The 57,671-nt window shown below is 55.8% G+C and carries 48 protein-coding genes and 1 pseudogene (1 of these 49 only partly in view); 21 read left to right on the top strand and 28 right to left on the bottom strand.

The features are described 5' to 3' along the window. A protein-coding gene (gene malK, locus C1Y41_RS14075) for a maltose/maltodextrin ABC transporter ATP-binding protein MalK (protein ID WP_040113486.1) crosses the window boundary here: on the bottom strand, positions 1 to 547 show its 5' end (the start). It extends 578 nt beyond the left edge of the window; the window shows 547 of its 1,125 coding nt (coding positions 1–547); it begins with the start codon at positions 545 to 547; its stop codon lies off the left edge, out of view. 362 nt (positions 548 to 909) lie between these two features. Here malK and malE point away from each other — a divergent pair, with 362 nt between their 5' ends. From malE to uraH, 9 genes are all read left to right on the top strand, one after another. Next, the gene (gene malE / locus C1Y41_RS14080; protein WP_071668331.1) at positions 910 to 2,100 is read left to right on the top strand and encodes a maltose/maltodextrin ABC transporter substrate-binding protein MalE; all 1,191 of its coding nucleotides are present in this window, start codon (positions 910 to 912) and stop codon (positions 2,098 to 2,100) included. A gap of 58 nt (positions 2,101 to 2,158) precedes the next feature. Further along, positions 2,159 to 3,691, top strand: a complete 1,533-nt coding sequence (gene malF / locus C1Y41_RS14085) for a maltose ABC transporter permease MalF (RefSeq protein WP_071668330.1) — start codon at positions 2,159 to 2,161, stop codon at positions 3,689 to 3,691. A gap of 9 nt (positions 3,692 to 3,700) precedes the next feature. Then, complete coding sequence (malG, locus tag C1Y41_RS14090) at positions 3,701 to 4,591, top strand: maltose ABC transporter permease MalG (protein WP_094111587.1); 891 nt, start codon at positions 3,701 to 3,703, stop codon at positions 4,589 to 4,591. Between the two features lie 456 nt (positions 4,592 to 5,047). Then, positions 5,048 to 5,179 carry a hypothetical protein gene (locus C1Y41_RS20360; protein ID WP_255402130.1) on the top strand — a complete coding sequence of 44 codons (132 nt, stop codon included), beginning with the start codon at positions 5,048 to 5,050 and terminating at the stop codon, positions 5,177 to 5,179. 46 nt (positions 5,180 to 5,225) lie between these two features. Then, positions 5,226 to 6,428 (top strand): YcaO-like family protein, encoded by a 1,203-nt coding sequence (locus C1Y41_RS14095; protein WP_158249870.1) that lies wholly within the window; start codon positions 5,226 to 5,228, stop codon positions 6,426 to 6,428. 53 nt (positions 6,429 to 6,481) lie between these two features. Then, entirely contained in the window at positions 6,482 to 7,264 is a 783-nt protein-coding gene (locus C1Y41_RS14100) for a trans-aconitate 2-methyltransferase (RefSeq protein ID WP_158249871.1), read from the top strand. 222 nt (positions 7,265 to 7,486) lie between these two features. Next, the gene (locus C1Y41_RS14105) at positions 7,487 to 8,275 is read left to right on the top strand and encodes a hypothetical protein (protein ID WP_139239662.1); all 789 of its coding nucleotides are present in this window, start codon (positions 7,487 to 7,489) and stop codon (positions 8,273 to 8,275) included. 206 nt (positions 8,276 to 8,481) lie between these two features. Continuing rightward, positions 8,482 to 9,585 carry an NADH:flavin oxidoreductase/NADH oxidase gene (locus tag C1Y41_RS14110; protein WP_040113479.1) on the top strand — a complete coding sequence of 368 codons (1,104 nt, stop codon included), beginning with the start codon at positions 8,482 to 8,484 and terminating at the stop codon, positions 9,583 to 9,585. A gap of 126 nt (positions 9,586 to 9,711) precedes the next feature. Further along, positions 9,712 to 10,125, top strand: coding sequence for a hydroxyisourate hydrolase (gene uraH, locus C1Y41_RS14115; protein WP_104085657.1), 414 nt, complete (start codon positions 9,712 to 9,714; stop codon positions 10,123 to 10,125). A 40-nt stretch (positions 10,126 to 10,165) separates the two neighbouring features. On the opposite strand, the gene C1Y41_RS14120 is transcribed toward uraH, so the two are convergent. The 10 genes from C1Y41_RS14120 to arnB form a co-directional block, all read right to left on the bottom strand. Then, positions 10,166 to 11,404, bottom strand: coding sequence for an aromatic amino acid transporter (locus C1Y41_RS14120; protein ID WP_104085658.1), 1,239 nt, complete (start codon positions 11,402 to 11,404; stop codon positions 10,166 to 10,168). Between the two features lie 148 nt (positions 11,405 to 11,552). Next, entirely contained in the window at positions 11,553 to 12,563 is a 1,011-nt protein-coding gene (locus C1Y41_RS14125; RefSeq protein WP_104085659.1) for a Gfo/Idh/MocA family protein, read from the bottom strand. Between the two features lie 25 nt (positions 12,564 to 12,588). Beyond that, positions 12,589 to 13,410 carry a TIM barrel protein gene (locus C1Y41_RS14130; protein WP_104085660.1) on the bottom strand — a complete coding sequence of 274 codons (822 nt, stop codon included), beginning with the start codon at positions 13,408 to 13,410 and terminating at the stop codon, positions 12,589 to 12,591. A gap of 123 nt (positions 13,411 to 13,533) precedes the next feature. Beyond that, complete coding sequence (arnF, locus tag C1Y41_RS14135) at positions 13,534 to 13,908, bottom strand: 4-amino-4-deoxy-L-arabinose-phosphoundecaprenol flippase subunit ArnF (RefSeq protein ID WP_104085661.1); 375 nt, start codon at positions 13,906 to 13,908, stop codon at positions 13,534 to 13,536. Then, positions 13,905 to 14,231, bottom strand: coding sequence for a 4-amino-4-deoxy-L-arabinose-phosphoundecaprenol flippase subunit ArnE (gene arnE / locus C1Y41_RS14140; protein WP_040113474.1), 327 nt, complete (start codon positions 14,229 to 14,231; stop codon positions 13,905 to 13,907). The genes arnF and arnE overlap by 4 nt, the downstream gene beginning before the upstream one ends. Continuing rightward, positions 14,228 to 15,883, bottom strand: coding sequence for a lipid IV(A) 4-amino-4-deoxy-L-arabinosyltransferase (gene arnT / locus C1Y41_RS14145; protein ID WP_104085662.1), 1,656 nt, complete (start codon positions 15,881 to 15,883; stop codon positions 14,228 to 14,230). The genes arnE and arnT overlap by 4 nt, the downstream gene beginning before the upstream one ends. A gap of 13 nt (positions 15,884 to 15,896) precedes the next feature. Then, positions 15,897 to 16,787 carry a 4-deoxy-4-formamido-L-arabinose-phosphoundecaprenol deformylase gene (gene arnD, locus C1Y41_RS14150; protein WP_104085663.1) on the bottom strand — a complete coding sequence of 297 codons (891 nt, stop codon included), beginning with the start codon at positions 16,785 to 16,787 and terminating at the stop codon, positions 15,897 to 15,899. Further along, on the bottom strand, positions 16,784 to 18,763 hold the full coding sequence (gene arnA / locus C1Y41_RS14155; protein WP_104085664.1) for a bifunctional UDP-4-amino-4-deoxy-L-arabinose formyltransferase/UDP-glucuronic acid oxidase ArnA: 1,980 nt from the start codon (positions 18,761 to 18,763) through the stop codon (positions 16,784 to 16,786). The genes arnD and arnA overlap by 4 nt, the downstream gene beginning before the upstream one ends. Next, entirely contained in the window at positions 18,760 to 19,746 is a 987-nt protein-coding gene (arnC, locus tag C1Y41_RS14160) for an undecaprenyl-phosphate 4-deoxy-4-formamido-L-arabinose transferase (RefSeq protein ID WP_104085665.1), read from the bottom strand. Before arnC ends, arnA begins: the two co-directional genes overlap by 4 nt. Further along, positions 19,736 to 20,884 carry a UDP-4-amino-4-deoxy-L-arabinose aminotransferase gene (gene arnB / locus C1Y41_RS14165; RefSeq protein WP_104085666.1) on the bottom strand — a complete coding sequence of 383 codons (1,149 nt, stop codon included), beginning with the start codon at positions 20,882 to 20,884 and terminating at the stop codon, positions 19,736 to 19,738. The genes arnC and arnB overlap by 11 nt, the downstream gene beginning before the upstream one ends. Before the next feature lie 461 nt (positions 20,885 to 21,345). Between arnB and C1Y41_RS14170 the strand changes: the two genes are divergently transcribed. From C1Y41_RS14170 to C1Y41_RS14180, 3 genes are all read left to right on the top strand, one after another. Beyond that, positions 21,346 to 22,101 (top strand): A24 family peptidase, encoded by a 756-nt coding sequence (locus tag C1Y41_RS14170; RefSeq protein ID WP_104085667.1) that lies wholly within the window; start codon positions 21,346 to 21,348, stop codon positions 22,099 to 22,101. Between the two features lie 213 nt (positions 22,102 to 22,314). Next, positions 22,315 to 23,697 (top strand): diaminobutyrate--2-oxoglutarate transaminase, encoded by a 1,383-nt coding sequence (locus tag C1Y41_RS14175; RefSeq protein WP_071668318.1) that lies wholly within the window; start codon positions 22,315 to 22,317, stop codon positions 23,695 to 23,697. A 12-nt stretch (positions 23,698 to 23,709) separates the two neighbouring features. Then, a complete protein-coding gene (locus C1Y41_RS14180) occupies positions 23,710 to 25,176 on the top strand; it encodes an aspartate aminotransferase family protein (RefSeq protein ID WP_104085668.1) in 1,467 nt (488 codons plus the stop codon). A 49-nt stretch (positions 25,177 to 25,225) separates the two neighbouring features. Here the strand turns inward: C1Y41_RS14180 and C1Y41_RS14185 are convergent, their stop codons facing one another. Next, positions 25,226 to 26,740 (bottom strand): PLP-dependent aminotransferase family protein, encoded by a 1,515-nt coding sequence (locus C1Y41_RS14185; protein WP_199181695.1) that lies wholly within the window; start codon positions 26,738 to 26,740, stop codon positions 25,226 to 25,228. 109 nt (positions 26,741 to 26,849) lie between these two features. Here C1Y41_RS14185 and gabT point away from each other — a divergent pair, with 109 nt between their 5' ends. Both gabT and gabP read left to right on the top strand, forming a co-directional pair. Beyond that, a complete protein-coding gene (gene gabT, locus C1Y41_RS14190; protein ID WP_104085669.1) occupies positions 26,850 to 28,106 on the top strand; it encodes a 4-aminobutyrate--2-oxoglutarate transaminase in 1,257 nt (418 codons plus the stop codon). 101 nt (positions 28,107 to 28,207) lie between these two features. Further along, entirely contained in the window at positions 28,208 to 29,602 is a 1,395-nt protein-coding gene (gabP, locus tag C1Y41_RS14195; protein WP_104085670.1) for a GABA permease, read from the top strand. A gap of 29 nt (positions 29,603 to 29,631) precedes the next feature. Here gabP and C1Y41_RS14200 read toward each other — a convergent pair whose 3' ends face one another. After that, a complete protein-coding gene (locus tag C1Y41_RS14200) occupies positions 29,632 to 29,952 on the bottom strand; it encodes a hypothetical protein (RefSeq protein WP_040113465.1) in 321 nt (106 codons plus the stop codon). A gap of 115 nt (positions 29,953 to 30,067) precedes the next feature. Here C1Y41_RS14200 and C1Y41_RS14205 point away from each other — a divergent pair, with 115 nt between their 5' ends. Beyond that, positions 30,068 to 31,396 (top strand): glycoside hydrolase family 10 protein, encoded by a 1,329-nt coding sequence (locus tag C1Y41_RS14205; RefSeq protein WP_304485925.1) that lies wholly within the window; start codon positions 30,068 to 30,070, stop codon positions 31,394 to 31,396. Between the two features lie 51 nt (positions 31,397 to 31,447). Next, complete coding sequence (locus C1Y41_RS14210; protein WP_104085672.1) at positions 31,448 to 32,134, top strand: RluA family pseudouridine synthase; 687 nt, start codon at positions 31,448 to 31,450, stop codon at positions 32,132 to 32,134. Positions 32,135 to 32,146: 12 nt separating this feature from the next. On the opposite strand, the gene C1Y41_RS14215 is transcribed toward C1Y41_RS14210, so the two are convergent. The 3 genes from C1Y41_RS14215 to C1Y41_RS14225 all read right to left on the bottom strand — a co-directional run bounded on the left by C1Y41_RS14215 (position 32,147) and on the right by C1Y41_RS14225 (position 36,123). After that, on the bottom strand, positions 32,147 to 32,677 hold the full coding sequence (locus C1Y41_RS14215) for a DUF2058 domain-containing protein (protein WP_094112280.1): 531 nt from the start codon (positions 32,675 to 32,677) through the stop codon (positions 32,147 to 32,149). 115 nt (positions 32,678 to 32,792) lie between these two features. Then, positions 32,793 to 34,775, bottom strand: a complete 1,983-nt coding sequence (locus C1Y41_RS14220) for an autotransporter outer membrane beta-barrel domain-containing protein (RefSeq protein ID WP_104085673.1) — start codon at positions 34,773 to 34,775, stop codon at positions 32,793 to 32,795. A 220-nt stretch (positions 34,776 to 34,995) separates the two neighbouring features. Further along, positions 34,996 to 36,123, bottom strand: coding sequence for an acyltransferase family protein (locus C1Y41_RS14225; RefSeq protein WP_104085674.1), 1,128 nt, complete (start codon positions 36,121 to 36,123; stop codon positions 34,996 to 34,998). 575 nt (positions 36,124 to 36,698) lie between these two features. On the opposite strand from C1Y41_RS14225, the gene C1Y41_RS14230 reads away from it, so the two are divergent. Further along, on the top strand, positions 36,699 to 37,496 hold the full coding sequence (locus tag C1Y41_RS14230; protein ID WP_052246545.1) for an SGNH/GDSL hydrolase family protein: 798 nt from the start codon (positions 36,699 to 36,701) through the stop codon (positions 37,494 to 37,496). Positions 37,497 to 37,588: 92 nt separating this feature from the next. Further along, complete coding sequence (gene cybB / locus C1Y41_RS14235; protein ID WP_071668312.1) at positions 37,589 to 38,128, top strand: cytochrome b561; 540 nt, start codon at positions 37,589 to 37,591, stop codon at positions 38,126 to 38,128. 32 nt (positions 38,129 to 38,160) lie between these two features. Here the strand turns inward: cybB and C1Y41_RS14240 are convergent, their stop codons facing one another. From C1Y41_RS14240 to C1Y41_RS14255, 4 genes are all read right to left on the bottom strand, one after another. Further along, a complete protein-coding gene (locus C1Y41_RS14240) occupies positions 38,161 to 40,101 on the bottom strand; it encodes a methyl-accepting chemotaxis protein (protein WP_104085675.1) in 1,941 nt (646 codons plus the stop codon). A gap of 658 nt (positions 40,102 to 40,759) precedes the next feature. After that, the gene (locus C1Y41_RS14245) at positions 40,760 to 41,083 is read right to left on the bottom strand and encodes a YebG family protein (protein ID WP_094110876.1); all 324 of its coding nucleotides are present in this window, start codon (positions 41,081 to 41,083) and stop codon (positions 40,760 to 40,762) included. Between the two features lie 71 nt (positions 41,084 to 41,154). Beyond that, the gene (locus C1Y41_RS14250) at positions 41,155 to 41,949 is read right to left on the bottom strand and encodes an SIR2 family protein (RefSeq protein WP_034829783.1); all 795 of its coding nucleotides are present in this window, start codon (positions 41,947 to 41,949) and stop codon (positions 41,155 to 41,157) included. Next, complete coding sequence (locus C1Y41_RS14255) at positions 41,946 to 42,506, bottom strand: non-canonical purine NTP pyrophosphatase (protein ID WP_040113457.1); 561 nt, start codon at positions 42,504 to 42,506, stop codon at positions 41,946 to 41,948. Before C1Y41_RS14255 ends, C1Y41_RS14250 begins: the two co-directional genes overlap by 4 nt. A gap of 337 nt (positions 42,507 to 42,843) precedes the next feature. On the opposite strand from C1Y41_RS14255, the gene C1Y41_RS14260 reads away from it, so the two are divergent. Then, the gene (locus C1Y41_RS14260) at positions 42,844 to 44,238 is read left to right on the top strand and encodes a bifunctional diguanylate cyclase/phosphodiesterase (protein ID WP_104085676.1); all 1,395 of its coding nucleotides are present in this window, start codon (positions 42,844 to 42,846) and stop codon (positions 44,236 to 44,238) included. On the opposite strand, the gene C1Y41_RS14265 is transcribed toward C1Y41_RS14260, so the two are convergent. The 8 genes and pseudogenes from C1Y41_RS14265 to fhuE form a co-directional block, all read right to left on the bottom strand. After that, positions 44,232 to 45,134 carry an ABC transporter substrate-binding protein gene (locus C1Y41_RS14265; RefSeq protein WP_094110874.1) on the bottom strand — a complete coding sequence of 301 codons (903 nt, stop codon included), beginning with the start codon at positions 45,132 to 45,134 and terminating at the stop codon, positions 44,232 to 44,234. The two genes, C1Y41_RS14260 and C1Y41_RS14265, sit on opposite strands and share 7 nt — an antisense overlap. Further along, positions 45,134 to 45,928: an amino acid ABC transporter ATP-binding protein gene (locus C1Y41_RS14270; protein WP_040113455.1), complete on the bottom strand. Its 795-nt coding sequence runs from the start codon at positions 45,926 to 45,928 to the stop codon at positions 45,134 to 45,136. The genes C1Y41_RS14265 and C1Y41_RS14270 overlap by 1 nt, the downstream gene beginning before the upstream one ends. Next, a complete protein-coding gene (locus C1Y41_RS14275; RefSeq protein WP_104085677.1) occupies positions 45,912 to 46,838 on the bottom strand; it encodes an amino acid ABC transporter permease in 927 nt (308 codons plus the stop codon). The genes C1Y41_RS14270 and C1Y41_RS14275 overlap by 17 nt, the downstream gene beginning before the upstream one ends. Positions 46,839 to 46,848: 10 nt before the next feature. Further along, a complete protein-coding gene (locus tag C1Y41_RS14280; protein ID WP_104085678.1) occupies positions 46,849 to 47,358 on the bottom strand; it encodes a GNAT family N-acetyltransferase in 510 nt (169 codons plus the stop codon). Positions 47,359 to 47,367: 9 nt separating this feature from the next. After that, positions 47,368 to 49,631, bottom strand: a pseudogene (locus tag C1Y41_RS20230) (NtaA/DmoA family FMN-dependent monooxygenase). Between the two features lie 166 nt (positions 49,632 to 49,797). Beyond that, positions 49,798 to 50,793 (bottom strand): MsnO8 family LLM class oxidoreductase, encoded by a 996-nt coding sequence (locus tag C1Y41_RS14295; protein WP_040113450.1) that lies wholly within the window; start codon positions 50,791 to 50,793, stop codon positions 49,798 to 49,800. A 188-nt stretch (positions 50,794 to 50,981) separates the two neighbouring features. Then, complete coding sequence (locus tag C1Y41_RS14300; RefSeq protein WP_104085680.1) at positions 50,982 to 52,181, bottom strand: glycosyltransferase; 1,200 nt, start codon at positions 52,179 to 52,181, stop codon at positions 50,982 to 50,984. Between the two features lie 648 nt (positions 52,182 to 52,829). Then, on the bottom strand, positions 52,830 to 55,004 hold the full coding sequence (gene fhuE / locus C1Y41_RS14305) for a ferric-rhodotorulic acid/ferric-coprogen receptor FhuE (protein WP_104085681.1): 2,175 nt from the start codon (positions 55,002 to 55,004) through the stop codon (positions 52,830 to 52,832). A 546-nt stretch (positions 55,005 to 55,550) separates the two neighbouring features. Here fhuE and C1Y41_RS14310 point away from each other — a divergent pair. After that, positions 55,551 to 55,952, top strand: a complete 402-nt coding sequence (locus tag C1Y41_RS14310) for an H-NS family nucleoid-associated regulatory protein (RefSeq protein WP_071668305.1) — start codon at positions 55,551 to 55,553, stop codon at positions 55,950 to 55,952. Between the two features lie 219 nt (positions 55,953 to 56,171). Beyond that, entirely contained in the window at positions 56,172 to 57,320 is a 1,149-nt protein-coding gene (locus tag C1Y41_RS14315; protein ID WP_104085682.1) for an amidohydrolase, read from the top strand. Positions 57,321 to 57,671 lie beyond the last annotated feature (351 nt).

The raw sequence follows: 57,671 nt of genomic DNA on the forward strand, positions 1-57,671 counted from the left end.
GCCGTTTATGCAGTCGCGAAATTTCGATGCGCATCTGGACGCGCAGCGCGGCATCAAGGTTGGATAACGGCTCGTCGAGCAGAAAAACGCGCGGTTCAGCCACCAGTGTCCGGCCAATCGCCACCCGCTGCCGCTGACCGCCAGAGAGCGCTTTGGGCCGCCTGTCCAGCAGATGCGCCAGCTGCAGCACCTCGGCTACCTGGTTTACACGCTGCTGGATCTCGGCGCGCCTGACGCCGGCCAGCTTCAGGCCAAAGGACATATTTTCCGCAACGTCCAGATGCGGATAAAGCGCATATGACTGAAACACCATGCCGATCCCGCGCTCTGCTGGCGGTACCTCATTCATGCGCTTGCCGCCGATCAGCAGGTCGCCTTTAGTGATGGTTTCAAGCCCGGCAATCATCCGCAGCAGGGTCGACTTACCGCAGCCGGATGGTCCGACAAACACCACAAATTCACCTTCGGCAATCTCAAGATTGATATCTTTCGAGACTTCGGTTTCACCCCATGTTTTGGAGACATGACGTAACGCAACGCTCGCCATAATACTTTTCCTCTCAACGTGCCCTGTTGGCTGATATGACTGCTGGCCGATTCTGTGGCTCATCATGAAAGCCCCGGCAGCCGCTGACATCCTCCACCACAACGTGAATGCACGGGGGATGAGCCGGGAGGAGGAGAAAGGATGCGTGCCGGCTGCCAGCTGCCGGATGAAGAAATTTTTGTGATGTCAGACGCAGAAAAAAGCGGGAGAAAGTGTGCGCCAGCCCATAAAAACAGGGATTTTTGCAAGCAGGATCACGCGTTTACGCCTGCAGGCGTAGAGAGCAGGAGGATGAAACCGTGCTACAGAACCTGACAATAAACGGGACGCTTACTTCCCGCTTTCGTTTACAGGATGGACTTATGACAATGAAAACCGTCTCGCGCTTATTCGCCCTCTCCGCGCTCTCCGCCGTGCTGTTCTCTGCTTCGGCTCTCGCAAAGATCGAAGAGGGAAAACTGGTTATCTGGATCAACGGTGACAAGGGCTACAACGGACTGGCCGAGGTTGGCAAAAAATTTGAGCAGGAGACCGGCATCAAAGTCACCGTGGAACATCCGGATAAGATGGAGGAGAAGTATCCGCAGGTGGCCGCCACCGGTGATGGCCCCGATATCATTTTCTGGGCTCACGACCGTTTTGGCGGCTATGCGCAGTCAGGTCTGCTGGCGGAGATCTCACCTGACAAAAATGTGCAGGACAAGCTGTTTCCCTTTACCTGGGATGCGGTGCGCTACAACGGCAAGCTGATTGGTTATCCGGTATCGGTCGAGTCCCTCTCGCTGATTTATAACAAAGATCTGGTCGCCGAACCGCCAAAAAGCTGGGAAGCCATCGCCGATCTGGACAAGCAGCTGCGCGCCAAAGGCAAGAGCGCCATCATGTTTAACCTGCAGGAGCCTTACTTCACCTGGCCACTGCTGGCGGCAGGCGGTGCCTATGCTTTCAAACCTACGCAAAGTGGATTTGATATCAAAGACACCGGCGTGGATAACGCCGGGGCGAAAGCGGGCATGCAGTTCCTTGTGGATCAGGTCAAAGCCAAAGTGCTGAATGCGGATACCGACTACTCCATCGCTGAAGCGGCATTCAATAAAGGGCAGACGGCGATGACGGTTAATGGTCCGTGGGCGTGGAGCAACATCGACAAGAGCGGCATCAAATACGGGGTGACCACCCTGCCAACGCTCAATGGCAAACCCTCTAAAACCTTTGTCGGTGTACTGAGCGCCGGTATCAACGCCGCCAGCCCCAACAAAGAGCTGGCAAAAGAGTTTCTGGAGAACTATCTGCTGACCGACAGCGGGCTTGAGGCGGTCAATAAAGATAAGCCGCTGGGCGCCGTGGCGCTGAAATCGTATCAGGCAATTCTGGAGAAAGATCCGCGTATCGCCGCCACCATGAGCAACGCACAGAACGGCGATATCATGCCAAACATCCCACAGATGTCCGCCTTCTGGTACGCCATGCGCACTGCCACCCTTAACGCGCTGAAAGGACGCCAGAGCGTGGACGCCGCGCTGAAAGATGCGCAGACCCGTCTGAACAAGTAAACCCTGTCTGAAGCCGGCGCTGTCCGGCTTTTTATCAGCTGTTGAGGAATTTCGGATCATGTCAGGAAAAACGGAACGGTACAGCCAGATGCTGAAAGGCGTACTGGTTGGCGGCTGCTGTCTGTTAGTCGGCTATCTGCTGGTGCTGATGTATGTGCAGGGAGAGTACCTGTTTGCGCTCATGACGCTGATTGTCAGCGCAACCGGCATCTGGATTTATGCTAATCGCCGCGCTTATGCCTGGCGCTATGTCTATCCGGGCCTGGCCGGCATGGCTATTTTTGTGCTGTTTCCGCTGGCCTGCACTATCGCTATCGCGTTCACCAATTACAGCAGTACCAATCAGCTTTCGCAGGAACGGGCGCAGCAGGTGCTGCTTGGCAGGCAGTATCAGGATGGCGCCGGGCTGAATTTTGCGCTCTACCCGGCCGATCGGCGCTGGCAGCTGGTGCTCAGCGACAGCAGCAGCGATGAACGCTACGTCTCCACGCCGTTCGATTTCGGCAGCGTACAGACCCTGACGCTGCAGCAGGCGCCGCTGCCCGCTACTCAGCGCGCCACGCTGAAAGTCATCACCACGCATCGCCAGGCGCTAAGCCAGATCCGTGCCCGGTTGCCGGATGGACGTGAGCTGGTGATGAGCTCCTTACGCCAGTTCTCGGGTACCCGTCCGCTCTATGTTGCCGGGCACCAGGGCGTGCTGAAAAATCAGCAAACTGGCGTACGCTATCAGGCTAATCAGGACACGGGGTTTTACCAGCAGATTGCGGCTGACGGCAGCTGGGGCAGTGAACAGCTGAGCCCTGGATTTACCGTTAACGCGGGCTGGAAAAACTTTGTTCGCGTCTTTACTGACGAAGGGATCCAGAAACCGTTTCTCGCCATTTTTGGCTGGACGCTGATCTTCTCGCTGGTGACGGTGATCCTGACCGTTGCAGTGGGCATGGTGCTGGCCTGTCTGGTGCAGTGGGAAGCGCTGCGCGGTAAGGCTATCTACCGCGTGATGCTGATTTTGCCCTACGCCGTACCGGCTTTTATCTCCATCCTTATCTTCAAGGGGCTGTTTAACCAGAGTTTTGGTGAAGTTAACGTCATGCTCAAGGCGCTGTTTGGCGTCCAGCCTGCCTGGTTCAGCGATCCCGCGCTGGCGCGTACCATGCTGGTCATCGTGAATACCTGGCTCGGCTATCCCTACATGATGATTCTGTGCATGGGGCTGTTAAAAGCTATCCCGGACGATCTGTATGAGGCTTCCGCGATGGATGGCGCGGGTCCGCTGCAGAATTTTTTCCGCATCACGCTGCCGCTGCTGCTTAAGCCCCTTATGCCGCTGATGATTGCCAGCTTTGCCTTTAATTTTAATAACTTTGTTCTGGTGCAGCTGCTTACCAACGGCGGACCGGATCGGATCGGGACTACCACGCCCGCCGGCTACACGGATCTGCTGGTCAATTACACCTGGCGTATTGCGTTTGAGGGCGGCGGCGGGCAGGACTTTGGCCTCGCGGCGGCGATTGCAACGCTGATTTTCATGCTGGTCGGGGCACTGGCGGTCATCAACCTGAAAGCCGTGCGCATGAAGTTTGACTGAGGAAAAATTATGGCAATGGTACAACCCAAATCACAAAAGCTTCGTTTGCTGCTGACGCATCTGCTGCTGCTGGTTTTTATTGCCGCCATCCTGTTTCCGCTGCTGATGGTGGTCGCTATTTCACTGCGTTCCGGCAATTTTGCGACCGGCTCGCTGATCCCGGAGCAGATCTCCTGGGAGCACTGGAAGCTGGCGCTTGGATTCAGCGTTACTCAGCCGGATGGCAGCGTCACACCGCCACCCTTCCCGGTACTGCTCTGGCTGTGGAACTCGGTGAAGATCGCAGCGATAAGCGCGCTGGGTATCGTGACGCTATCCACGACCTGTGCCTACGCCTTTGCCCGCATGCGTTTTGCCGGCCGCGCAACCCTGCTGAAAGGTATGCTGATCTTCCAGATGTTTCCGGCGGTGCTGTCGCTGGTCGCGCTCTATGCATTGTTTGACCGGCTCGGTCAGTATGTGCCCTTTCTCGGACTCAATACGCACGGCGGCGTAATCTTTGCCTATCTTGGCGGCATTGCGCTGCACGTCTGGACCATTAAAGGCTACTTCGAAACCATCGATGGCTCGCTGGAAGAAGCGGCCGCGCTGGATGGCGCAACGCCCTGGCAGGCGTTTCGTCTGGTGCTGCTGCCGCTGTCGGTGCCGATTCTGGCAGTGGTCTTTATTCTGGCCTTTATCGCCGCGGTCACCGAAGTGCCGGTCGCTTCGCTGCTGCTGCGTGACGTTAACAGCTATACGCTGGCCGTTGGTATGCAGCAATATTTAAATCCGCAGAACTATCTCTGGGGCGACTTTGCCGCCGCTGCGGTGTTGTCTGCCATTCCCATTACGCTGGTATTCCTGCTGGCACAGCGCTGGCTGGTCAGCGGTCTGACAGCGGGCGGTGTTAAAGGCTAACCTCTTCATCATTGTGTGACCTCGCTGCCCCGGTGTTTAACCACCGCTGGGGCGTTTGACGGCCCCCGGGCCGTCTTTTTTTATGGCGAGGGAAATAATCAACATTTTTTCTTACTGAACCCGACCTCCCCTGGGATAAGAGATGATTGATTTATGCAACTCCATCAGGAAATTATTCAGAAAAAAAAGAGGCATAGCCGTGCAGATAAAAATCCTCATATTACCTTTGAAATCAATCACCCGGAAAATGAACGATAAAGCGGCAAGGAATTATTTTATAAATAGTAATATTTCCGGGAAAGTAATATGAAAAATTAAAGATAAAACTGCCAAAAACTTCAATAAGTATAAATTGATCTGGCGCACATTTATATTATTCAGGGTTTGAATTCAGAGTGACGTTAATTAAATATATCCCTGCCGCAATCAGCGGTTTGCTAATAAAGGAGTCTAATCATGGGATATTTAAACTCAGGCATCAGCAACAGCAATAGCGAGAATGCGAACAAAGCCGTACTCACTATTGAAGAAGAGGAAGTGTTAGCGTCCGCCTCGCAGGCGGATGAAGAGAGTCAGTCTGAAGACTAACATTTCAGCGGCACATTATTGTGCCGCTTTAATATGGACATTTATCATGACTATCCTGCCTGAAAGATCTGTCACCCTTACCCGGTCAAGAAACGCAATAGAGCGTTATTTTTCCCGACAGAATATTCAGATAAAAAATGACAACTTTGGCAATACGCTTTCAGCTACGGTTACGCTGTTAAACAGGGAAAGTGGCACCAAACCGATTTCTGGCTGCGGTAAAGGCTATGCAGAGGAAGCCAGTGTTGGTGCACTCTATGAAGCTTATGAACATTACAGAAGCTTTCCGGCACTCAGAGAGAAAAGCAGGTTATATCCCTTCGGGTCAGTCATTCAGCAGGCAGAACTTCGCGGGATGTTGCCATTGACTATTCTTGCGAAATCATCACCCGCCAAAATTGCAGCAGTGGAATTTACAGATAAAAAGGGTTGTGCGTCACTGCTCTGGCCTCTTTTTTTAACGGATTGCGAATATTTCAGCCATATCATTCAGGGAGACACTACAGACTATAGCGCAGCGCGACGCTATACCAGTAATGCAGGTATCGCTGCGGGTTATGGTTTTACTGAAGCAGCGATTCACGCCATCGGAGAAATAATAGAGCGGCACTGCACAGGTATCCTGCTGGCAAAAACATTTTTCTATGGTACACAAAAAGAGGTTCGACTTGTTAATACGGATTCACTGCCCCCTGCAGCTGAAAAACTTTTCAATGATGCTCAGTCTGCTTTAGAGGATGAAATCAATATTATTGATGCCTCAGAACCGTCACTGCCTCCTGTTTATCTTGCTTACTGTAAGAGTAAGCCGCGCCTGGGGATAAACATCTACGGCGCTGGCTGTTCACTTTATGCTCATCATGCGGTTGCCCGGGCTATCAAAGAACTGGTCCAGCTGCATAAACTGGCCGATAATTTTACCTGCTTTACTGAGGAACTGGAAAAACACCAGCATAACCTGAGAGAGCATGAAAAATTATATCGCAGCCTTGTTGCCGATTTTGGCAGCCTCGCTTCTGTCAGCGTTGAGCTGCCAGAGAAACGCGCTGAACTGACTCTGCAAGAGCACCTTCACCGCCTGACAACCCTGTGCGAAATGGCCGGATTGCCTGTATGGCTTAAAGAAATAGACAGCGATCCTGCCGGCGTATCACTGGTCTGTGCCGTCATGCCCGGTATGGAGCGATTTGCCCTGGTCAGTTTGGGTAACGTCGTTATTCCCTGCCGAAGCTATCAGGATCAGATATGAGTAGAATAATTTACATCCGGGTCCCGAATCGGGAACGGCATGATATTTTTATCATGACAACCTCTGAATCGATTTTTGCCGGCATACGAAAGCCGTTAAGCCACGTGGCTTACAGCATCATTCTTCCCGATATGATAAAAGGCCCGCTCATTTCGCTGGATGAAACCAAAGATGAAATAACCCTCGGCATCAGAGTGCTGGACGATCCGGCGTGGCGTGAAAAATTACTTCCCCCCTGCCCGGATTACAATATCCACTTTCCATGGCCGCCGCTGGATGATGAAGGGAATGAGGCTATATGCCCGGAATCATTCTGGGATCAGATGGCCGGTACACCGGAGAAGCTGGACATACAGGAAGCGCACTTCCGCCTGCATACCGTAAATTTGCTGCGTGAGATTGCTTTTCCCGACTGCCGCGTATTTGACCCGGCCTGCTCTACCGGAACCTTCCTTGCCTCAGTAAAACAAAAGCTTCCCCGGCTAAACTATTTCGCTGCCGATCGCGCGGAAAAAATGGTCCTGAAGGCCAGGCAGCAGCTGCCGCAGGTTGTACAGAGCGACTTTATGCAATCCTGTGACCGTGACAGGTATGATATTATTTTTTGCCGCTTCGCCAATCATGAAGTGATAAGACACGATCAGGCAGCACCTGTTATCGATAAACTTATTACGCTGCTTAATAAGAAAGGGTATTTAATTATTTTTGGTCATACCCCTGTAAATTGTGATGTTAAAAATCATGTGCGAGGCAAAAACATTGCTCTTAAAATGACAAGCGGCTATAGCGAACGTTCAGCAGGTTTTTTCCAGTATTATCTGTTACAGACACTTTGAAAGACTGCGCTGAGGCCACAGGCACGTGCGACATACCGCTTAACATTAAGCATAAAATGCTGCAGTGGCGCTGCTGCTCTTTAAGCTGAATAACAGATTTTACTTTAAGCAGTGATTACTAAATTTTCGATCAAAACTAATTCCAATCATTAGATACCCTGAATACATTAGCGATACTAAAATCTATTGTCAGGGATAATTGTGGATTCGCTAAGGAAATCAGTGACTGTCAGCGCAGTATCCGATGGCGTTCTGAGTAAAAGAACGCTCAAACTATGCAGATTGCTTAATGATAGCGATAAGCTGATCGATATTGCGCCAGCGACCGCTTTTCTCGATTTTTTGAAAGGCATGGAAGTCACGCATAGCGCCTACCAGCGTAGCGGTATTATCAAGAGCAAGCGTGCGCTGTTCCTTTATAACGAAGGCCTGCTTCATCCTGACAGCACCCTGTTTCTGGCGCGTAAAAAACAGGAGATCCTCGGCACAATCAGCGTGATTGCTCAGCGAAACCAGCAGCTGCCCTGCTCCCTGCTGTTTGGTGCAGAGATAGCCGCCCTCGGGCTGGAAAACCGGAAAGTCGTAGAGCTGGGTACGCTGTCGGTCAAGCAGACGCAGCAGCAGGACAATCTGGTGTTTATGCTCTATCTCAGGATTATGATTTATACGATTTTTGTGGAGCAGGTAGACGATCTGCTTATTCAGGTTAAAGAGAACGTAGCGCCTTTTTATATGCGCAATTTCATGTTTACCCGGATAGGTAAAACCAAAAAACATCCTGAGTACAGCGATCTGAATGCTGTGTTATTGCGTCTCGACGTTAAGAAGATGCGGGAAAAAATCTATGAACAACAGTGCTACGGAGCCAATGGCTGGCTGCGTATTTTATGCGAACTTGGACTGAACCGGCACTATCGTACCATCTGTGCTCAGTGTCGTAATGGCCAGCGCTTCAGGCCGGATCCGCAGGATGCCGCTGTTTATCGTTATCTCTGCTCGCTTCAGAGGTAAATTAAAGGCCACCGCAAGCCCTGTCAGGCGATATCATTGCCGCGGCTGAAGAGGGTGTATTTATAATAAAATAGTATGTTGTAACTAGAAAACCAAATCTTTCCGGTTAACGCTTAGAAACAGAATCCCTGTGCCGGGCCGCCTCCGTTCGCCGATGACCATCTACACTTATTTCACCTGAGATCCCCTGAAAACATGAGGTTAAGATGAGTCTGTTATTTAGCGCCACGAAACTGGGACAGCTCTCGCTGGAGAATCGCATTATTATTGCGCCCATGTGTCAGTACTCCGCTGAGGCGGGTAAAGCCACCGCCTGGCACCGTATCCATCTGGGGCAGCTTGCCCTGTCCGGTGCGGGCTTACTGATTATCGAAGCAACAGCCGTTGAGGATATCGGCCGCATATCGCCGGGCGATCTGGGATTGTGGGACGATGAGACTGAGGCGGCACTGGCCAGCGTGCTGGAGGATATCCGTCCATGGGCAACCCTGCCAATAGGTATCCAGCTGGGTCACGCAGGTCGCAAAGCCTCCTGTGCCGTGCCGTGGGAAGGCGGCGAGCAGCTTTCGGCTCAACAGGGCGGCTGGCAGACGGTGGCTCCCTCCGCAGAGGCTTACCAGTCGGGCGAACAGGCGCCACACGCGCTGAGTAAAGAGGAGCTGATGCGCCTGAAACAGGCCTTTGTTGACAGCGCGCAGCGCGCGGTCCGCATCGGTATCGAACTGGTTGAACTGCATGCTGCCCATGGCTATCTGCTGCATCAGTTTCTCTCTCCGCTCAGTAACAAGCGCGATGATGAATATGGCGGATCGCTGGAAAACCGCATGCGCTATCCGCTGGAAGTGTTTCAGGCGATACGCGATGCTCTGCCAGATTCAGTACCGGTGGGCGTGCGTATTTCAGCAACTGACTGGGTCGCAGGCGGCTGGGATAATGAGCAGTCTATTGCGTTCAGCCAGCAGCTGGCCGCCGCAGGCTGTGCCTATATTCACGTCTCCAGCGGCGGACTGTCGCCCGATCAGGAGATCGATATCGGCCCAGGCTATCAGCTCTCTTTTGCGCGCGATATTCGCAAAGTGGTGGATATACCGGTAATCGGTGTCGGACTGATAACCGATCCGCAGCAGGCGGAACAGGCTCTGCACACCGGTGATACAGACCTGATTGCGCTGGCGCGCGGCATGCTCTGGGATCCGCACTGGCCGTGGCACGCTGCCGCTGAGCTGGGCGCCACCGTTAAGGCTCCGCCGCAGTATCTGCGTTCAGAGCCGCACGGTCTGAAAGGCACTCTGGTACAGAACGGCAAGTGATCCATTGCGGCAGGCGCTCCGCCTGCCGCACCCTCTGGGAAATTTCACAGATTGTGGCCAGCGTGAGGCGCTCCGGCCCTTAGCCTCTATGCTTCATTTCACGCATTCACATTAAAGGACGATGAAATGAAACCTCAACACCTTCTGCTTTCTGCTGTTTTACTTTGCACCGCTGGCGTCGCCGCGGCCGATACCATGAAAAACCCGGTGAGCGTACACGTGCTCAACCTGCAGACCGGCATCCCCACCGCTGGCGTAAAAGTAGAACTGGATCAGAAAGCAGGCGATAACTGGACAAAACTGGCGGAAGCCACCACGGATGCGCAGGGGCGGATCCCGGCACTCTATCCGAAAGATAAAATGGCGCAGTCAGGTATTTATCGCGTGGTGTTTGAAACCGGGGAGTATTATAAGTCAGTTAATCAGCAGACTTTCTTTCCGGAAATTCCGGTGATTTTTAACCTTGAGAAAACCGATCAGCATTACCATATCCCGCTGCTGCTGAGCCAGTATGGCTATTCAACCTATCGCGGTAACTGATTGATAAAACGCGCTGGCGTCAGGCCAGCGCGTTCTCCTGTCAGCCTGGGCCAAATTGCGGCAACCACTCCAGCCAGCTCAGCAGCCACGCTACGATGTTCAGTCCCCCAAATAGCAGTACCAGCGTAATCACCAGCGAGGATTTTTTATGCGTGGCGAAGCGCTTTTCTGCCCGTAATGCGAGCAAGGCCGGGATCGCTACCGCCCACAGGGTGGCAAACAATCCGGCATAGCCGATGGCCGCCACAAACCCGTGTGGCCAGACAATCGACGCCAGCAGCGGCGGCAAAAAGGTCAGCAGCGCCGTTTTCACACGCGCCCGGCGCGTATCGCCCTGCCCCATACGGTCGGCGATATAGTCGAACAATCCTGCGGTGACGCCAAGAAACGAAGCGATAACGGCAAAATGGGAAAAGAGCGACAGCATCAGGGTTAATGCCGGCACCTGCAGATGCGAGCCCAGCGCCGCCATCAGCGCGGCGATATCCCCGCCCTGCGCAACAATACCCGGAAACGCGCTGCGCGGCAGGTTTCCCATCGTGCTGACGATCCAGAACAGGTAGAGCGCAAGCGACATCAGGGTCCCGAGCAGCAGCGCACGTGCGATCCTGCGCCGGTCGCGATGGTAATAGCTCACCAGCCCGGTGATATTGCCGTGATACCCAAAAGAGGCCAGGCAGAAAGGCAGCACGCCGAGCGCATAGGGCCAGTAAGCGCTGCCTTCTGGCGCTGGCTGCAGCAGTGAGGCACTGTCAACCTGCATCAGGAGTCCGCCAAACAGCATAATAAGCAGCGCAATTTTTGCCACTACGCAGAAGGTCATAAGCCGGCTCACGCCACGCGTGCCGAGCAGCACGACCCCTGCAACCAGCAGCGTCAGCGCAATTTTCGCACCGGCCGCTGTCAGCGGCAGTCCCAGCTGATTAAGGGAGTGCTGATAGACCGGACCGCTGGCTGAAATGTAGGCGTAGGTCAGAATACCCAGTACAAACAGGATGCTTAACCCGTTGAGCCTTGCCCAGCCGCGTCCCAGCAGATCGCGCACCAGCGTGTCATAGCCGGCGCCGGCAGTATAGTGCAGGCTGACGCGCATAAACAGCAGGCCGGAGAGCAGCATCGCGCCCCAGCTGATAAACAGCAGCAGCACGCCCCAGCCAAACCAGCTTCCTGCCATAACCACAGGCAGCGTAAACATACCGGCACCCACAACGGTGCCACAGATGATCATAGCGCCCCACCAGACTGAGGGCTGGCGCGGCGTGAGTTGAGGTACTGACATTAAGACGACTCAGAAAATTAGCAAAGGCGGGATGATACACATCATGTACTAGTATGTAGAGTACAAAACGCAAAAACAGACTGGCAGGGTTGTAAGCAGATAATGACAGCAGCGCGCCTGCAGAGCAGGCGCGCAGTTCAGGCGGGGGTTACTGATAAAAAGCCGGACGGGGTGGCATCGTAATCTGAACAATATCGCCACTCTTCTGAGCCGCGACGCAGGCGTCTGCCGCTACCGCCGCCGCATAACCATCCCAGGCAGAAGGCCCGGTCAGCTCATCGGCAAGCACATTGTTGATAAACGCCTGCAGCTCCACATCGTATGCATCGATAAAGCGCTTTTTCCAGTCGGTCAGGATGGCCACAGAGAGCGCTGCGTTACTGCGCGTCTGCACCGCCACAGGTTCCGGCAGCCGGGCAATGCCGCTTTCTCCGACAACTTCACACTGAATGTCATAGCCATACTGGCAGTTAACAAAAATTTCGACGTCAATGCGCGTACCCTGCGCCGTTTCCAGCAGAACAATCTGCGGATCTTTCAGGTGTGAACTGGCGTGACGCGTTTTGCGTGGCCAGATCACCTGCGCGCTGACGTAATCATCATTCAGTAACCAGCGCAGCACATCCAGCTCATGGATCAGCGTATCGGTAATCGCCATATCCGTGGTGTAACTGTCACCCACCTCCGGATTGCGATGCGCGCAGTGCAGCATCAGCGGCGCGCCAATCTCACCGCTCTCCAGCACCTGCTTCAGCGCGCGATAGCCGCTGTCATAGGGTCGCATAAAGCCGACCTGTACGCGTTTTTTACCGCCGGTCATCTCCGCTTCAACGATGTTCATACAGCCCTGCGCCGTCACTGCCAGCGGCTTTTCACAAAATACCGCCTTGCCCGCTTTGATCGCTGCCAGCACAAACTCTTCATGAGTGGGACCCCAGGAGGTCACCAGCACGGCCTGTACGTCAGGCGCATTAATCAGATCGTGCGCGCTGTCGTAGATCTCCGCCTGCAGCTGTAGCGCAGCTGCGACCTCTTCACACTGACGGCGGTCGATATCATTCAGCGCCACTACGCGCGCGTTCTGCAGCACCTGACTGCAGCGCCGGATATGTTCACGACCGATTGCACCGGTGCCAATTACGCCAATATTGAGTGTCATAGTCTGTTTCCTGAGCCGGTTGCGGTTAGCGGTTGAGATAGTCGATACTGCTGCGGATCTGCTGCTCAATCTCAGCAGCGCTCCAGCTCTCCATCACCGATGAGAAAGGCTCAAACGCATAGATCCCGCGATACCCCATCTCTTCAAGGCGGGCCACCTGCTGTTTTGTCTGCAGTCTGTCATCGGCGCTGAGCATAATACGCTCTTCATCCGTCAGCTCTGCCGCCGGCCGCGTATCGGTCACGCCGGACAGGTGAACCAGACCAATCTCATGCACGTTGACGTGCCCGGCAAAGTCCGCTTCGGCACCTTCATAAAGATGATGATGGAAGGTATCCAGCACAATTTTGAACGGCACCCCGGCCTGTTTGATCAGCTGCTGCGCCTGCGCGGCAGAACGCAGCGAACTCTGCGGAAAGCCCAGCGGCTCAACCAGTCCCTGAATGCCGTATTCTGCAAACAGCGGCGCCAGCGTTTGCAGCGCATCGATAGTCTGTGCGTCGCTGACCGGCGTACCATCGTTGAGCGGACAGAGCACCAGCGCTCTGGCACCGCTTTCAGCTGCGTCTTTCAGCAGGCCGCGGGTCTTTGCCAGAACCTCATCATTGAGCTGGTTAAATGGATAAACCGCATTGATTGTTTCGATAGTCAGATCGTGCTCGCGCGCCAGCGCGCTGACCTGCGCGCCACCGAGATTGTCGGTCACGCTGCCGCTTTTCATGTCGTTGCGGATTTCAACCTTGTGCAGCCCCAGCTTTGCCACCAGCGCAAAAAATTCACTGATGCTCAGAGCGGGAGCAATTTTGCGATTAATACAGAGGCGGTCGCTGCTTAGTTTACCGGTCATATTCAGTCCTGATGCGTACGGGTTGGAAGGCAACTGAAGGGATACTAAAACATCAGGCTGAGCGGCTCCGCTGCTTCTTTGAGTGATTTACATCAGCCCCGTATCGTGCTGACTAAGCGCATATCAGCAGTCCTGTTTTTTACCGCGCGGCAGCGATACCACCAGCAGACCCGCCACAATCAGTACTACGCCCGCCAGACTGCTCCAGCGAAAAGGCTCATGAAACCACGGCAGAATGACAGCAGCCAGCCAGACCAGTACGTAGCTCAGACTGAGTAGCGGATAGAGCTGACTGAGCGGCTGATAGCGCAGCGCGGCAAGCCAGCAGAGCATCGATAACCCGTAGGCTGCAAGGCCGGCGCAGAGCATCAGCACAGGGCGTGCGCCGCCCTGCAGCAGCGCACTGAACGCGGGAAACTCCATCATCGCGCTGCGCAGCATCAGCTGCGCCAGCGTCACCAGCGCGACGCTTACGAGCGCCAGCCCTGTACCTTTCATAGCTGACTCCCCATCAGCGCCACCCCCGCGACAATCAGCAGCGTGCCCAGCCACTGCTGCAGCGTACAGGCTTCGCGCCAGATCAGGCGTGCGGCTGCCGCCACCAGCACAAAGTTAAGGCTGAGCATCGGATAGGCCTGGCTGACCGGCACACTGCGCAATACCAGCAGCCAGAGCAGCATCGCCGCCCCCAGCAGCAGCAGGCTGAGCGCGACCCAGAGCGCCATGCGCCTGCCGCCTGACGCCATCAGCGCGGCCTGCTTCTGACAGAGCTGGGCTGCACAGCTGAGCAGGCTGACCAGAACAATCAGCAGCAGATTCATGGCGCGCGACGGTAGCTGTAATAAACCAGCCGTCCCTGCTGCCAGACATCATCCGGCACCGGCAGCATCGTATCCGGCGTTTTCTGCCCGGCATCCAGCATCAGTACCAGCGCGACACCACCCTCTCTGCGATGGACGCGCAGCCAGTCGGCAAACTCCGCTCCGGCAACGTAGCGCTTTCGGGCATCGGCATAGCTGAGACCATACTCCAGCTCGCCTTTGCTGCTGTAAAAAAAGATATCGCTGCGTTTGAGCTGCCAGGCGATCGCCGAGCCGACGCCGGGATTATCCGCCAGGATAAAGCGGCTCTGCGCAAGCCGCTCCTCTATGTGGCGAACAAAGTTCTGCGGCTGTTTGGCGTCCCGTATCCGGTCGGGAATAGCAAATCCCACCAGCAGCGCCAGCGCCAGCGGGCAGAGCGCCGCCAGCTGCCAGCGCCCGGTGCGCAGGCTGACACCTGCCGCCAGCGCCCAGCCGGTAAAAGCGAGCGCAGCCAGAGTCGCACGCAGCTTCTCGTCGCTGCTGTAGAGCGGCCGGTGAGCCAGCCCCCACGGTGCCAGTACGCTTATCACCGCCAGCGCGGTCAGCGCGCCAAACAGCAGGTTGATCCAGCCGTTAAACCGCAGCGCGGTGTTTAATCGTGCGCTGTTTCCTGATGCATAACCTGCTATCAGCAGGCTCAGCGGAGCAAAACAGGGCAGGATATAGGTTGGCAGCTTGCCTTTTGCAATACTGAAAAACAGCAGCGGCAGCACGACCCAGCTCAGTAAATAAAACACGCCTGCCTGCTGGCGACGCTGCTGCCAGCCGCTTATCAGCGCGCCGGGCAGCAGCCCCAGCCAGGGCAGCGTGCCCGCAACCAGCACCGGCAGGTAATACCAGAAAGGCGCTTTGTGCTGCGCGTTTTCTTCAGCAAAACGCTGAATATGCTCAACCCAGAAAAAATAGTGCCAGAAATCTCCCGCCTGCTGCGCTATCGCCAGCGCCCACGGCAGGCTCAGCAGTACTGCGGTCAGCAGCGCCAGCGGCCCCCAGCGTAGCAGTTCCGTGAAGCGGCGCTGCCACACCATCCACGGCACAATCGCCAGCACCGGAACCGCGAGCGCCAGGAAGCCTTTGGTCATAAACCCCATGGCGCAGGCCGCACCCAGCAGCAGATAGCCGGAGAAGCGCTGCCGGAATGTGCATGCCTGAGCCGCGTACCAGAAGCTGCACATCGCTCCCGTCAGCCACAGCAGCAGAACAGGGTCCAGCACCGCATAAGTGCCGATTCCGTAAACCAGCAGCGAGGTCAGAAAAACGGTGCTGGCCAGCAGGGCGACGTTGCGGCTGGCAAACATCCGGCATCCCAGCCAGAAAATCAGCAGGCCGCTGCATAGCGTGCTGAACAGCGCGCCGGCGCGGACGCCAAAATTAGTGTGTCCGAACAGCAGCTGGCCCAGATTATTTATCCAGTAGCCGGCGACAGGTTTTTCAAAATAGCGCAAATCAAAAAAGTGCGGCACAACCCAGTTGCCGCTGACAATCATCTCGCGGCTGATCTCTGCATAACGCAGCTCATCGGGCTGCCACAGATCGCGAAACGGAACCGGCAGCAGATAATAGAGCGCAAACAGCATCAGCAGCAGCGTAATTTTGGTGCCTGTACGCATCAGAACTCCCTGATTAGTTTTCTGCCTGATAGCCCAGCCACCCTTCCCGACCCGCAATCCGGCCGCGTATCACAGGCGCGCGCGGCAGAGTGGAGAGATCGGCAGGCAGAAGCTCGCTGAGCGGACAGAAGTGAATACCGGCCTGCCGGGCGCGATCGAGCAGGTTGCTAAAGGCGTCGCGCGCGGCGATCCCCTCAACTTCGGCATGAATGGTGTAAACCGCGGTGCCCGCAGCGTGCTGCATGCGCTCAAGGATAAAATCGTTGAAGCGCGCAGCACTCACCTGTTGCCCCACCACTTCATCCCAGGTAGGCAGCGTGACCGGGATCTGTACTGTGCCTTCTGTACCGTCCGGTAGCAGCGGGATAAACGGGCCGCTGCCGCGGCAGTCGCTGTTGTACCGAAAATGGAAAGGTTCTTTTGCAGCAATAATCCGGCTGTCTGCCCGCCAGCCGGCAACGGCTGAACAAGTGACGGCGTCACCTGTCAGCGCTTCCAGCATCTGCCTGCCCCGCCCGATCTCCTGCGCCAGCCGCTGTTCTGACCAGACGCCCGCCCAGGTCTGCCAGGCGAAGTGATCCCAGGCGTGCAGGCCAACCTCATGATGATCGGCGGTGGCGCGGATAATGTCCGCCTGGCCGCGTCCGATGTGGCGTCCTGGCCAGGCGGTACCGGCCAGCAGAATATCCCAGCCATAGAGCGATGCCGCCCGCGAGCGCACCATTTTGTGAAAAAAGTGCGGCTTAAGCAGGCGCCAGATATGGCGCCCCATATTGTCCGGCCCGACGCTGAAAAAGAAGCTCGCCTGCAGCTGATGCAGGCTGAACTGTTCCAGCAGTGCCGGGACGCCCAGCCGGGTGCCGCGCCAGGTATCAACATCGACCCGCAGCCCCACTTTTTTCATGGCTTCTCCTGCAGTTCAACAGTGCGCAGAAAGAAATCAAGGGTGTTATCGATGGTGGTATCCATATCCACATCCGGTGCCCAGTTCAGCAGCCGGCGCGCATTTTTTATCGAGGGCTTGCGATGCTCCACATCCTGATACCCTTTGCCGTAGTAGCTGCTGCTTTCTACTTCGCGGAACCCGGCAAACGGCGGAAAACGGTCGCGCAGCGGATGGCGCTCAAAGCTTGCCAGCAGATGCTCCGCCAGCTCACGAATACTGGCTTCATTTTCAGGATTACCAATATTGATGATCTGCCCGTCACAGTTACCTTCGCGGTTTTCAATGATGCGAAACAGCGCCTCAATGCCGTCACGGATATCGGTAAAGCAGCGCTTCTGCGCCCCGCCATCCACCAGTTTGATGGGCGATCCCTCTACCAGATTGAGGATCAGCTGCGTAATGGCGCGCGAGCTGCCAATGCGTGCAGCATTGAGGTTATCCAGCCGGGGGCCCATCCAGTTAAAGGGGCGGAACAGCGTAAAGCGCAGGCCCTCTTTTTCACCATAGGCCCAGATCACCCGATCGAGCAGCTGTTTGGAAACCGAATAGATCCAGCGCTGCTTGTTAATCGGACCGACCACCAGGTTAGAGCTATCCTCATCAAAATGCCGATCGGTACACATGCCGTACACTTCAGAGGTAGAAGGGAAGATGATGCGTTTTTTATATTTAACGCAGTCGCGAATGATTTTCAGGTTCTCTTCAAAATCGAGTTCAAATACGCGCAGCGGGTTACGGGTGTACTCAATCGGCGTAGCAATCGCCACCAGCGGCAGCACCACGTCACACTTCTTGATGTGATACTCAATCCATTCGGAATGAATGCTGATGTCGCCCTCAACAAAGTGGAAACGCGGCTCGTTCAGAAAACGGCTTATCGCATCAGAGCCGATATCCAGCCCGTAAACCTCAAAATTATCATCCTGCAGCAGGCGTTCAGTCAGATGATTGCCGATAAAGCCGTTCACCCCGAGGATCAGCACCCGCGTGCGGCGTTTAACAGCCGCCACCGGCTCAGAGTAAAGCAGCGCGCCGGGCACCAGCCCCAGGCTCTGCGCCAGCTGGCTGCCATTCATAAACACGCCGTTGTCACACTGGCCGGTGATAATTTCCAGTGCGCCCTGGCCGCAGGCGACCTGCAGCGGATCGACAGAGAGTATGGTCCCGGCTCTGGCACCCGGCGTGCCGGCGTGCACACGTCCTTTCCACACCATAAACTTCACCGTACCGGCAAAGGCAAAAGCACCGGGCCACGGCCAGGTTACCGCGCGCACCAGATTATTCACCTGCTGCGCACTCTGCTCCCACCGGATACGTCCATCTTCCGGCGTGCGGCGTCCGACCCGGGTTGCCAGCCGCTCATCCTGCGGCCGGGCTACAATCTCGCCGCGCTTCAGCGCTGGCAGCGTACCTTCCAGCAGCTGCGTAGCACAGGCGACCAGCTTACGGTGCAGCGTCAGCGCGTCATCCTGCTCATCGATCGCCACCTTTTCCTGCGTGACAATGTCACCGGCATCGGCCCGCTTAACCATGCGATGCAGCGTCACGCCGGTTTCCGTTTCGCCATTAACCAGCACCCAGTTAAGCGGTGCGCGTCCGCGATAGGCGGGCAGCAGCGAGCCGTGCAGATTAAACGCGCCGCGTGCCGCACATCCCAAAATAGCGTCGCTCAGCATGGCGCGGTAATAAAAGGAGAAAATATAGTCAGGCTGCAAGGCGCGGATGCGTTCAATCCATAACGGGTGATTGACCTCTTCAGGCGCATGCACCGGAATGCCGCGCTCAGCGGCGAGGCGCGCGACGGAATCAAAAAAATGGCTCTCTGCGCCGGTGTCGGTGTGCGTAAAGATCGCCGCAATCTCAAAACCCGCTTTCAGCAGCGCGTTGATTCCTGCGCAACCCATTTCCGCATAGGCAAAAACAACTGTTTTCATGGTTTAATTTCCTGAACCTGAGGAGTTTCCTGCTGCGGGTGGATCACCCGCTGAATGAAATAGCGCGGCCGCGCGCGTACATCGTTGTAGATACGCCCGATGTATTCGCCCAGCAGGCCCATCCCGATAAACTGCGCGCCGACAAAAATGAACAGCACTGCAAACAGCATAAACAGACCGTCGCCGGCCCAGCCGGCGCCAAAAAACAGGCGTAAGATCACCAGCACTATCGAAAAGGCAAAGCCCGCCAGCGCAATCAGGCTGCCAGCAATACTCAGCAGGCGCAGCGGCGTCGTGGTCAGACAGGTCACCAGGTCATACATCAGATTGATAAGCTTCATGACGCTGTATCTGGAATCGCCAAACTCGCGCTCAGCGTGTGCGACCGGCAGTTCGATAGTGCGGCGGGCAAAGGTATTGGCCAGAATGGGAATAAAGGTGCTGCGTTCATGGCAGTTCAGCATGGCGTCAACAATGTGCCGGCGATAGGCGCGCAGCATGCAGCCATAATCGCCCATCGCTTTGCCGGTCACGCGCTGGATCAGCTGATTAATGGCGCGTGAGGCGCGTTTGCGAAACCAGCTATCCTGCCGGTTCTGGCGTACTGTGCCCACCACGTCGTAACCCTGCTGCGCAGCTTTGACCAGCGCCGGGATCTCTTCGGGCGGGTTCTGCAGATCGGCGTCCAGCGTAATAATCAGGTCGCCCGATACATGGGCGAAGCCCGCCATAATCGCAGAGTGCTGACCATAGTTTCGGTTAAGCAGTACGCCGACGACGTGACTTCCTGGCATATCAGCGGCATCAGCGATCATCTGCGCCGAGCGGTCGCTGCTGCCGTCATCCACCAGCAGGATCTCAAAGTTCAGACCCAGCGTGCTACAGGCTGCGCTGGTGCGGCGTACCAGCTCCGGCAAACTCTCCTCTTCGTTATAGACCGGGATAACCACAGAGATTTTCTGAAGCGGTTTTTCATCCAGCATGGCGGCCTCCTGCCAGCGTACGCAGCGCGCCGATCACCCGGCTGACATCCTCATCCTGCATATCAGGAAACAGCGGGAGCGAACAGATACGTTCGCTGTTCCATTCGGTGTCAGGCAGGGAAAGATGCGGATAACGCTCGCGATAATATTTGTGCGTGTGCGCCGCGCGGAAGTGAAGTCCGGTGCCGATCTCCTCCGCTTTCAGCGCCTCCATCAGCGCATCGCGGCTGATGCCGCAGGTAGCTTCATCCACGCGAATGATAAACAGATGCCAGGCGTGCTGATGCGGCCAGTCCGGCTGTTTCAGCGGCAGAAAAGGCGTATCCGCCAGCGCCTGCAGGTAGCGCTGCGCAATCTCCCGGCGGCGCCGGTTGATAGCCTCAAGCTTACCGAGCTGAACCAGCGCAATAGCGGCATTGATATCGGGCAAATTGTATTTAAAACCGGGTTCTATCACCTCTGCCTGCGGTTTGCGCCCGTGCGTATTGCGATCCCAGGCATCCACCCCCAGGCCGTGAAACTTCAGGCTGCGCACCCGGTCGGCCAGTTCAGCATCATCCGTTACAACAACGCCGCCCTCGGCACAGGTGATATTTTTGATGGCGTGCAGTGAAAAGATCGCCGTGCCGCGCTGTCCAACATGCTGGCCGTTATAGTGGCAGCCGGTAGCGTGCGCGGCGTCCTCAATCACCGGAATGGCGTAGCGCTCACCCAGCGCGCAGATTGACGCCAGATCAACCGGCGCACCGGCGTAATGCACCGGAATAATCGCCCGGGTGCGTGGTGTGATCGCCGCTTCAATCTGCGGTGCCGTCACCATCAGCGTATGACGGTCGACATCAACCATAACCGGCGTGGCTCCCAGCAGCGTGATGATATTGAGCGTAGAGACCCACGTTAGCGAAGGGGTGATCACTTCATCTCCGGGCTGAATGCCCAGCGCCAGCAGCGTAACGTGCAGGCCGGCAGTCGCTGAACTGACGGCAATGGCGTGCTGGTTTCCAGTCAATTCACAGAAAGCCTGCTCCAGCGCAGCATTTTTCGGGCCGGTGGTGATCCAGCCTGAAGCGAACACCGCACTGACGGCGGCCAGCTCTTCTTCGCCCAAAGCGGGACGCGAAAAAGGTAAGAAAGACATAAATCCACCTTATCAATTATGCTCTGACCACAATGCAGGAATAAACTCTGCACCTGTCACTCTGCGCAACTTCAACGCACTCTCAACGTGTTATAGTGAAAAACTGGTTAACATCACGCCCGTTCACTGGCTCAGCGCTGACATAGCCGATCGACTAAAACATTAGTGCGCCTGCTATTTTTCCTGCGTAATCACCATAAGCAACGAAACTTAACGCAACATTAAATTTGCAGTGTTTACTCAGCCAACTTCTTCAGCGTTTAGGGTTGATTGATAATTGTGCAGAGCGCGGTATGACAAAAAGCAGGGCTGTCGTTGAGATTTTTACACGCTGATTTTTCTGGATATGGCGCGCAATTTTTTCTGCAACTCGCTGAAAATATTGATTTTAAATACCTCACTCGCCGGATATCAGGTAGGTTACTCGCAGATGAATTACGTCATGTGAGAAGGAGGAGAATATGATGCTGGTAATGGTGACGCTGCTGGCGCTGGCGACGGGCAGTTTTATTAACGTTGTGGTGTACCGGCTGCCACGACACATCGCCGGGGCGGCCACATTCACTTCCCTGCTGGCTCCCTCCTCCTGCTGCATACACTGTGAACGCGCCCTGCGCTGGTATGACATGATCCCGGTGCTGAGCTGGCTGCTGCTGCGCGGCCGGTGTCGCGATTGCTATGGCCCTATCAGCTGTCGTTATCCGGTTACTGAGGCCGCGACGTCGCTGATCGCCCTGCTGCTGATGCAGCTGCTGCCCGCGGACAGCCGCCTGATTGCCGCACTGCTGCTGGCATGGTCACTGCTGGCGCTTTCGCTTATCGATATGACGCATCTGCTGCTGCCGGATGCGATTACGCTGCCGCTGCTCTGGCTTGGCCTGCTACTGCATGCCGGTGATGCGATGCCCGGTACGCTTCGTGATGCCGTTACCGGCGCAGCGGCCGGGTATAGCGTGATTCGCTTTACCGGCTGGTGCTATCAGCTGCTGAGAAATCAGCCCGGCATCGGACTGGGGGATGCAAAATTAATGGCAGCGCTGGGTGCCTGGCTTGGCTGGACGTCGCTGCCAGCGCTGCTGCTTATCGCCTGCGGCAGCGCGCTGATTTTTGTGATCTTTATCAAACCCTGCTGTTTTCAGCGGCCAGACCGCCCTGTTCCGTTTGGTCCGTGGCTTTCACTGGCGGGTATAAGTCTCTTTATTCATTCAATAATTTAAAGCTGGCTATTTTAGCGGAGAAATAACAGCGGCCAGTTTCTGTCCAACGTTATGATTCGTATATGAAAAGAATAAACAATTCTACACAAAATTAATCATTGTGATGTGAGGCAAAAGGCTCTATATTGGCCGCGCTTTTTACACTACTGATACTTTTTTGTTCAATTAGTCAATCGGCCAGCCACTGCGAGCCCCGGTTGAAGGAGAGATATGATGACGGATAAAGTCCGTATTGATAATTTTGGTGCCAGCTCATTCAACGGAAACAACGACGCATTCTTAGCCCGTCAGGCTGAGTTTGAATCAAACGTCAGGAGTTACCCACGCAAATTGCCTTTAGCCATCGCTAAAGCCAGCGGCGTGTGGATTACGGATGTTGAGAATAAGCAATATCTTGACTGTCTGGCTGGCGCAGGGACGCTGGCACTTGGTCATAACCATCCTGATGTTCTGCAGAGCATCCAAAATGTCATTACCAGCGGCTTGCCGTTACATACTCTTGATCTGACCACACCGCTGAAAGATCAATTCTCTGAATCTCTGCTTTCTCTGCTGCCAGGCCAGGGCAAAGAGTATTGCCTGCAGTTCACCGGCCCATCCGGCGCGGACGCCGTTGAAGCTGCGCTGAAGCTGGCGAAAAAAGTCACCGGCCGCAGCGGTATTATCAGTTTCTCAGGCGGCTATCACGGCATGACGCACGGCGCGCTCGCGGTGACCGGCAACCTGTCGCCAAAAGAAGCGGTTAACGGCATGATGCCGGAAGTGCAGTTTATGCCTTATCCGCACCAGTACCGCTGCCCGCTGGGTATCGGTGGCGACGCAGGCGTGAAAGCGCTGACCTACTACTTCGATAACCTGATCAATGACGTAGAAAGCGGCGTGCGCAAGCCGGCAGCCGTTATTCTGGAAGCGGTCCAAGGTGAAGGCGGCGTGAACCCGGCACCGGCAGAGTGGCTGCAGCGCATTCGCAAAGTCACGCAGGAGCACGGCATCCTGCTTATTCTGGATGAAGTTCAGGCAGGCTTTGCCCGCACCGGCAAATTCTTCGCCTTTGAACACGCCGGCATTGAGCCGGACATCATCGTGATGTCAAAAGCGGTTGGCGGTGGCCTGCCTCTCGCTGTGCTGGGCATTAAAAAGCAGTTTGATGCCTGGTCACCAGGACACCATACCGGTACTTTCCGCGGCAATCAGCTGGCGATGGCGACTGGTCTGGCTACCCTGAAAGTGCTGACCGAGCAGAATATTGCTGCCAAAGTTGCGGAACAGGGTGAATGGCTGAAAGCACAGCTGGCAGAGATGCAGCAGCGCTTCCCGGTTATCGGTCATATTCGCGGCATGGGCATGATGATCGGTATCGAAATCGTTAAGCCTGATGAGCCAGCCGATCACATGGGCAGCTTCCCGGCAGATGGCGAGCTTTCTGCGCTGCTGCAGAAGAAATGCTTCGAAGCGGGCCTGATTCTGGAGCGCGGCGGCCGTCACGGTTCTGTCCTGCGCCTGCTGCCGTCCCTGCTTATCACAAACGAAGAGCTGGCTGTATTCCTGGATAAATTTGAGCAGGCGCTGCTGGGCGCTGGCGTCAAACCTGTTTGACTGGAAAAGTAAATGAGTGAAGTGAACCCGATTCTGGCCGGCTCTGCGCAGAGCATTGAGGCGTATCAGCAGGCGATTGCCCAGAGCAGCGCCGCGGTTGTGCAGTGGCTGCAACAGCCTGAGATGTATCAGGGCAAAACGGTTGCCGAACTGCGCGAGCGAATTGCGCTTGACTTCAATCCTGACGGCCTGGGTAACCAGGCCGCGATTGAGCGCGCAATTGAGTATTTCCTGAAAGACAGCCTGTCAGTGCACCACCCGCAGTGTGTGGCGCATCTGCACTGCCCAAGCCTGGTGGTAAGCCAGGCCGCTGAAGTTCTGATCAACGCCACAAACCAGAGCATGGATTCCTGGGATCAGAGCCCATCAGCGACCATCATTGAGGTCAAACTCATTGAATGGCTGCGTGCTCAGGTGGGTTACGCTGCCGGCGACGCGGGCGTCTTTACCAGCGGCGGCACCCAGAGCAATCTGATGGGTCTGATGCTGGCGCGTGATGCCTTCTTTGCCCGCCAGGGACATTCGGTGCAGCAGGATGGCATCACCGGCGATCTGCGTAAGATGAAAGTGTTCTGCTCTGAAAATGCGCACTTCTCCGTACAGAAGAACATGGCGCTGCTCGGCCACGGCTATCAGTCAGTGGTTCAGGTGAAGTCGGATGACTTTGCGCGCATGGACGTCAACGATCTGCAGGCCAAACTGGCGCAGGCTGAAGCGAATGGCGAACAGGTACTGGCGATTGTTGCTACGGCGGGTACCACTGACGCAGGCGCTATCGATCCGCTGCGCGAAATTGCTGCCATTGCTGCTGAACGTAACATCTGGGTGCACGTGGATGCGGCATGGGGCGGCGCGCTGCTGCTGTCAGAGAAGTATCGCCACTATCTGGATGGCCTGGAAATGGTGGACTCCGTTACCCTGGACTTCCATAAACAATATTTCCAGACCATCAGCTGCGGCGCATTTCTGCTGAAAGATGCGCGTTACTATGAACTGATGCGTTATCAGGCGGCTTACCTGAATTCTGAGTTTGATGAAGAGGCGGGCGTACCAAACCTGGTCTCTAAATCGCTGCAGACCACGCGTCGCTTCGATGCGCTGAAGCTGTGGATGGGTCTGGAAGCGCTGGGTCAGAAACAGTATGCGGCAATTATCGACCACGGCGTCACGCTGGCGCAGGAAGTGGCGCAGTATGTTGAAGCGACACCGCGCCTGGAGCTGGTGATGCAGCCGCAGCTGGCAAGCGTGCTGTTCCGCTATCGTCCGCAGCAGCTCACCGATATCGCGCAGATTGCCCTGTTTAATCAGCGCATCGGCGATGTGCTGCTGGAGTCGGGCCGCGCTAACGTAGGCGTGACCGAAAATCAGGGTGTGACCTGCCTGAAGCTGACGCTGCTGAATCCGACCGTGACGCTGGATGATATCAAGCTGCTGCTGGCTCTGGTGGAAAAAACCGCCGATCAGCTGCTGAGCGCCTGATTCTCCGGCTGACATCAGGCCGGCAACCTTCACGGGTTGCCGGCTTTTTTTATGCCAGATTTTCCGTGCCGCTGCCACGCGCGATCACGCCCGCCTCCAGCAGACAGCCTCTCAGCGCGCCAAACGCATCCTGACACTGACGCTCGTCAACGCAGGCATATCCCAGCAGTAAACCGCGTTTCTCCTGCGGATGCATATAATACTGCGACAGCGCACGCACCTTCACGCCGCGCCTGAGCGCCAGCGCAGCTATCGCCACGTCATCACACCCCTGCGGCAGCGGCAGTACCAGATGCAGACCCGCCTGATAGTTCACCGCAGGCATAAACGCCTCCCCAAGATAGCGGGAGATAAGCCCGGTCAGAAACTGCCGCCGCTGGCTGTAAAGCTTGCGCATGCGGCGGATATGCGCCATGTAATGCCCTTTCTGAATAAACTCTGCCAGCGCACGCTGGATCAGCAGGTGACCGCCCCGGTATAGCTCCGTTGCCGCCAGCCGCAGCGGCTGTGCCAGCGCTTTTGGCACCACCAGATAGCCCAGCCGCAGCGCCGGATAGAGCGTTTTAGAGAACGTGCCCATATAGATAACCGGTGCATCCGCCTCAAAGCCCTGCAGCGACGGAAACGGCTGGCCGGAAAAACGAAATTCACTGTCGTAGTCATCTTCTACCAGCCAGCTTTTATGTTTTCGCGCAAAATCAAGCAGCTGCCTGCGACGCTCCAGGCTAAGATGTACGCCCAGCGGATACTGGTGTGACGGTGTCACAAATATCATTTTTGGCGGTTTACTGCGCGACGTCAGATCTGGAATGATGCCCTGCTCATCCACCGCTTTCGCCTGGATTTTAAGGCCGTTGATGCGCAGCAAATTACGCGTTCCCCAGTAGCCCGGCTCCTCGATCCAGACCGGATCCCCCGCGTCGCACAGCACGCGCGTCACCAGATCCACCGCCTGATGTACACCCTCGGTAATAATAATCTGGTCGGCGTCCGCCCGTACCGAACGCGCCACGCTGAGATACTCCGCCAGCGCCTGACGCAGCAGCGGACAGCCTCCGCTGCTGCTGTAGATCAGCCGCTCTATCTCCGGATCGCGGTTCAGCCGCGCCTGGATCTGACTGAACAGCTTATGCGGAAACTGACGCACATCGGGCGCGCCCGGAACAAATGCGCCCCACTGCCACGGTGAGGCGTTGGCGTGGCCGAGCAGGGTTGCCCCCCGTCGCGACAGCGCAGCAGGTTTTGTCAACGCGGCAGCAGGCTCAGGAACGCGCTGCGGGCTGTTCAGACACCCCTCAGGCAGCGTTTCAGCAATCCAGGTGCCGCTGCCGGTGCGCGCCGTGACGTATCCCTGCGCAATGAGATTTTCATAGACGTTCAGCACCGTATTACGCGATACCGCCAGCTCGCGTGCCAGATCGCGCGTGGCGGGCAGGCGCGAGGCGCGCGGGAAAATACCTTCAGCAATCGCCTGCTGCATGCAGATAAGCAGGCGCTGCTGCAGCGTGCCCTCTGCAACAAATTGCAGACGTTCCAGAACATGATCGGCATACAAACTCCGCAATTGGCTCCATCCTTTTTCGTTGAATTGGCTCTGGCAACCTGTGCCGCTGCAGGCATAAATAAGCGTGTTTGTCGTGATTTGTAAAGAAGCTTATCGCTAAGGAAAGGTTATGGAAGGTAAAAACAGCCAGCTGCAACAACGTAAAGATGACGCCCTGCCACGCGGCACCGGCAACCTGTGCCCGTGGTTTGTTGAGCAGGCGGAAAACGCCACGCTGCGCGACACTGAAGGTAATAGCTGGATCGACTTTGCCGGCGGTATTGCGGTTCTTAACACCGGCCATCGCCATCCGCGCGTCGTGCAGGCCATCAAAGATCAGTTAGAGAAGTTTACCCATACCGCTTTCCAGGTCACGCCTTATGAGAACTATGTTGCGCTGGCGGAACGCATTAACGATCTGGTTCCTATCGCCGGTAAAGTGAAAACCGCGTTTTTCAGCACCGGTGCTGAAGCGGTAGAGAATGCCGTTAAGGTTGCGCGCGCCGCCACGCGGCGTCACGGTATCATCACCTTTGGCAATGCGTTTCATGGCCGCACCTTTATGACCATGGCGATGACCGGCAAAGTGGCTCCCTATAAGCGCGACTTTGGCCCGATGCCCGCCTCCGTATTCCACGCCCGTTATCCAAACAGCGTCACCGGCATCACCACAGCAGATGCGCTGGCAAGTCTGGATGACCTCTTTACGCAGGATATCGCCCCGCAGGATGTGGCCGCGATCGTGCTGGAGCCGGTCCAGGGCGAAGGTGGCTTCCATATCGCCCCCCCTGAATTTATGACGCAGCTGCGCGCGCTGGCCGATCGGCACGGCATTCTGCTGATTGCTGATGAAGTACAAAGCGGATTTGGCCGCACGGGAAAAATCTTTGCCATGGAACACTATGGCGTGGAGCCGGACCTCATCACTATGGCAAAAAGCCTCGCCGGCGGTATGCCGCTCTCCGCCGTCAGCGGACGAGCAGAAATTATGGATGCGCCCGGTCCCGGCGGCCTGGGGGGAACCTATGCCGGTAACCCTCTCTCTATTGCGGCAGCGCACGCGGTGCTGGATGTCATCGCCGAAGAGCAGCTCTGCGAACGCTCCGTACAGCTTGGCGCTGCGCTGACCGAATTTCTGCAGGGAGTACGCGCCACGCAGCCTGCTATTACCGATATCCGCGCGCTGGGTTCCATGGTGGCCGTGGAGTTTGCTGATGCGCAGAGTGCGCAGGCGCTGCAGCAGCAGGCGATGGCGCAGGGGCTGCTGCTGCTGACCTGCGGACCGCAGGGTAACGTCATCCGCTTCCTCTATCCGCTGACGATTCCGGACGCGCAGTTCCGTCAGGCGCTCGATATTCTCGGCGGTCTGCTCACTCCGCAGCGTTAAACCGCGCTGCACCTCAGGCCTGTCCGCTGCAGGCCTGACTTGTCCACCTTCACGCCAGGCGGCGCTGTACGTCGCCTGAGAGACGATTCGGAGAAAAAACTATGACTGCTCAGAATGCCGACGTACTGGCACCAGGCCTGAAGCCGCGCCACGTGAGGATGCTATCTATTGCCGGCGTTATCGGGGCCGGCCTGTTTGTCGGATCCGGTCACGCCATCGCCGAAGCGGGACCAGCGGTGCTGCTCGCCTATATTGCCGCCGGTACGCTGGTGGTGCTGATTATGCGCATGCTGGCTGAAATGGCCGTCGCCTCGCCTGATTCCGGCTCTTTTTCCACCTATGCTGATAAATCGCTGGGGCGCTGGGCCGGTTTTACCATCGGCTGGCTCTACTGGTGGTTCTGGGTGCTGGTGATCCCGCTTGAAGCTAACGCCGCCGGCACTATCCTGCACGGCTGGTTTCCGCAGGTAGACGTCTGGGAATATACACTGGCGATTACGGCGTTTCTGACCATCAGTAATCTGTTCAGCGTGAAAAACTATGGCGAGTTTGAGTTCTGGTTTGCCCTGCTGAAGGTGGTGGCAATCGTCAGCTTCCTGGTCGCCGGTAGCCTGGCGGTATTTGGCCTGCTGCCCGGCAGCAATACGCAGGGGATCTCACATCTCTGGGATACCAAAGGCTTTATGCCAAACGGAATCAGCGCCGTACTGGCGGCTATTCTGACCACGATGTTCTCTTTCATGGGCACGGAGATTGTCACCATTGCCGCAGCGGAGTCGCGTGAACCGAAAAAGCAGATCACCCAGGCGACTAACTCCGTCATCTGGCGTATCGCGCTGTTTTATCTGCTGTCAATTTTCCTGGTGATTTCGCTGGTGCCGTGGAACAGTCCGGCGCTGATGAAGAACGGTTCTTATCAGACCGCTATGGAGATAATGAACATCCCGCACGCGCGTCTGATTGTCGATATTGTGGTACTGATTGCCGTCTGCAGCTGCCTGAACTCTGCGCTCTATACCGCCTCGCGTATGCTGTTTTCGCTGTCGCGCCGTCAGGATGCCCCCGCGGCCGCATCACGCACCACGCGCAGCGGTACCCCATGGGTTGCGGTATTGCTCTCAACCGCAGCGGCGTTTCTGGCGGTATTTGCCAACTACGTGGCACCCAGCGCCGTCTTTGAGTTCCTGCTGGCCAGCTCCGGAGCCATTGCGCTGCTGGTCTATCTGGTTATTGCAGCCTCTCACCTGGTGCTGCGTAAAAAGCGCGAGGCGCGTGGTGAGGTCCTGAGCTACCGCATGTGGCTCTTCCCGGGACTCACCTGGGCAACCATTGTGTTTATCATCGGCGTGCTGGGCTCCATGCTGTTTAATCAGCAGCATCGCCCGGAGATCATCGCAACCGCTATTCTGACGCTGCTGGTGCTGGCTGCCAGCCGGCTGGTACACCGCAAACGCGCGGCACGCCGCCACGCCAGAATGGTCGCCGTTCGTTCCTGAGTCACAGTGCCGGGCAGGGATGCCCGGTTTCAGTATACGTCGATGCTGATGGCTGACTCCGGCACATCAATTTTCACCACGCAGTGCGTCCAGACGGGCTGGCCCGGTGACAGTTCATGCTCAATGAAATAGTGCTGAAACGCTCTCAGTGCCTCCGTCAGGTCGCCTACGGCACGCGCATCAGGCTCAAACCAGTCAGGTTCGCCCTGCTCATCCAGATAGTTAAACTGATACTGTCCCCCCTCCTCATCAGCAAACAGTTCAGCCTGTACCGTCAGCTGACGTGCGTTCTCAGGCCCGCAGCTATAAATAATCTGTCCGATGCGGCGATAGAGATCTTCATATTGCATATTTTTTATTCCCGCGCGTGGATGGCGACACTGCACCACCCGTTAAGGTTGACTTTCTGCCGCATGCCCTGACAATGGCAGCGCCAGTTTTAGCCGTTTATAAAGGGAGTTTACCATAGCCTGTTTATCGCGTTTTCATCTGACAGCGCTGCTGCGCACCGCTGCGCTGGCGCTGCTACTGGCAGGCTGTGCCGGTACCCCCCCGAAGTCGCTGGTGACGCCGCTGCCGCTGCCGCCCGCGGCAAAGCCGCCGGTAACGCCTGCTCCGGACGCCCGGCGCGTGCCGATGCGCGGCGTATGGCTCACCACCGTTTCGCGCCTCGACTGGCCGCCAGTGACATCGGTGACGGCTGCACACCCTGAGCGTGTGCGTCTGCAGCAGGCGTCGCTTATCGCAAAACTGGACCAGTTAAAGCAGCTCGGGATCAACACAGTGTTTTTCCAGGTCAAGCCTGACGGTACCGCGCTCTGGTCCTCAAAGATCCTGCCGTGGTCCGATACCCTGACCGGCCATATCGGAGAGTATCCCGGCTACGATCCGCTGGCGTTTCTGCTGAAAGAAGCCCATCAGCGTGGCATAAAAGTGCACGCCTGGTTTAACCCCTATCGCGTCTCGACTAACGTCAAACCCGGCACCCTGCGCGAACTACAGCGTACGCTGGCGCAGCAGCCTGCCAGCGTCTATGTGCTGCATCCTGACTGGATCCGCACTGCCAGCGACCGGCTGGTACTGGACCCGGGTATTCCCGCCGCACGCGACTGGATCACCAGCATCGTGGCTGAAGTTGTTTCGCACTACGCCGTGGATGGCGTGCAGTTTGACGACTATTTCTACACGGAAACCGCGGCCTCTCCTCTGAATGACAGTGCGACTTTTCGGCAATATGGCGCCGGTTTTACCACTAAAGCTGACTGGCGGCGCAATAACACGCTACAGCTGATTGAACAGGTTTCCCGCACGATTAAAAAAGTGCGGCCCGGCGTGGCGTTTGGCGTCAGTCCGGCTGGAGTATGGCGCAATCTCTCTCACGACCCGGCGGGTTCCGATACGCGCGGGGCAGCCGCCTACGACGAGGCCTACGCCGATACGCGCCTCTGGGTTCAGCGTGGTCTGCTGGATTATATCGCGCCGCAGCTTTACTGGCCGTTTGCCCGCGCAGCAGCGCGCTATGACGTGCTGACCCGCTGGTGGGCGGACGTGGTCCGTCCGACGCCGGTGCAGCTCTACATTGGCGTTGCGCTCTATAAAGTGGGCGTGGCGTCTAAAATGGAGCCCGACTGGACGCGTCAGAATGGGGTACCCGAACTGCAAAAGCAGATTGAGCTGAATGAGTCGCTGCCGGATGTAGATGGCACCATTCTCTTCCGGGAAGGGTATCTGTCGCAGCCGCAGACGCAGGAGGCCGTGCGCTATCTGCAGAACCGCTGGAAAAGCCGCGACTGACCCGCATCAATCCGCTATCATCAGCGCCCGTTAGCCCGATTAGGATGTGCTATGTCTGCTGATTTTGACGCGTTTATTGCACCGCCGTGCCATGAACAGATCGCGGTAGTCTGGCAGGATGAGCACCTGCTGGTGATAGGTAAGCCCGCCGGTCTGCTGAGCCTCTCCGGTAAGAATCCGCAAAATAGCGATTCGGTGCATTACCGGCTGCTGCAGCGCTATCCCGGCTGTTCGCTGGTGCACCGGCTCGACTTTGGCACATCCGGCCTGATGATCATCGCCCGGAACAAAGCGATTAACGCTGCGCTCTCCGCGCAGTTCAGTACGCGCCGGGTGGGAAAAACCTATACCGCACTACTGTGCGGTCACCTGCCCGATGACGAAAGCGTGATAGATGCGCCGATAGCAAAGGATCCCGCGCACTTTCCGCTGATGTCGGTGTGCCCGGTGAAGGGTAAACCGGCGCGCTCGCGTTATCAGGTAACTGCACGCCTTTGCCCGCCTGAAGGGCCGCCGCTGACGCGGGTGATGCTGATGCCCGAAACCGGACGTACCCATCAGCTGCGTCTGCACTGCCAGCTGCTGGGTTACCCGATTCTGGGCTGCGACTTTTATGGTGGCCGGCAGTTGCCGGGAACAGAAGAGGCGCCGCGTCTGATGCTGCACGCCAGTGCGATCCGGTTTGTTCATCCGGTCAGCCAGCAGCCGCTACATCTGCAACTGCCGGCCCCGTTCTGAACGCCAGACTGCTTACCACATCAGATCATCCGGCACTTTAAAATCAGCATATGGATCGTCCTCATCCTGCGCTTCCTGACTCAGCGCGCTGTTCAGCACAATCGCGCTGGCGTCGCGCTGCGCAATTTTATCCGCCACGCTGGCCGGAATAATGGCGTAGTCGCTTTTCTCCGTAACCAGCCGGGCAATCGCCAGACGCCCGTTAATAAGCTGCGTCTGCGTCGTTTTATCAACGGTAATTTTTTTAATCAGATTGTTGTCGGTGAAATTAAAATCGATATCACCCCGGCCAATGGTGATGCGGTTCATCTCAATGAGCTGCTTTACCTGCGCCTTATACTCTTTTTCCAGCACCGCCTGACGCTGCTGATCATTAAGCTGCTTATCACGCTCAAGCTGCGCTTTTTTATTCTCTTCAACGGCCTGTTTCGCTTCGCGCGCCTGCACGCGTGACTTTTTGGCCGTGCGCTGCACTTTTTCCATTTTTTTGCTGGAGACTAATCCGGCTTTGAGCATCTGCTCCTGAAGAGTAAGTTTGGTCATGTCCGATCCTGAATCTGTTGGCTAATCTGCCGGATTATACCTGTTATTCACCGGGCTGTACCGGCCAGCCGCATCCGCGTGAGCGGATATCTGCAGCAGACGGCGCTCTCAGCGATCAGAAGGTGGCATTAATGCCTATATTCCATGTTATCTGCCGCCGATCGCTGTTGCCGCCGATCGCAGAAACGCCGGTAAACGCGCTGACGGCGTCAGTCAGCGGCACCGAGGCACCCGCTGCCGCCTCCAGCCAGCTATCATCGCCATTGCTAACCGTACGGGTAAAAGCCGTGCGCGTTGATTTTAGTCCACCGCGAACGCTGCTCTCAGCATCACCAAACTGACGGTTGTAGCTGATTTCCGCCCAGGGATTGACGGGCCACCGCGTGGTGTCGATACGCCAGCCGGCTGCGCCAGTCTGGGTATGCCGGGTCTGATCGGAAAAACGCATTGCGGTGCTGCTCTCTCCGTTTTCACGGTAGCCACCGGCGCGCGCGTAATCGAGCGCATAGCGCACAACCGGACCGGTAGAGAGATGTGCGGTCAGCGGGAAATCCCAGCCGCTCTGCACGCGAAAGCCCAGCAGTTTACCGCTGCTGTTTCCCTGTTCTGTACGGGTGGCCGGCCCGATTTGAACACGGCGCTCAATAGCGTCATAGCTGAGATCGCCGTAGTGCACGTCTGCGTTGATCCAGCCCTGCTCGAACAGCGTAAGCTGGCTGTAAAGCGCCACCAGATTGCCGCGCAGCTTGTATGAGTAACGATCGTCAGGATGCTGGCGCTGGTCGCTGCGTGACAGCACCAGACCCGCCTGCCAGCTATCGGTCAGCTGATATCCCATACCCAGCGTCAGGCTGGCCTGAGTGGCATCACCCGTAAGCAGATCGCTGCGGCGATAGTCAGCATGCTGCCCGGCGTAGCCACCAAACAGGCTAAACTCACCGGTACTCTGCGCCTGCTGACGCTGCTGCTGCAGATGTCCCTCCAGCGTATTTTGCATATCACGGGCCGCGCCTGCTGGCGCTGCGGTGAGCGATGAGACCAGCGCCGGTGCATCGAGAATCGAGCGGATATAATCGGCAATCATCGCATGTACCGCTGGCGAGGGGTGCAGCCGGTCAGCAAACAGAAAGCGCTGCGCCTCGCTGAAGCCTGGCGTGGCAGACGTACACTGGGCGGCGGATGTGCCTGGCGGGCAGGCCATACCGATGGTGTTGCTCAAACCATACCGCGCGGGGTCCGCGATCACTTCGCTGAGCAGGCCAGCGATATCAGCACGCACGATATTGCCTTTAAGCGCAGCCAGCCCCGCTTCCTCCTGCTGGTTAAATCCATCAGAGAGTGCCGTCACCTGCTCACTCAGCACCTGCCAGAGCGCGAACAGCTGCTGCGCCAGCGCATCGCGTACGGCAGGGATCGCAGAGACTTCTCCCGCCGCACGGCTGAATGCGGTCTGAATAGCCTGCTCGCGGGCAGCCTGACTCAGCACAGGCGTCGCGCTCAGCGACTGAAACGCCGCCTGCAGCGCTGAATCTGCCAGGGGGCCTGTCAGCTGCAGCACCGTCTCAATCATCAGCGGGGTTGTGCCAAGCTGCGGCACATTTGGCACGATTACCGTACCCGCACCTGCATCCAGCAGCGTTCGAACCTGTGCCGCCGCCGCGCTGGCGCTGGCTGCAACGGTTTGCGGCGCAGTCAGCGGATTTGCCAGCACCGCCGCCGCAATGTCATTGGCACCTGCCCAGTAAATATAGAGACCATTGCGCTCCGCGCGGCCGTTGTTACGCTGCAGCCAGCGCGCCAGCTGATCCTGCGTATTAAACGCCGGGTTAAGCGCCGGAACGGTCACGGCGCCGCCCTGAGCATAGTTATTTCCGCCCTGCGATGAAGGGCGCAGCGACAGGCCAGAGTCTGCTGCCAGAATTTCGTCATAGAGGGGATGCTGTGCACCATCATACGTAAAGCGACCGACATTGCCGCCATCGCTCAGGCTATCGCCAAATACAGTCAGGCTATCCCAGGCGTAAGCAGGCGCTGAGGCAACAAGAGTGGCAGCAATGGCACCGGCAAGCGCCAGGGGCGTAAAACAGGAATGAGGCATATCAGACTCCTGAAATACCCGATCGCCACGCTGGCGACGAGACGGGCGGACTACGCGTGCGGCTTATCCGCAGGCGGCGTGGTATTGCAGAAAAGGTGTAGACATTCAGAGAGGCATTTACCAGATTGTGACCGGGGATTTGCGGTATCCGTCAGAATAATCGGGTTCAGGGCGGTATAAAGCAGGGCCCGCCAGCAGGCGTGCTGACGGGCAAAACGGATTACATGCGGGCTTCGAGCGGCACCGGCACCTTCTTCGCTTTTGGCTTCAGGCCAAACATGAAAGAGGCAATGCGTGAACGCTTGATGAACCAGTAGCAGACGGCGCTCAGGCCGATACCGATAGCACAGTCAATCAGCACATACAGAACGGCATAGTTGGCAGGCAGCCAGTCATCAATAAGCCAGGAGAACGCAATCACCACCGGATAGTGCAGCAGATAGATGATCAGTGCTGAATCCACGATAGCGGTCAGTATGCGATTCTCTTTAACCTGGATTTTTTCAAAGGTGAACACCATCCAGTAAGAGAGCATGGCGGACAGCACGCTGCCCATCATTACCGGCACGTACTTCACCACGCCGCCGATATGATTATGCGCAACGTAATAGCAGCCCGCCCAGACGGCAGCCACCAGCGCGGCAATCAGCCAGTTGTTCATCAGCTTACTGTTTGCGTAATGCGCAATCTTCTCGCGATTGATATAGAGCGCATAGCCTGCCGTGTAGTAAACCAGGAAGCGCGCCGTAATCGGAATCAGCTCGATAAATTCGCCACGCCCTTTTACCAGGAATTTCAGCACAAAACAGGCGTTACCCAGCACAACCAGTAGCGCGATAAGCGCAGGCAGTGAGAGTTTGCCCAGCTGGCGCGCGGTCCACTGATAAAAGCTGCCGGGTATGGCCAGTGACATAATGCTCAGTGACACCAGAAACCACAGGTGATGCATCATGGTGTAGCTGTTCAGCCAGCCTTCCGCCGAGTAGGGGCGGTCATTTATCTGTCCAGAGATAAAATACATCAGTGGCGGAATAAACAGATAGGCTGAAATAAGCGGAATAAATACGCGCTTGCGACGGTTCTCGGTAAAAAACTGCTGTCCTTTACGGAGAATAATGAGGGCGGAAAACATCCCTGATAAAAAGAAAAAGACTTCCATCCTGAAGGTATGAAACATGCTCAACAGCGCAGTAAATATCTCAGCGGGATCGCGCTGCGCCGTATAATACCAGGGATTCTCGCCGGGCAAACTTCTTGAGGCATGTAACAAGACACCTTCCAGAATTAGCCCGGCACGCAGCAGATCCAGACCGATATTTCGGCTGGACAAAAAGGATTGTGTTTTCACATCGCATACCTTGATGGGGATAGTGAGCGGAATATAGGGGAATCGTGGACGGGGTAATACCAGAAAATTCTGTATACATTCCTGTGACTAACGATTCGGAATTTCGCTATTGTGTAAAAGTTGTAACTTTTTTACGGACCTGTTCAGTAAAGCAGCGTTATCTGTTTGAAAGTGTTAGAGAGTTAATGCTTTGAACCGGGTTAATGCCGCGCTGGCAGGCGGCCTTACTGACAAAGAAGCCCGGCTCCGCTAGCCTGAGCGCTTTTCCTACATCCTGGCCTGACAGGTGAAAATCATAAAAATGGTTAGCGTGGTCATCCTGAGACTCCAGAGCAGTCCCCTGTCCCCCTCCTGAAATCAGGTCCAGACTATTTTATAGTCACTATGCACATCATGCTGATTAAACAAATAATTTCACAGCGTTATTACCAGAGTTTAAGAATTAACCTGATTTTGATTTTTCACTGATGCTTTAAGATTGTATGACCTGCGTCACAGCTGTTATGGTTACATTTTACGTTTTAATTATTCGATCCATTAAATATTATTGAGCCTCACCAGGCGGGAAATTTGCTATGCCTTATTCACTGATTCGTTTTGCTTCATTATTGGTTACCGGATTTATCCTGCAAAATACCGCATGGGCAACGACGCCTGATACCAGTAATAACTTTATTATTGAAGCTTACGGTGGTTCAAGTACGCTGGGCGCAATGGCAGTCAGAGAGAATGGCAAACAACATAACATCAACATCAAAGACAATGAGATTGCCCTGATAAATAAGTGGCTTGGCGAAAAGTATGGCCCGGGCATCCGCGTGGTAAATAAGGGCGCAGCCTCTGCACAGGCAATGGATTTACTGCACCCGAAATACTTCTATAAAAAGAATAAAAGCTGGCGTGAAGAGATGCAGCGCTCGCCCGCTAAAATAATCCTGCTGAACTTCGCAACCAACGATGCGCGACACTTTCATTTCAAAGATACCGAAGCGAAATATATCGTCAGCCCGGATCAGTATACTAAAGTGATGACGGAGCTGATCGCGATTGCCCGCGAAGAGGGTAAACAGGTGGTATTGCAGGAGCCGCACCCGATTTGTGGCGGGGCAAAAAAGTGGAACGTTGCGCCTTATGTCACGAAGCTGGACGCACTGGCGCGCGCCGAGTCGCTGCCGCTGGCACGCCAGTATCAGCGTATTCTGCAAATGAAAGAGTGGCAGTCGCTGATGTCACCTGACTGTATTCATCCCTCTGAACAGCTCTATCGTATGAAAGCTGAGGAGACCTACTCCGTTCTGACCGCACATTTCAACAGTGAGCTTGCGGCGGCCGGTAAGTCAGGCAATGAGGCGCAACAGGTCGCCCGGCGCTGAGTTTCAGGCAGCAATGACGCAGAAAGGGCATTTTTTTCACTCTGCTTTCGGCTATTGTAGCGCTACCGCTTCGTACCGAATGGAATGGAATAATGAGCACAAAATATGCCCCCGCGCAGATTCTGCTTCACTGGCTGACATTTATTTTGATTGTTCTCGCTTATTGCACGATGGAGTTTCGCGGCCTGGCACCGCGCGGCTCCTGGCAGCGTCTCTTTATGGTGGTGACGCACTTCTCTGCTGGCAGCTGCGTGCTGCTGCTGATGCTGTCGCGTCTGGTGATGCGGTTTCGCCATCGCACGCCGGCTATTGTGCCGAAGCCCGCCCACTGGCAGACCGGCCTGGCACACCTTACTCATCTGGCAATCTACCTGCTGTTTATTACCCTGCCGGTGCTGGGCATTCTCTCCCGATTCTGGCTTGGCCGCGACTGGTGGCTATTTGGTATTTCGATGCCGGTCAGCGCCGCGCCCGATCCCGACCTGGCCGATACGCTGATTGAGTGGCATGAAACGCTGGTACCGCTGGGTTACTGGTTAATCGGCCTGCACGCGCTGGCGGCGCTGGCGCATCATTATCTGTTTAAGGACAATACGCTGCTGCGCATGATGCCTTCGCGCAAGCCGCGCTAACGGCAGCCCGGCACGCGGCCGGGCTGCGTCAGTCAGCTTAATGTGAAACGTGCGGCGGTGTGAGCGAGCTGCGCCGCCTGATCTTCCAGTGAGCTTGCTGCTGCCGACATCTGCTGAACCAGCGCCGCATTCTGCTGCGTAGCGCTATCCATCTCATTCACTGCAATGGTCACCTGGCTTATGCCGCGCGCCTGTTCATCAGATGCGATAACAATTTCATCGATAATATTGCGCACGGAGTTTACCGCCTGTGTCATTTCAGTCATGGTTTTACCGGCATGCTGAACCAGCCCGACGCCGCTGCTGACGCGCTCCCCGGACTCCTCGATCAGCGCAGCAATCTCTTTCACCGCGCTGGCGCTGCGCTGCGCCAGATTACGAACCTCAGAGGCCACGACGGCAAAGCCTCGCCCCTGCTCGCCGGCACGTGCAGCTTCCACCGCCGCGTTGAGCGCCAGAATATTCGTCTGAAATGCGATGCTGTTGATAATGGCAGTAATGTCGCCGATCTTTTTCGCGCTGTTATCTATCTGCGCCATCGTCTGCACCACTTCACCCACCAGTGTTTCGCCGCGGCTGGCAATATGCGTGGCATTTTCTGTCAGCGTGGTTGCCTGATGCGCATTTGCCGCGTTGTGTTTCACCGTAGCGGTAATCTGCTCCATACTGGCCGCGGTCTGCTCCAGCGCAGCCGCCTGCTCTTCGGTTCGCGATGCAAGATCGAGGTTGCCGCTGGCGATTTCGCCCGCGCCTTGCCGCACTGATGCGCTGGCGTCCTGAATCTGGCTTGCCATATCGCGCAGCTGCGTCTGCATTGTATGCAGCGCGTAAAACAGGCTGCTGCGATCCTGTGACACCAGCGGAATCGCGTTATCAAGTCTGCCGCCGGCCACCGCCAGCGCAATAGCCGTGGCTTCGGCCGGCTCGCCGCCAATCGGCTTAAGCACTTTCCGGCTGAACACCCATCCCAGCAGTACACTCACGGCAACGATGCTGATGAGCATCAGTATCAGCGCGTGCATCAGCTGGCGGTGCGCCGCCGCCATCACTTTGCTCACCGGTGCAACGACACCCAGATACCAGTGCTGGTCGCTGCTGCCGATAGTCACTGGCTGCCATGTTATCAGCGCCGCTTCCCCCAGTATGGCGTCATGCTGTTCAGTAACGGCACGGCTGAACCCATGCGTTTCTCCCTGCCAGGGTTTCGCGGTTTGCGTCTGGTCCGGATAGGAAACCACCCGGCCACCGCTGGAGAGCAGCATCGCATAGCCACTGCCTTCCCAGGGCCTGATCTTGTTGATGCGCGCCTGCAGCGCCGCCAGTGAGATATCAGAGGTCACTACGCCCCAGAGCTTGCCCTGACTGATAATGGGAGCGGCGACGGAAGTGAGTAACACAGGCACCCCGTTATAGGCGTAGCTGTAGGGTTCAATCAGCGTATCCTTACGACTTTTTTGTGGCAGCAGATAGTAATCTCCCTGCCCTGGCGTCAGCATCGAGGCCAGTGGATGCAGCCTGAAGCTGCCGCTGCTGTTGCGATCGACAAAGTAGGCGTAGCGTCCCTGAGGTGCAGCACCAGGCTGGCTGGCAAACTCCGCATCGCGGCCATCAAACGCATTTTGTTCAAATATCACAGAGATGGAGAGGTAATCGGGGTTGTCACGCAGAGTGGAGATAAGAAGCTGGTCCGCCACCTTCCGATCGCTGATCCCTGCCGCCGGCAGCGCAATCAGGCTATGTCCCAGATTATGCGCCACATCGCGCGCGTAACTCAGCTCCTGCTGAATCTGCAATGCCTGACTCTGCGCAATCTGCTGCAGATAGTTTTCCGCCAGCGACTTCTGTTCTCTGCTGGATTGCCAGCTGAGCACGCCGATGGTGATAGCAAAACCAAGGGTAATTGTGACCGCGCCCGTCAGCAGCATCTGAGTACGGGTACGCATTTTTCGCGTTATAACTGCTTTTGTGGCCATGATGGCGCTCCTGGGGTTGGCAAATCAGAGCAATAATTGCGCCACATCCTGGGCCACCAGCGATCCTTTATCACTCTATCGGCTCAACCGTGCTGAACTTGATGGCATCCGCACCCGGATTAAAAAATAATCAATATCGATGCCCGTAGGGGTCGCATTAATGCGACCCTGGCGTATTAATGCGACCCTGAGGTTAGGTGCGGAACGTGACCAGGGCGGCATTAATGCCGCCCCTACAGACGCCCCTACGGACGCCCCTACAGACGCCCCTACAGACGCCCCCGTAGGGGTCGCATTTATGCGACCCTGGCATATAAATGCCGCCCCTGGGGATTAATTAGGTATTTCACTGGCGGGTTGATCTGGCGCAAGAACTTTGTGCGCAACTGCTGTCAACGTATCTCCTGCAGGCTTTCCGCCCTTACGATTACAGGAGCATACAATGACAGGTAAAATGGGTTTAACCGGTTTTTTACTGGTGTGGCTGGTTTATGTTGTCTGGATGGTGAGCTACTACTCGGGAACCTTTTCACTCTTTTCACACTGATAAAATAGCCCGCATGCCGGGCTTTTTCAGGCTTAATCAGAAAGTAGCAAAGGTGAGTAAGGCGACAGCAAAACGCCGTCAGGAAGACGGCGCCGGGGTGCATCACAACGATCAGGCCGCTTTAACCGCGCGCACCTTTTTTTCAGGGGCAGAATCACTCTCTTTCACGTCAGATTTAACGTCTTTGTCTGCCGCCGCATCAGGCAGTTTGCTGGTGCGCAGAATATGCTGTACCGCGTCTTTCTGCTCTGCCAGCAGCATGCCCCAGGTTTCCGCTTCCGCATCCGCCAGCTCTGGCTTGATCTGCTGCAGCCAGTCGGTAAAGGCATCTGCCATATCGAGCATCTTATCCCAGGCATCGGCATCTTTTTTACTGGCAAACGTCATCTTCTCTTCACCTTTTCTGACTACAACATATTTGGTTTCGACTGCCATGATGCACCTCATTAACTGTATTTATATACAGTATATTCTGTTATGCAGCGATGAGCAAGTCTGCCCGCGTTTCAGGCAAGCAATTCCTCCAGAAAGGTGGCCAGCGCTTTTCGTGGGTCATCCTCTTCCGAGACAATCATCTCAATTCCCCACTGCCCCAGTACCTCTTTAGCCACCGGATTATTGCGATTGGTAAAAAGATACGATTTAGGCCGGGCCGTTGCGAGTCCGGTTCGTCCCCACATTTTAGTCAGCCGGTAGAACAGCAGGCGGATGTTGAAATCGCTGATGCTGTAGCCAACAAACAGCACCGAGTTACCCATCACGTCGTGCGTCAGTTTGATATCCAGTGGGGAATCAAAATAGAGACGTTCAAAATAGCTGCTCTCATCCAGCACAATCGAGGTATCGTCATCGAAATCGCCGTGAAGTTTAATGATGTGGCGCTTATCTTCAGTGAGTGAGACGAGATCGGCGGCGTTAGCCACTTTGCTATAGGGGACGTTGTGCGCCTCGTGAGCCATCTCCAGCCAGCGATCGTAATTGGTGGTGTAGATGCGCGAAAAATTACCCTGGGTGATCATGGTATGGATTTCGGAGCTGCGCACATCGATATCGGGCCGGTGCCACTCGCGATCCATCCAGCTGCGCAGCGGCCCCAGTGAGCCTTTGCGCTGCTTGTAATACTCCGCCAGCGACAGGTGTGTCCCGTAGGTGTTGAATATTTTCGGATCGTAGCCCAGCTCTTTTGCCAGATGGGCAATCAGTTCGTGCCACTCCGGCAGGCCAAGATTGCGGGAGATGCCGGCACCGGCAAACAGGATCAGTTTGCCGGCATCGTAGGCGCGTTTGAGTTCAGGCTTCATACATAACCCCGCGCGGTTTTGAGAAAGGCGGCAAAGCGATCCAGCGCCAGGCGCCGATTGGAGATCTCATTCTTTAGATCGCCCATTTCAGCAAAGGTCTGCGTATACCCTTCCGGGATAAACACGCAGTCCCACTGAAACTCCTGCGGCCCGGCCGGCTCTGGCGCAATGCGACCGCGCAGCTGTCCTTCAAACTGATACATCTTGCGACCATCGCAATACCCCAGCACGGTTTTTGCCGTCACGCAGGGCGTATCAAGGCCGCGTACCAGTTTGGTAAAGCGATCGGCATTGAGCCGGCTCCAGAAGATGCGCGTCAGTCCGGCTGGCAGACCGTTAAGCCCGTCCAGAAACAGGCCGGTATGCTCGACAAACAGCGGCCGCCCGATAATGGAAAACGCTTTAGTGAGCTTATCGCGTACCAGTTCAACCTCATTTTCCGTCTGGATCTCCTCAATCCGCCGCGCGATAGGCACCACTTCCACCCCTACCGGTTCAAGGATGGTACGCACTTCAGAGAGTTTGAGCTCGTTAGCCGATAAGAAACGAATTTTCATTGCAACCAGTAATGTTAAGTAGGGTTAAACTGCATTAGTGAGGTGATCCGGCTGTTTTCCGCCTGTTATTATATTTAGCACATCCGCCTGTGCCGGGAGTGATTCTACTCTGTGACCGGCAGAAGGAACAACCGCGCGCGCAATTTAGCGCAGGCAGATTGCGGTTCGCTTCCGTGAAAAGTTGCGCGATAACCCCCCGCCACGCATAAATATCATCTCTAATGTCAAATCTCCGGAGCAGATCAACGCGCAGAAAAAGCGCTGTGACAGCCGTCTCGCTTAGCACTAAGATAGCGCTCCTGAATACAATAAAACTAATCAATTACAGAGCAGAGTGATGATAGCGTTTTTGACTGCGGGCTATTCGCGTGTACGTAATTTGCCCTTTAGCCTGAAGGGAGAGAGCGCAGAAAAGAAGCTGCGCTTTACGCTGCTGATTGCGGGTGTGGCCAGCACTACCTCAGGCATTTATATGGCGCTGCTTAACGCCCATAGCCGTTCGCCAGCAATACCGTCGCTCTACTATCTGGGCGTGGCGCTGGGCCTCTATATCTGCGCCGTTGCCTTTCACGGCAAACTGCAGCGGCATCTGGCGATCGTCACGCATGCGCTGCTGTTTATCATTACAGCTCTGCTGCTGCTGGACAATGACCATCCTGCCGTTAAACCTTCTGCGTGTAATTATCTGATCGCGCTGACCATCGGCTCGGCACTCGTCCTGCGGCAGCAGCCGCGCTATCTCAGCAAAATATTTCCGCTAATCTGCCTCGCCTGTTACCTCATTTTTACCCTGACCGGCCTGACCTGGCAGCAGGGATCGTTTCATTTTGCGCTGCCGGCGGAAGCCAGTTTCTACATTGTTAACTGTATCGTGCCCGTAGTTTCTCTGCTGCTGACCGCGCTGACCTTTCGCGGCGATTACTCTGAAACTGACCTGATAAAGCGCGAACTCTCTGCCGCTGTCAGCCAGGATCAGCTCGAACTCTATTTTCAGCCGCAAGTGGATGCCGGTAAACATCTGATCGGATTTGAAGCTCTGCTGCGCTGGAAACATCCGGTTAAAGGATTTATTTCACCGGACGTTTTTATCCCGGTAGCGGAAAAGAGTGGCCTGATGATTGAGATTGGCCGATGGGTTATGGAGCGCACGCTGCAGCATATGGCTGCCTGGGAGAGTCTCCGGCACGGCGACAGCCTGGTGTTTTCTGTCAATATCAGTCCTCTGCAGCTAATGCATCGCGACTTTACCGCTGAAACTCAGCTGCTGCTCTCGCGTTACAGGATCCAGCCACAGCGGCTTAAATTTGAGATCACCGAAAGCACCTTTATCTACGATCAGCAGCATATCAGCTCTGTTATCGCGCACTTCAGCCAGCTCGGCGTAAAATGGGCGATCGATGATTTTGGCGTCGGTTACTCTTCGCTGAAATCGCTCAGCGATTTTTCGATTGATGATATTAAAATTGACAAGTCGCTGATTATGCACATTTTTGAAAATGAATCTGCCGCTATTGTGGTGCATAAAACCATTGAGCTGACGCGCGAAATGGGGCTGAACGTGCTGGCTGAAGGCGTTGAAAGTGAAGAGATGTTTCACTACCTGCGCAGTCGCGGATGCCAGTTCTTCCAGGGCTATTACTTTGCCCGGCCTCTGCCAGCGGCAGAGGTGATAAGCTGGGTGAAAAAATATCAGGGTGAAAAACGGGGCCGCAGTGCGACCCGTCTTTACTGATAAACGATGCCCGGCGGATTGATCTGCGACTGCGCTACCGCCTCATCCTGCTCTCCCCAGCGCGTCAGTACCTGCTGATACTGTCCGCTGGCGATGGCATGATTAACCGCCTGCTGCAGCGCCGGGGCCAGCCCGTTACCCTTTTTGGTTGTGACGGCCACCCATGCCCGATACGGGCCGTGACCAACAACCGCTGTTTGCCCGCGCGACGCCGCTTTCCACGCCGCCACCGCCTGCGGGCCAAAGGTGGCATCGGCGCGTCCGGACAACAGCGCGAGCGTGGCAGAAGCGTCATCATTAAGATAGACAGGCTGCACCGGCGCTAATCCCTCCTGGCGGTTTTTCGCATCCCAGCCCAGCAGGATCTTCTCCTGATTAGTACCGGACCCGACAATGATGCGCCTGCCCGCGACATCCTGACGTCCGGTAATCGCAGAGATGGGACTCCCTTTCCGTACGGCAAAGGCGTGGTTGTCAGCCCGATAGGTGGCAAAGTCAAATTTGCGTTTACGCTCCTCGGTCACGGCGATATTAAACATGGCAACATCATAGCGTCCGGCGCTGATGCCGAGCGGCCACTCCTCCCACGAGGCGGGCACCAGCTTTAGCGTAAGGCCCAGACTTTCAGCCAGAAGTCGCGCCATATCGGGATCGCTGCCAATCAGCGTTTTGTTATCTGACGCCCATAACCCGATGGGCGGTGAGTTAGTGGCGCTGGTTGCGACCGTCAGAAAGCCGGGGTGAACAAACGCATAGTTCGCCGGAATTCTGGCTATCGCCTGCGGATCGGCGGCGATATGAATCGCCGTTTCATTATTAGCCGCATCCAGCGCCGCGCCCTGCGCGGCTGAAAACAGCAGGCCGGATGCCACCAGCGTCAGGATGAACCGCTTCATCACAGCACCCGGGCCAGAAAACGTCGGGTGCGCTCGTGGCGTGGCTGATTCAGCACCTGCACGCTGCTGCCCTGCTCAACCACGCGGCCGTCAACCATAAACACCACGTTGTCTGCCACTTCACGCGCAAAGCCAATCTCATGCGTCACAATCACCAGCGTGGTGCCGGAGCGCGCCAGCTTTTTAATAACGTCCAGAACCTCACCCACCAGCTCCGGATCCAGTGCCGACGTCGGCTCATCAAACAGCATTACGCGCGGATTGAGCATCAGCGCACGCGCAATCGCGATACGCTGCTGCTGACCACCCGAAAGATGGCGCGGCCAGGCGTCAGCTTTATGCCGCAGTCCCACCGTGTCCAGCAGCTCACCGGCGCGTTCAATCGCCGCACGTCGCGTAAGCTGACGATGTGCGATCGGCGCTTCAATCAGGTTTTCCAGCACGGTCAGGTGCGGAAAAAGATTGAAGTTCTGAAAAACGTAGCCGACGTTGACCCGCTGACGCAGTATTGCCCGCTCTTTAAGCTCATAGAGTTTATCGCCGCGGCGCTGATAACCGATATAGTCATCATCAATCTGAATAAAGCCCTCATCGACCCGCTCCAGGTGATTGATGGTGCGCAGCAGCGTTGACTTACCCGAACCGGAAGGCCCGAGAATAACCGTTACGGATCCCGGCGCCAGCGACAGCGAGACCGCGTCCAGCGCTTTGTGTTTACCAAACGACTTGCTGACGCCGGTGATGGTAACCGCCCCGGCAGCATAGGACGGGCGATAATCAATGGCTTCGGACATGAGAGCGCTCCTCAATAACAGCAGGGGTTGAATAACGATTACGCCACTGCCGCCAGCGCGATGGCTGCGGCTCGCGGGTTACGCTGCGCGCCAGCGAGCGTTCAACGCTGTGCTGCAACAGCGACAGTACCGTTGTGATAATCAGATACCAGGCGGCGCCCACCATCAGCAGCGGGATCACCTGCTGAGTGCGGTTGTAGATCATCTGAATGGTGTAAAACAGCTCTGGCATCGCCAGCACGTAAACCATCGACGTCCCTTTGGCCAGGCTGATGATTTCATTGAAGGTGGTTGGAATGATCGCGCGCAGTGCCTGCGGCAGGATGATGCGGAAGGTCCGGCGCGAAGAAGAGAGTCCCAGCGCTGACGCCGCCTCAAACTGCCCCTGGTCCACGCCGAGGAACCCGCCGCGGATAATCTCTGCGCTATAGGCGCTCTGCACCAGCGTCAGGCCGATCACCGCGGCCGGAAACTGGCCCAGCACATTAATGGTCTGGAAGTGACCCCACGACCAGGGCGTAAACGGGATCCCCAGCGATAACGTGTCATAGAGGTAGGAGAAGTTATAGAGAATGATCAGTACCACAATCAGCGGCAGCGAGCGGAACAGCCAGATATAGCCAAACGCCAGCGTGCTCAGCAGCCACGAGGAGGAGAGCCGGGCCAGCGCCAGCAGACCGCCGAAAATCAGACTCAGTACGGTGCCTGCCAGCGTCAGCAGCAGCGTCTGACCCAGGCCATTCAGGATCACCGGGTCAAAAAACCAGCGCGCAAATACTCCCCACTCCCAGCGCGGATTGAACGCGATGGAATCCACCACCGCTGCCAGAATAAACAGCGCCGCCACGGCGCCTAGGCTGCGCGCCGGATAGCGTGCCGGCACCACGGTCAGTTTTTGCGTCTCACTCATTTTCGGCTCCTCAGCTCGCCTGTGCCGCAGCGTGGACATCAATTATCTTCAGAAAGCGCAGGCGGCCGTCGTGCGGCGGCCGGCCGTAGATCTCCATATCTTCCAGCAGGGCAAACTGCGGCTGATAGCCGTGGCCGATATAGAGGCGCACCGCCTCCGGCTGACGAAAGCCGGTGGTCAGCCAGACACGCTGATAGCCGGCGCGCAGCGCACGACGCTCCAGCTCCTGCAGGATCTGTAGTGCCAGGCCCTGACGGCGCAGATCGGAGCGCGTCCAGATGCGTTTCAGTTCCGCCGTCTGTGCGTCATAGCGCTTGTAGGCGCCCATGGCGATAATTTCGCCATCCCGCTCCAGTACAATAAACAGGCCTCCCTGCGCAGGCAGAAACCACTCATCCTGCTCCACCTCATTCTGGCTGCTGAAATAGTCGCCATAGCGGGCAGCATATTCACCAAACAGGCCGGTAATAATCGGCTGCAGCTCTGCCGCTGCGGGTGAAACGTCACGAAAAAAATGCATATTGCCCCCTTAGTCGCCCAGGCCCGGTGGATTGATTTCCGAGCGGTCGAGCCGCTCAATGCCTTCGCCCCAGCGATTCAGCACCTTGTCGTAGTCGCCGTTTTGTATCACGCCGTTAAGCGCCGTATTGACTGGCTGCACCAGCCCGCCATCTTTTTTCACCGTCACTGCAATGTGCGCCGCTTTAGGCCAGCCGCCGTCCACGCTGCCCACCAGCCTGGTCTGCCCGTTGAGCGCCGCTTTCCAGGCGCCGATGACGTTGGGGCCAAAGTAAGCATCCGCACGTCCGGCCTGCAGTGAAAGCGTCTGCGCTGCGTCATCTTTGGTATAAACCGGGATAAACGGCTTCAGGCCCTTTGCGCGGTTTTCCTGATCCCACGCCAGTAAGATCGCTTCCTGATTGGTCCCGGAGCCAACAATAATGCGCAGGCCGGCAATATCTTCTGCTTTGCTGAGCGAAGCGATTGGGCTGCTCTTTTTCACATAAAAGCCCAGCGAGTCTTTGCGGTAGGTGGCAAAATCAAAACGCTCTTTGCGCGCTTTTGTGACGGTTACGTTGGTGATCGCCGCGTCATATTTGCCGGACGCCACGCCGAGCGGCCAGTCTTCCCAGGAGGTTGGCACGACGTTGAGCTTCAGGCCGAGGCTGTCCGCCACCAGACGCGCCATATCCACTTCGCTGCCAAGCAGCGTTTTGTTGTCGTCGCTGAACACCGTAAGCGGAGGGGAATTAAGGGCGGCCACCGCCACGGTAAACGCGCCAGGTACAGCAAACCGGTGTCCGGCCGGGATCTGCGCGATAGCCGCTGCATTTTTTGCAGTGTTAATGGGCGTCTTATTCGCCTCCACGCTGACCTGCTGCCCGTTAACGGCGACGTTTTCCGCCCCGGCAGCGCTGCTTAGCCCCAGTAACAGCAGCGCTATCAATGATTTTTTCTGCATAGCATTCATCCTGATCGTTATTATGATGTGAACTGATTTTCGGGGGTCTGCAGACCCAGACTGGCGCGCAGCGTGGTGCCCGGATAGTCGCGCCGGCTTAGTCCGCGCGCCTGCAACAGCGGGATAACCCGATCGACAAAGCGTTCAAACGTGTCGGGCGTTCCGCCCTGGATAATGAAACCGTCAGCAGCTTTCTGTTCAAACCAGTGCTGCAGGCCATCGGCGACCTGTTCTGGCGTGCCGTGAAACAGCGGCCGCGGCGTGGCCGCTTCCAGCGCGGCCTGGCGCAGCGTCTGACCGCGCACGCGGGCGTTGCGTTTTATTTCATCGGTGGTGCTGCGGAAGCTGTTCTGACCGATATCACCCAGTTCTGGGAAAGGTTCATCCAGCGGGTAGCGTGAGAAATCATGGTGGTCAAAGAACCGCCCCAGATAATTAAGCGCATCCGGCACTGAGACCAGCTGCGCGGTAGCCTGATACTGCTGCTCAACATCTGCGGCATCGTCACCGACGATCACGCTGACGCCCTGAAAGATATGGAGGTCATCCGCGGCGCGTCCGTTTTCGGCCAGCTGCTGTTTAACATCGCGCCAGAACGCCTGCGCCTCTTCCAGGGTCGCATGGTGGGTAAAAATCGCATCCGCATGGCGCGCGGCCAGCCGCCGTCCGTCTCCGGAGGCGCCCGCCTGGAAAATGATCGGTCGCCCCTGCGGCGTACGCTCAATATTCAGCGGCCCCTGCACCTGAAAGAAATCGCCGCGGTGATCGGGCGTATGCAGCTTGGCCGGATCGAAAAACTGACCGCTGCGCTTGTCGCGTACAAAGGCGCCCTCTTCCCAGGAATCCCACAGGCCTTTCACCACCTGCAAATACTCATCCGCAATCCGGTAACGCAGCGCGTGTTCCGGATGCTGCTGACGCGAGAAATTTTTGGCCGATCCTTCCAGCGGCGAGGTCACAACGTTCCAGCCGGCACGGCCGCCGCTGAGATGGTCGAGGCTGGCGAACTGCCGGGCGATGGTAAAAGGATCGCTATAAGAGGTTGAGACGGTGCCAACCAGGCCAAGATGCTCTGTGACCGCCGCCAGCGCTGAGAGCAGCGTCAGCGGTTCAAAGCGATTGAGGAAGTGCGGAATCGATTTTTCATTGATATAGAGACCGTCAGCGACAAACAGAAAATCGAGTTTGCCCGCTTCCGCCTTGCGCGCAATTTTTCTGGCGTAGTCAAAACTGATGCTGGCGTCAGCCTGCGCAGCCGGATGCCGCCAGGCGGACATATTGCCTGACGCGCCGTGTAATATCGTACCGAGACGTAATTCTCTTTTACTCATTATAAACTCCTGACAAAGCAGAGCCGTCGGCAGCGCAGAGGTTGCCGGGCGAAAAAGGTAAACGTTGTTATGCAGGCAGAATCAGATCGGTGCCGGGCAACATCGCTCGCAGCGATGCCAGAATGAGCAGCAGATAAGAAAAGCGGAGCGGATCATTACGCTATCCTCAGGCCGCAACCAGTCGCGCGGTGGCCAGCAGCTCCAGGGATTTAAACCGGGCGGCTTCGTCAGCGAGTGGCGTATCGATAATAAATTCGTCAATGCCGTAGCGATGATGCATCGACTCCAGCTGAGCATGCACCTGTGCAGCCGTGCCCTTTAGCAGTGACGGCGTGCGCGGCTCTATGACGTAATCCGCGTATCCTCCCTGGCGTACGTAACGTTCAGCCTGTTCCAGACTGGCAACGTTAACCGCCGGGCCATTTTTCACGCTGACGTGATAAAGACGCAGCGCATCGGTAAGCAGTTCAGCCTCTGCCGGCGAATCCGCCACAACCACCTGAACCGCTACCAGCGCACGGCCGCCGCGGCTGCGGGCATGATAGTGCTGCAGAACGCGCGCCATCAGCTGCGGATCGCCGTTATGGTGTGCAGCGAACACCAGCTGCCAGCCCAGCTCTGCGGCCAGCCCGGCGCTTGCTTCGCTGGCACCCAGCAGAAACCGGCTGGCGGGATGCGGTGGCTGTGGCGTGGCGCGCAGCGTCTCTTCGTCAGCGGAGGGAGATGCGTTCAGCCAGCTATCGAGAAGCGCCAGCTGTTCAGCAAAACTGCCTTTTTCAGCCAGGTTAACCCCGAGCTGAAGCGCCCGCGTTGAAAGCGGCAAACCGCCGGGCGCTTTACCGACGCCGAGATCGATGCGATCCGGTGCCAGCGATGACAGCAGATTAAAGTTCTCTGCAACTTTATAGGGACTGTAGTGCTGCAGCATGACGCCGCCAGAGCCGACGCGTATGGTGCGCGTCTGCGCGGCGATCCAGGCGATAAGCAATTCAGGTGACGGACTGGCCAGCTGCTCGCTGTTATGATGTTCTGCGACCCAGAAGCGCTTATAGCCCCAGCTCTCAGCCCGCTGCGCCAGTTTTAGCGAGCGCGCCAGCGCCTGTGTCGCATTTTCTCCTGCCGCAACCGGCGACTTATCGAGCACGCTTAATTGGTAAGACATACGCCCTGTCCTTGTCCTGATGAATATGGCGTTTAGTTTGCAGGCTATGATTCCGTTACGTAAAACATCATATTGTTAGTTCTATTGCTGTTTTGCGCATATCACCCGGCTGGCCGGAACAGAAATAAAAAAACTCCTGCAGCAGCTGCAGGAGTCAGATTAAAAAAAGAATAGCTGTCGGATAAAGATTAAGAGCGTTTGAGTGCGACTGCTTCACTGCGATCAAATGAATCATGCGTATCTTTTGCGCCATAAATGGCAGAGAGCGCGCGGTTAAATTTATCCGGATCGTGGTGCTGACGGATCCTGTTTACGGCTGCCGCTGAATAATCAGCCACGCGCATCCGGTCTTCAAGTATCGCCTTAATATGTGCCTTGAGCTGCGACACAATTAATATGCGCAGCGCCATTTTCTCCGCCAGCGTATCCACATTCAGTTCAAACATATCGTTGAGCGGACAGTTGATCAGCCAGCCGCTCTGAGCCGGATTAATTTCCGGCAGCGCCCGGACGTTAGTGGTAATCACCGGACAGCCGCACGCCTGCATTTCCAGCACGGAGAAGCCATAGGTATCCTGCCAGGTCGGCAGCAATCCGACATGCGTTTCACGCAGCAGCTGCATCACCTCATCATTAGACAATGCAGTATGATGGGTGAATACGGAGCGCTCAGCTATCAGGGTTTCAATTTGATGATGGAAAGCGGCATCGTCCTGCCACTCACGATGCGCAATATTATGCTGCTTTTTAATGTCGCCGATCAGGTTAACGCCGATCTGGTCAGCTGATATCACACCCTCGTCCATCAGTTCGGAGAAAGCCATTACCACTTCGGCTCCGCCTTTGCGGTAGAACTCATTACCGACAAAGGTGAAGATCATTTTATCGGCCGCTGGCGTGCGTCCGCCCTCATAGAGCACCGGCTGCGGCGGATGCAGCACGTGCAGTTTGTCGCTAATCGCTTCCCGCTCAATGGGAAAAGCGTCCAGCAGTTTCAGCTCAATTTTTCGCGTTGCCTCTGAGATGGCGATAATGCCGGCACATTCCGGTGCTGCAACATAGTACATCAGCTTTTTTAACAGCGGATTAGCTGTTTTGGCGACGCCCGGTACCGGCAATACCCGCGGCAGCTCGGTTTCAAAGGTTGACACCCAGCGCTCGCGGCTGGTTGCCACTTCATTAAAGAGATGAACTACCTTTTTTTCGCTACCGGCTGACCATAGCGGCGCGGAAAATATAAACAGCTTATTGCGTTTCAGAATTTTCCCACGAAACGCATTAATATACGTCCAGATATTTCTGGAGTGAAAATCGATATACGTTTTCTTAACATCAGTAACAATATTTCTTTTTTCGGGATATCCCTTGCCGCTAATGATGATTTTCATTTTATACTCCGGCCATAAACTTTAAGCACTACAAACCCGGCATTCAAAAAGTTAAAAATTGCAGATCGCCCGACGAGTATAATGCTTTATCAGCCTTCATATTGGTTATTCGGATTATTCCCCGAAAATCATTTCAGCATGTTATTTTATATTAATTATTTTTACGGCAGATATTAAAATAACCGCACTAACTTATAGCCTGCTAATTAAAAATTCCCTGTCTGAATGCATAGCGGACATTATCAATCAATTGAAATTAATGACTATTAAATCGTCTTTTGATTAACGTTGATAACATTAGCCAGCCTGGCATTATCTGATACCAGACAGAGATACAATCCTTAATAACGGGCCGGAGAGTGTAAATATGGTGGATATTATTCTTAATTATCATGCCATTAAACGAAGGCGCACCCTGCAGACCTGATTCATAACCGGACGCCTATACATGCGACCGCCTGTGATGTACGCAAAAGAGGCGCATCAATGCATAACCGCGTTAAACAGTAAGGTGCGTTACTTTGTCCGGAGATTAAAAAATCTATTCAGCCTGAATGCACTTTAGCCTAAGAGGAGAGCAGAGTGCGATGGGTATAAACCATTAGCCGCCTGAGGAGAAGAGGCGCGTTCAGAACGCGCCTGCCGGGATCAGAAGCGGTAACTCGCCGTTACCGAGTAACTGCGCGGTTCACCATACACGATGCCGCTGCTGCCCACATTCTCGTCATACTCTTTATCAAACAGGTTTTTCAGGTTGGCCTGCAGGGAGAGATTTTTTGTCACGTCGTAGCGGGCAAACAGGTCCACCAGCGCATAACTTCCCTGACGCACACGCCAGGTTCCGTTACCTTCAGGTCCGCCGATATCTTTCCAGGTCTTTGACTGCCAGTTAACGCCGCCGCCCAGCGTCAGTTTATCGAACTGAGGCAGGCGATAGTGCGTAAAGAGATTGAAAGAGGTACGGGGCAGCTGGGAGTTATAGGCCTCACCCTTGCTGTCTTTTGCTATGTAGGTCGTACCGCCAAACGTCATCTGCCAGTTATCCGTCAGCGCACCGTTGATCTCAAATTCAACGCCGCGGCTGACAACGCCATCGGTGGTTTCATAAATAGCGCTTCCGCTCTCGCTGAAACGTCCGGTATCAACCGGCGCATTATCCAGCTCGGTTCGGAACAGAGAGATCGTGGTGGTCAGACGGCTATCAAACCAGTCCGATTTAACCCCGGTCTCATAGTTTTTACCGACAACTGGCGTCAGGAAACTGCCGCTGGCATCCAGATTATCCTGCGGCTGAAAGACCGAGGTATAGCTGGCAAACGCTGACCAGGCGTCATTGATGTCCCAGATAAGACCGCCATACGGCGTGGTATTGTTCTCTTCCAGTTCAGAGGTAATGCCCTGACGGTTCCAGTTGGTATATCGCGCCCCGACAATCAGATGCAGCGGATCGGCGAGCGTCAGGCGCGTAGCCATATAGACCGATTTTTGCCGCACCAGCTGGCTGTCCGTGGCAGGTTCGCGCGGCGACCAGTCAGGCTCCGGATAGTTGCCGTTGAAGTCGTTAAAGTTACCCAGTTCAGCAGAGGAGATGTTGGTCCAGGCGCTGTAATATTTATTATCCTGACGACTGTAGTTAACCCCCAGCATCAGCTGATGCTGGCGTCCCAGCAGCTCATAAGGGCCGCTGGCAAAGGCATCTACCGCATCCACTTTGCGCTTGCCGGTGTTATAACCGGTTCCGCCGATGACCGGATAATTTGCGTAGGCAGAGCTGCCTGCACCGGTCACCTTATTGAAATAGCCGTCGAGATAGATCTGCTTACTGTCCAGCAGCATTTCGTTATGCGTGCCGTTGAGCGTAATGTTCCAGCCGTTATCAAAATTCTGCTGCAGATTGACGAAAACCTTGCGGTTCTCTTTATTGTTGTAAGCCCACTCCGGTTGAGTGTTATAGCCGCGACGCAGATGCGTCTGGCTGCCATCGGTATACCAGCGCGGCGCCCCACCCCACATCGGCGAATCGGTATCGACCTGCGTAAATTCGTAGCCCGCGGAAAGCGTGGTGCTCTCAGTCAGATCGGCGTCTATCACGCCATAAATAAATTTTTTCTCAAAACCGTAGCGTTCAATAAAGCTGTTTTTATCCTCATAACCAGCTACTACGCGCCCGCGCACGTTACCCTCAGGGGTGAGCGGCGCAGAGAGATCGGCAACATAGCGCTGTTTATTCCAGCTGCCGTAGCTCGCTTCCAGCGATCCGGTAGGGGTTTTACTGTCAGCGTGCTTACGTACCATATTAATCGACGCAGAAGGATTCCCGGGCCCGGTGAGTAACCCGGTCGCGCCGCGCACCACCTCGACCCGCTCATAAAGCGCCATGTCGGTCTGGGCATCACCCAGATTCCAGCGTGATGCAAACGCGGTCGGGATCCCGTCTACCATATAGTTGTCAATGAGAAAGCCGCGCGAGTAGTAACTGGTACGATCCATATCCGCCGAAACACCCCTGATACCGGTAGTGTTGGACAGAACATCATTCAGCGACTGCAGCTGCTGATCGGCCATACGCTGTTTACTGATAAGCGATACCGACTGAGGAATGTCGCGCGCCGTCAGCGCCATTTTTGTGCCTGCGCGCGTTACCGGTATGCTGTAATCCCGATCGTTCTGATTTTCCACGTCAGACGCGCTGGTTTCCACCATCAGGGTCTGTTCCGCCGCCTGTGCAACACCGGCTGCAATCAGCATCGCCAGCAATGACATTTTCAGCGCAGGTTGTGCCGTTGCAGCCGCAGCGCGGACGCGCATCGGTTTAGAAGACATAGCCATCCTTAATTCTCATTTTAGTTTATCTGTCAGCGCACCCTGCCGGTCACCTGGAGCAGGCATAGCTAAGAAAGCAAATGAGAAATATACTCATTTAGATTACTATTGCAAGAAATTGTTACTGCTTCTGACACCCTGTAATCCGATAAAAAACCATAATTTTCATTGATTAATACGGATTTAAGCTTTTTAGCTTAACAAACTACATGACTATCCGTTCGGTTCGTTACAAAACGCGACAGAAAGTCACCGCCTGCTGCCGGCCGCCATAGCGTTGCGCCGGGCGCCGGCATGGGCAGGCCGCCCAGGAAGGTATAACAGCGGAAAGATCGATCTGCCGGTAGCGTGACCACTTTATAAATTCTGGTGTCCGTTAAATATTCAGTTTGCGGCTAATAAATTTCTGATGCAGGTGATAACTCAATGAGTCTGATAATTGTGCGATATAGCGGATTTAACGCCCTGATGCATATTTTAATTTGAGAAAAAATATCGTAGAATGCGCGCTTTCAAATTTTCACATCAGTAATAAGGGTTATATTCATGAGCGATGCACTAAAGGCATTGAATAATCTTCGTACACTGCGTGCTCAGACGCGTGATATTGAAGTAGCGGTATTAAATGAGATGCTGGAAAAGCTCGCTGTGGTCGTTGCAGAACGCCGTGAAGAAGCTGAAGCAGATAATGCTGCTCAGCGCGAAAAAGCAGAAAAACTGGCGTTATACAAAGAGATGCTGATGAATGATGGCATCGATATTAGTGAACTTGCGCAATTAAACCAGGCAGAAACTAAACCTAAAGCCAAACGCGCGCCGCGTCCGGCTAAGTATAAATATACCGATGAAGAAGGTAATGAAAAGCAGTGGACCGGTCAGGGCCGCACGCCTTCTCCGATTAAGAGCGCTATTGATGCCGGCGCATCGCTGGACGATTTTTTAATCTGATTAGCTGACACGCATATTTCCCAGCCTCATTTCCCCGGGGCTGGTTTCGCCACTCTTCCTGCCCTTCTTTATAACCCTGAACCGATCAACCGCTGCTGTTATTCACTTATTGCAATATCATTGCGGGTATTGAGATATATCGCTCACTCGTTCTGCTGTTACCTTCCCCGGATAACGTGCTGCACGCCGCGCAGCGTAATCGTGAGAAAGGAACAAACTATGTCGCCGTCAGAATCAACGCAGTTAACAGAACAGCTGGTCGCTTTCCGGCAGGAGCTGCACCGTTTCCCGGAGCTGTCAAACCAGGAATTTGCCACCACACAACGCATTCGTGAGCAGCTGGAGGCGCACAATATCCGCATTCTCCCCCTGGCGCTGACAACCGGACTGGTCGCTGAAGTGGGTCCCGCAACCGGTCCGCTGGTGGTGCTGCGGGGCGATATTGATGCCTTGCCGATTGAAGAGCACTCCGGAGTAGAGTTTACTTCAGCGCATCCCGGAGTCATGCACGCCTGCGGTCACGATTTTCACAGTGCGGCCATACTGGGCGCAGCCATTCTGCTGAAATCCCGCGAAACACAGCTGGCTGGCCAGGTGCGCTTTATTTTTCAGGCAGCAGAGGAGACCGGTGAAGGCGCACCCGCGGTGCTTGCCAGCGGTGCTTTGCAGGATGCGTTTGCCATATTTGGTCTCCATAACGATCCCTCTCTGCCGGCAGGTGTGGCGGGCAGCCGGGCGGGCGCCCTGACCGCCGCCGTTGACCGCTTTGCGCTACAGATCACCGGCACCGGCAGCCATGCCGCACACCCGAATCAGGGTAACGACCCTATTGTGACTGCCGCGCACATTGTCTCTGCAGTCCAGACGCTGATCAGCCGTAACCTCCCTTCAGCAGAGAATGCTGTGTTCTCGATTACCCAGCTTCACAGCGGCAGCACGTGGAATGTCATTCCGGAAAGCGCCTGGCTGGAAGGCACCGTGCGCACCTTTTCCGCCGCAGCGCGCGAACGTATTGAACAGCGATTTCGTGAACTGGTAAAAGGTATCAGCGCAGCGTTTGCGGCTGAAATAGCAATCACCTGGCAGGCCGGGCCACCCGCAGTGATAAATGATGCGCACTGGACAGCGTTTGCCCTGCAGCAGGCAGCGCTTAACGGGCTGGACGCACGTGAAATTGCTGCCACCCCGATTGGCGAAGATTTTGCTTACTATCAGCAGCACATACCCGGCGCATTTATCATGATTGGCACCGGTGAAGCCTGGCCTCTGCATCACCCTGCGTTTCGCATTAACGATGATGTGCTGTTGCCTGCTGCACACTACCTTGCAGCGCTGGCCGAAGCAGCTTTTGCTCAGCGGCCGGTTTAATACGTAACGCAATTTTTTCTCTGCCGCCTAATCAGAGCCGCAAAAATTAAACCTAGAAGTGCTGCAAATAAAAACCGTCAGGCGCAATTATTATGCCATTCAACATGTTGAACATAGCGGCAGCTTTTTTTTGGATTAAAAAACGTGAAGCGCAAATCAAAAATCGCTGCGAATAAATTATCCTTCGCTGAAATAGTAATTTTTCCATTTTTCTACTGTAGCCATTGAAAAATAGCGTTATTCGCCGAAAAAAGAGAGGATCAGCAGTCAATAAAGCAAAGCATTGGCTGCCGCTTTGCTTTTTTTTCAGCAACTTCACAGGGTTGCTGAAACCCGGCACCTGACTATAAT

Source organism: Pantoea sp. ICBG 1758 (assembly GCF_002928325.1).
GTDB lineage: Bacteria > Pseudomonadota > Gammaproteobacteria > Enterobacterales > Enterobacteriaceae > Pantoea > Pantoea eucrina.

Excerpts from the sequence above, each read along its gene's own strand:
- malE (WP_071668331.1), top strand. The coding sequence starts at position 910 with ATGACAATGAAAACCGTCTCGCGCTTATTCGCCCTCTCCGCGCTCTCC.
- malF (WP_071668330.1), top strand. The coding sequence starts at position 2,159 with ATGTCAGGAAAAACGGAACGGTACAGCCAGATGCTGAAAGGCGTACTG.
- malG (WP_094111587.1), top strand. The coding sequence starts at position 3,701 with ATGGCAATGGTACAACCCAAATCACAAAAGCTTCGTTTGCTGCTGACG.
- C1Y41_RS20360 (WP_255402130.1), top strand. The coding sequence starts at position 5,048 with ATGGGATATTTAAACTCAGGCATCAGCAACAGCAATAGCGAGAATGCG.
- C1Y41_RS14095 (WP_158249870.1), top strand. The coding sequence starts at position 5,226 with ATGACTATCCTGCCTGAAAGATCTGTCACCCTTACCCGGTCAAGAAAC.
- C1Y41_RS14100 (WP_158249871.1), top strand. The coding sequence starts at position 6,482 with ATGACAACCTCTGAATCGATTTTTGCCGGCATACGAAAGCCGTTAAGC.
- C1Y41_RS14110 (WP_040113479.1), top strand. The coding sequence starts at position 8,482 with ATGAGTCTGTTATTTAGCGCCACGAAACTGGGACAGCTCTCGCTGGAG.
- uraH (WP_104085657.1), top strand. The coding sequence starts at position 9,712 with ATGAAACCTCAACACCTTCTGCTTTCTGCTGTTTTACTTTGCACCGCT.
- C1Y41_RS14120 (WP_104085658.1), bottom strand. The coding sequence starts at position 11,404 with ATGTCAGTACCTCAACTCACGCCGCGCCAGCCCTCAGTCTGGTGGGGC.
- C1Y41_RS14125 (WP_104085659.1), bottom strand. The coding sequence starts at position 12,563 with ATGACACTCAATATTGGCGTAATTGGCACCGGTGCAATCGGTCGTGAA.
- C1Y41_RS14130 (WP_104085660.1), bottom strand. The coding sequence starts at position 13,410 with ATGACCGGTAAACTAAGCAGCGACCGCCTCTGTATTAATCGCAAAATT.
- arnF (WP_104085661.1), bottom strand. The coding sequence starts at position 13,908 with ATGAAAGGTACAGGGCTGGCGCTCGTAAGCGTCGCGCTGGTGACGCTG.
- arnE (WP_040113474.1), bottom strand. The coding sequence starts at position 14,231 with ATGAATCTGCTGCTGATTGTTCTGGTCAGCCTGCTCAGCTGTGCAGCC.
- arnT (WP_104085662.1), bottom strand. The coding sequence starts at position 15,883 with ATGCGTACAGGCACCAAAATTACGCTGCTGCTGATGCTGTTTGCGCTC.
- arnD (WP_104085663.1), bottom strand. The coding sequence starts at position 16,787 with ATGAAAAAAGTGGGGCTGCGGGTCGATGTTGATACCTGGCGCGGCACC.
- arnA (WP_104085664.1), bottom strand. The coding sequence starts at position 18,763 with ATGAAAACAGTTGTTTTTGCCTATGCGGAAATGGGTTGCGCAGGAATC.
- arnC (WP_104085665.1), bottom strand. The coding sequence starts at position 19,746 with ATGCTGGATGAAAAACCGCTTCAGAAAATCTCTGTGGTTATCCCGGTC.
- arnB (WP_104085666.1), bottom strand. The coding sequence starts at position 20,884 with ATGTCTTTCTTACCTTTTTCGCGTCCCGCTTTGGGCGAAGAAGAGCTG.
- C1Y41_RS14170 (WP_104085667.1), top strand. The coding sequence starts at position 21,346 with ATGATGCTGGTAATGGTGACGCTGCTGGCGCTGGCGACGGGCAGTTTT.
- C1Y41_RS14175 (WP_071668318.1), top strand. The coding sequence starts at position 22,315 with ATGACGGATAAAGTCCGTATTGATAATTTTGGTGCCAGCTCATTCAAC.
- C1Y41_RS14180 (WP_104085668.1), top strand. The coding sequence starts at position 23,710 with ATGAGTGAAGTGAACCCGATTCTGGCCGGCTCTGCGCAGAGCATTGAG.
- gabT (WP_104085669.1), top strand. The coding sequence starts at position 26,850 with ATGGAAGGTAAAAACAGCCAGCTGCAACAACGTAAAGATGACGCCCTG.
- gabP (WP_104085670.1), top strand. The coding sequence starts at position 28,208 with ATGACTGCTCAGAATGCCGACGTACTGGCACCAGGCCTGAAGCCGCGC.
- C1Y41_RS14200 (WP_040113465.1), bottom strand. The coding sequence starts at position 29,952 with ATGCAATATGAAGATCTCTATCGCCGCATCGGACAGATTATTTATAGC.
- C1Y41_RS14210 (WP_104085672.1), top strand. The coding sequence starts at position 31,448 with ATGTCTGCTGATTTTGACGCGTTTATTGCACCGCCGTGCCATGAACAG.
- C1Y41_RS14215 (WP_094112280.1), bottom strand. The coding sequence starts at position 32,677 with ATGACCAAACTTACTCTTCAGGAGCAGATGCTCAAAGCCGGATTAGTC.
- C1Y41_RS14220 (WP_104085673.1), bottom strand. The coding sequence starts at position 34,775 with ATGCCTCATTCCTGTTTTACGCCCCTGGCGCTTGCCGGTGCCATTGCT.
- C1Y41_RS14230 (WP_052246545.1), top strand. The coding sequence starts at position 36,699 with ATGCCTTATTCACTGATTCGTTTTGCTTCATTATTGGTTACCGGATTT.
- cybB (WP_071668312.1), top strand. The coding sequence starts at position 37,589 with ATGAGCACAAAATATGCCCCCGCGCAGATTCTGCTTCACTGGCTGACA.
- C1Y41_RS14240 (WP_104085675.1), bottom strand. The coding sequence starts at position 40,101 with ATGGCCACAAAAGCAGTTATAACGCGAAAAATGCGTACCCGTACTCAG.
- C1Y41_RS14245 (WP_094110876.1), bottom strand. The coding sequence starts at position 41,083 with ATGGCAGTCGAAACCAAATATGTTGTAGTCAGAAAAGGTGAAGAGAAG.
- C1Y41_RS14250 (WP_034829783.1), bottom strand. The coding sequence starts at position 41,949 with ATGAAGCCTGAACTCAAACGCGCCTACGATGCCGGCAAACTGATCCTG.
- C1Y41_RS14255 (WP_040113457.1), bottom strand. The coding sequence starts at position 42,506 with ATGAAAATTCGTTTCTTATCGGCTAACGAGCTCAAACTCTCTGAAGTG.
- C1Y41_RS14260 (WP_104085676.1), top strand. The coding sequence starts at position 42,844 with ATGATAGCGTTTTTGACTGCGGGCTATTCGCGTGTACGTAATTTGCCC.
- C1Y41_RS14265 (WP_094110874.1), bottom strand. The coding sequence starts at position 45,134 with ATGAAGCGGTTCATCCTGACGCTGGTGGCATCCGGCCTGCTGTTTTCA.
- C1Y41_RS14270 (WP_040113455.1), bottom strand. The coding sequence starts at position 45,928 with ATGTCCGAAGCCATTGATTATCGCCCGTCCTATGCTGCCGGGGCGGTT.
- C1Y41_RS14275 (WP_104085677.1), bottom strand. The coding sequence starts at position 46,838 with ATGAGTGAGACGCAAAAACTGACCGTGGTGCCGGCACGCTATCCGGCG.
- C1Y41_RS14280 (WP_104085678.1), bottom strand. The coding sequence starts at position 47,358 with ATGCATTTTTTTCGTGACGTTTCACCCGCAGCGGCAGAGCTGCAGCCG.
- C1Y41_RS14295 (WP_040113450.1), bottom strand. The coding sequence starts at position 50,793 with ATGTCTTACCAATTAAGCGTGCTCGATAAGTCGCCGGTTGCGGCAGGA.
- C1Y41_RS14300 (WP_104085680.1), bottom strand. The coding sequence starts at position 52,181 with ATGAAAATCATCATTAGCGGCAAGGGATATCCCGAAAAAAGAAATATT.
- fhuE (WP_104085681.1), bottom strand. The coding sequence starts at position 55,004 with ATGTCTTCTAAACCGATGCGCGTCCGCGCTGCGGCTGCAACGGCACAA.
- C1Y41_RS14310 (WP_071668305.1), top strand. The coding sequence starts at position 55,551 with ATGAGCGATGCACTAAAGGCATTGAATAATCTTCGTACACTGCGTGCT.
- C1Y41_RS14315 (WP_104085682.1), top strand. The coding sequence starts at position 56,172 with ATGTCGCCGTCAGAATCAACGCAGTTAACAGAACAGCTGGTCGCTTTC.